This is a genomic window from Salinispora sp. H7-4 (assembly GCF_013416675.1).
Classification (GTDB): Bacteria; Actinomycetota; Actinomycetes; order Mycobacteriales; family Micromonosporaceae; genus Micromonospora; species Micromonospora vitiensis.
Map to the genome: position 1 here is coordinate 56,964 of NZ_JABZED010000050.1, position 56,730 is coordinate 113,693.

General features: G+C 70.7%; 55 protein-coding genes (2 of these 55 running past the window's edge). 18 read left to right on the forward strand and 37 right to left on the reverse strand.

Annotated features, from left to right (window positions below):
* Positions 1 to 2,180 carry the 3' portion of a glycoside hydrolase family 9 protein gene (locus tag H0524_RS19270; protein WP_309225161.1) on the forward strand. 175 nt of this gene lie to the left of the window's left edge, so 2,180 of the gene's 2,355 nt are visible here — the last part of the coding sequence; the start codon falls outside the window, past its left edge; its stop codon occupies positions 2,178 to 2,180.
* A gap of 46 nt (positions 2,181 to 2,226) precedes the next feature.
* On the opposite strand, the gene H0524_RS19275 is transcribed toward H0524_RS19270, so the two are convergent.
* The 4 genes from H0524_RS19275 to H0524_RS19290 form a co-directional block, all read right to left on the reverse strand.
* Positions 2,227 to 2,409, reverse strand: a complete 183-nt coding sequence (locus H0524_RS19275; RefSeq protein WP_180199902.1) for a DUF397 domain-containing protein — start codon at positions 2,407 to 2,409, stop codon at positions 2,227 to 2,229.
* Between the two features lie 97 nt (positions 2,410 to 2,506).
* Entirely contained in the window at positions 2,507 to 3,538 is a 1,032-nt protein-coding gene (locus H0524_RS19280; protein ID WP_180199903.1) for a hypothetical protein, read from the reverse strand.
* A 233-nt stretch (positions 3,539 to 3,771) separates the two neighbouring features.
* Positions 3,772 to 3,954 (reverse strand): DUF397 domain-containing protein, encoded by a 183-nt coding sequence (locus H0524_RS19285; protein WP_180199904.1) that lies wholly within the window; start codon positions 3,952 to 3,954, stop codon positions 3,772 to 3,774.
* Positions 3,945 to 4,757, reverse strand: a complete 813-nt coding sequence (locus H0524_RS19290) for a helix-turn-helix transcriptional regulator (RefSeq protein WP_180199905.1) — start codon at positions 4,755 to 4,757, stop codon at positions 3,945 to 3,947. Before H0524_RS19290 ends, H0524_RS19285 begins: the two co-directional genes overlap by 10 nt.
* Positions 4,758 to 5,170: 413 nt before the next feature.
* Between H0524_RS19290 and H0524_RS19295 the strand changes: the two genes are divergently transcribed.
* From H0524_RS19295 to H0524_RS19310, 4 genes are all read left to right on the forward strand, one after another.
* Positions 5,171 to 5,311 carry a hypothetical protein gene (locus H0524_RS19295; RefSeq protein WP_155244540.1) on the forward strand — a complete coding sequence of 47 codons (141 nt, stop codon included), beginning with the start codon at positions 5,171 to 5,173 and terminating at the stop codon, positions 5,309 to 5,311.
* Complete coding sequence (locus tag H0524_RS19300) at positions 5,305 to 5,607, forward strand: hypothetical protein (RefSeq protein WP_180199906.1); 303 nt, start codon at positions 5,305 to 5,307, stop codon at positions 5,605 to 5,607. Before H0524_RS19295 ends, H0524_RS19300 begins: the two co-directional genes overlap by 7 nt.
* A gap of 168 nt (positions 5,608 to 5,775) precedes the next feature.
* On the forward strand, positions 5,776 to 6,318 hold the full coding sequence (locus tag H0524_RS19305; RefSeq protein WP_255436069.1) for a dihydrofolate reductase family protein: 543 nt from the start codon (positions 5,776 to 5,778) through the stop codon (positions 6,316 to 6,318).
* Positions 6,319 to 6,614: 296 nt separating this feature from the next.
* Complete coding sequence (locus tag H0524_RS19310; protein WP_180199907.1) at positions 6,615 to 6,905, forward strand: putative quinol monooxygenase; 291 nt, start codon at positions 6,615 to 6,617, stop codon at positions 6,903 to 6,905.
* A 45-nt stretch (positions 6,906 to 6,950) separates the two neighbouring features.
* On the opposite strand, the gene H0524_RS19315 is transcribed toward H0524_RS19310, so the two are convergent.
* Entirely contained in the window at positions 6,951 to 7,361 is a 411-nt protein-coding gene (locus H0524_RS19315; RefSeq protein WP_018726638.1) for a RidA family protein, read from the reverse strand.
* A 73-nt stretch (positions 7,362 to 7,434) separates the two neighbouring features.
* Here H0524_RS19315 and H0524_RS19320 point away from each other — a divergent pair, with 73 nt between their 5' ends.
* Positions 7,435 to 8,052 (forward strand): TetR/AcrR family transcriptional regulator, encoded by a 618-nt coding sequence (locus H0524_RS19320; RefSeq protein WP_180199908.1) that lies wholly within the window; start codon positions 7,435 to 7,437, stop codon positions 8,050 to 8,052.
* 250 nt (positions 8,053 to 8,302) lie between these two features.
* Here H0524_RS19320 and H0524_RS19325 read toward each other — a convergent pair whose 3' ends face one another.
* The 6 genes from H0524_RS19325 to H0524_RS19350 form a co-directional block, all read right to left on the reverse strand.
* Positions 8,303 to 9,331, reverse strand: coding sequence for a CAP domain-containing protein (locus tag H0524_RS19325; protein ID WP_180199909.1), 1,029 nt, complete (start codon positions 9,329 to 9,331; stop codon positions 8,303 to 8,305).
* A gap of 494 nt (positions 9,332 to 9,825) precedes the next feature.
* Positions 9,826 to 11,226, reverse strand: a complete 1,401-nt coding sequence (locus H0524_RS19330) for an aspartate ammonia-lyase (protein ID WP_180199910.1) — start codon at positions 11,224 to 11,226, stop codon at positions 9,826 to 9,828.
* A 53-nt stretch (positions 11,227 to 11,279) separates the two neighbouring features.
* Positions 11,280 to 14,252: a BTAD domain-containing putative transcriptional regulator gene (locus H0524_RS19335; protein WP_180199911.1), complete on the reverse strand. Its 2,973-nt coding sequence runs from the start codon at positions 14,250 to 14,252 to the stop codon at positions 11,280 to 11,282.
* Between the two features lie 189 nt (positions 14,253 to 14,441).
* Positions 14,442 to 16,109 carry a fumarate hydratase gene (locus H0524_RS19340; RefSeq protein ID WP_180199912.1) on the reverse strand — a complete coding sequence of 556 codons (1,668 nt, stop codon included), beginning with the start codon at positions 16,107 to 16,109 and terminating at the stop codon, positions 14,442 to 14,444.
* A 67-nt stretch (positions 16,110 to 16,176) separates the two neighbouring features.
* Positions 16,177 to 17,550: a PQQ-binding-like beta-propeller repeat protein gene (locus H0524_RS19345; RefSeq protein WP_180199913.1), complete on the reverse strand. Its 1,374-nt coding sequence runs from the start codon at positions 17,548 to 17,550 to the stop codon at positions 16,177 to 16,179.
* A complete protein-coding gene (locus tag H0524_RS19350) occupies positions 17,474 to 18,748 on the reverse strand; it encodes an MFS transporter (protein ID WP_180199914.1) in 1,275 nt (424 codons plus the stop codon). Before H0524_RS19350 ends, H0524_RS19345 begins: the two co-directional genes overlap by 77 nt.
* 65 nt (positions 18,749 to 18,813) lie before the next feature.
* Between H0524_RS19350 and H0524_RS19355 the strand changes: the two genes are divergently transcribed.
* Entirely contained in the window at positions 18,814 to 19,803 is a 990-nt protein-coding gene (locus H0524_RS19355) for a helix-turn-helix domain-containing protein (RefSeq protein ID WP_180199915.1), read from the forward strand.
* Here the strand turns inward: H0524_RS19355 and H0524_RS19360 are convergent.
* Positions 19,758 to 20,324 (reverse strand): Lrp/AsnC family transcriptional regulator, encoded by a 567-nt coding sequence (locus H0524_RS19360; RefSeq protein WP_180199916.1) that lies wholly within the window; start codon positions 20,322 to 20,324, stop codon positions 19,758 to 19,760. The two genes, H0524_RS19355 and H0524_RS19360, sit on opposite strands and share 46 nt — an antisense overlap.
* Before the next feature lie 154 nt (positions 20,325 to 20,478).
* Here H0524_RS19360 and hppD point away from each other — a divergent pair, with 154 nt between their 5' ends.
* The 3 genes from hppD to hisC all read left to right on the forward strand — a co-directional run bounded on the left by hppD (position 20,479) and on the right by hisC (position 23,784).
* On the forward strand, positions 20,479 to 21,684 hold the full coding sequence (hppD, locus tag H0524_RS19365; protein ID WP_180199917.1) for a 4-hydroxyphenylpyruvate dioxygenase: 1,206 nt from the start codon (positions 20,479 to 20,481) through the stop codon (positions 21,682 to 21,684).
* A gap of 94 nt (positions 21,685 to 21,778) precedes the next feature.
* The gene (locus H0524_RS19370) at positions 21,779 to 22,684 is read left to right on the forward strand and encodes an RDD family protein (RefSeq protein ID WP_180199918.1); all 906 of its coding nucleotides are present in this window, start codon (positions 21,779 to 21,781) and stop codon (positions 22,682 to 22,684) included.
* A complete protein-coding gene (gene hisC, locus H0524_RS19375) occupies positions 22,681 to 23,784 on the forward strand; it encodes a histidinol-phosphate transaminase (protein ID WP_018726622.1) in 1,104 nt (367 codons plus the stop codon). Before H0524_RS19370 ends, hisC begins: the two co-directional genes overlap by 4 nt.
* A gap of 38 nt (positions 23,785 to 23,822) precedes the next feature.
* Here hisC and H0524_RS19380 read toward each other — a convergent pair whose 3' ends face one another.
* The 5 genes from H0524_RS19380 to H0524_RS19400 form a co-directional block, all read right to left on the reverse strand.
* Entirely contained in the window at positions 23,823 to 25,073 is a 1,251-nt protein-coding gene (locus H0524_RS19380) for a PQQ-binding-like beta-propeller repeat protein (protein WP_180199919.1), read from the reverse strand.
* Positions 25,074 to 25,093: 20 nt separating this feature from the next.
* Positions 25,094 to 25,591 carry an SRPBCC domain-containing protein gene (locus tag H0524_RS19385; RefSeq protein ID WP_180199920.1) on the reverse strand — a complete coding sequence of 166 codons (498 nt, stop codon included), beginning with the start codon at positions 25,589 to 25,591 and terminating at the stop codon, positions 25,094 to 25,096.
* Between the two features lie 99 nt (positions 25,592 to 25,690).
* Positions 25,691 to 25,900: a DUF397 domain-containing protein gene (locus H0524_RS19390; RefSeq protein WP_018726619.1), complete on the reverse strand. Its 210-nt coding sequence runs from the start codon at positions 25,898 to 25,900 to the stop codon at positions 25,691 to 25,693.
* 252 nt (positions 25,901 to 26,152) lie between these two features.
* Positions 26,153 to 27,349 carry a fumarylacetoacetase gene (fahA, locus tag H0524_RS19395; RefSeq protein WP_180199921.1) on the reverse strand — a complete coding sequence of 399 codons (1,197 nt, stop codon included), beginning with the start codon at positions 27,347 to 27,349 and terminating at the stop codon, positions 26,153 to 26,155.
* Positions 27,346 to 28,209: a hypothetical protein gene (locus tag H0524_RS19400; RefSeq protein WP_180199922.1), complete on the reverse strand. Its 864-nt coding sequence runs from the start codon at positions 28,207 to 28,209 to the stop codon at positions 27,346 to 27,348. The genes fahA and H0524_RS19400 overlap by 4 nt, the downstream gene beginning before the upstream one ends.
* An 86-nt stretch (positions 28,210 to 28,295) precedes the next feature.
* On the opposite strand from H0524_RS19400, the gene H0524_RS19405 reads away from it, so the two are divergent.
* Positions 28,296 to 29,462: a homogentisate 1,2-dioxygenase gene (locus H0524_RS19405; RefSeq protein WP_180199923.1), complete on the forward strand. Its 1,167-nt coding sequence runs from the start codon at positions 28,296 to 28,298 to the stop codon at positions 29,460 to 29,462.
* A 3-nt stretch (positions 29,463 to 29,465) separates the two neighbouring features.
* On the opposite strand, the gene H0524_RS19410 is transcribed toward H0524_RS19405, so the two are convergent.
* The 4 genes from H0524_RS19410 to H0524_RS19425 are packed head-to-tail and all read right to left on the reverse strand — an operon-like array spanning position 29,466 to position 32,238.
* Entirely contained in the window at positions 29,466 to 30,491 is a 1,026-nt protein-coding gene (locus tag H0524_RS19410) for a tetratricopeptide repeat protein (protein WP_180199924.1), read from the reverse strand.
* A gap of 10 nt (positions 30,492 to 30,501) precedes the next feature.
* Complete coding sequence (gene ispF / locus H0524_RS19415) at positions 30,502 to 30,987, reverse strand: 2-C-methyl-D-erythritol 2,4-cyclodiphosphate synthase (RefSeq protein ID WP_018217440.1); 486 nt, start codon at positions 30,985 to 30,987, stop codon at positions 30,502 to 30,504.
* Between the two features lie 13 nt (positions 30,988 to 31,000).
* Positions 31,001 to 31,696: a 2-C-methyl-D-erythritol 4-phosphate cytidylyltransferase gene (ispD, locus tag H0524_RS19420; protein ID WP_180199925.1), complete on the reverse strand. Its 696-nt coding sequence runs from the start codon at positions 31,694 to 31,696 to the stop codon at positions 31,001 to 31,003.
* A 56-nt stretch (positions 31,697 to 31,752) separates the two neighbouring features.
* Positions 31,753 to 32,238 (reverse strand): CarD family transcriptional regulator, encoded by a 486-nt coding sequence (locus tag H0524_RS19425; protein WP_180199926.1) that lies wholly within the window; start codon positions 32,236 to 32,238, stop codon positions 31,753 to 31,755.
* A 322-nt stretch (positions 32,239 to 32,560) separates the two neighbouring features.
* Here H0524_RS19425 and H0524_RS19430 point away from each other — a divergent pair, with 322 nt between their 5' ends.
* A complete protein-coding gene (locus tag H0524_RS19430; RefSeq protein ID WP_180199927.1) occupies positions 32,561 to 33,223 on the forward strand; it encodes a hypothetical protein in 663 nt (220 codons plus the stop codon).
* Here H0524_RS19430 and H0524_RS19435 read toward each other — a convergent pair.
* From H0524_RS19435 to H0524_RS19445, 3 genes are read right to left on the reverse strand one after another with little or no spacing between them, the layout of a single operon-like run.
* Positions 33,203 to 34,264, reverse strand: a complete 1,062-nt coding sequence (locus H0524_RS19435; RefSeq protein ID WP_180199928.1) for a type III polyketide synthase — start codon at positions 34,262 to 34,264, stop codon at positions 33,203 to 33,205. The genes H0524_RS19430 and H0524_RS19435 overlap by 21 nt on opposite strands.
* A gap of 34 nt (positions 34,265 to 34,298) precedes the next feature.
* On the reverse strand, positions 34,299 to 35,462 hold the full coding sequence (locus H0524_RS19440) for an acyl-CoA dehydrogenase family protein (RefSeq protein ID WP_180199929.1): 1,164 nt from the start codon (positions 35,460 to 35,462) through the stop codon (positions 34,299 to 34,301).
* Positions 35,459 to 36,229 (reverse strand): methyltransferase domain-containing protein, encoded by a 771-nt coding sequence (locus tag H0524_RS19445; RefSeq protein WP_180199930.1) that lies wholly within the window; start codon positions 36,227 to 36,229, stop codon positions 35,459 to 35,461. The genes H0524_RS19440 and H0524_RS19445 overlap by 4 nt, the downstream gene beginning before the upstream one ends.
* 45 nt (positions 36,230 to 36,274) lie before the next feature.
* Here H0524_RS19445 and H0524_RS19450 point away from each other — a divergent pair, with 45 nt between their 5' ends.
* The 4 genes from H0524_RS19450 to disA all read left to right on the forward strand — a co-directional run bounded on the left by H0524_RS19450 (position 36,275) and on the right by disA (position 40,770).
* A complete protein-coding gene (locus H0524_RS19450) occupies positions 36,275 to 37,201 on the forward strand; it encodes a UbiA family prenyltransferase (protein ID WP_180199931.1) in 927 nt (308 codons plus the stop codon).
* Between the two features lie 137 nt (positions 37,202 to 37,338).
* Positions 37,339 to 37,992 carry a hypothetical protein gene (locus H0524_RS19455; protein ID WP_180199932.1) on the forward strand — a complete coding sequence of 218 codons (654 nt, stop codon included), beginning with the start codon at positions 37,339 to 37,341 and terminating at the stop codon, positions 37,990 to 37,992.
* Positions 37,993 to 38,020: 28 nt separating this feature from the next.
* On the forward strand, positions 38,021 to 39,460 hold the full coding sequence (gene radA / locus H0524_RS19460) for a DNA repair protein RadA (protein WP_180199933.1): 1,440 nt from the start codon (positions 38,021 to 38,023) through the stop codon (positions 39,458 to 39,460).
* 134 nt (positions 39,461 to 39,594) lie between these two features.
* Positions 39,595 to 40,770 carry a DNA integrity scanning diadenylate cyclase DisA gene (disA, locus tag H0524_RS19465; RefSeq protein WP_018726606.1) on the forward strand — a complete coding sequence of 392 codons (1,176 nt, stop codon included), beginning with the start codon at positions 39,595 to 39,597 and terminating at the stop codon, positions 40,768 to 40,770.
* Between the two features lie 24 nt (positions 40,771 to 40,794).
* Here the strand turns inward: disA and H0524_RS19470 are convergent, their stop codons facing one another.
* The 3 genes from H0524_RS19470 to H0524_RS19480 form a co-directional block, all read right to left on the reverse strand.
* On the reverse strand, positions 40,795 to 41,505 hold the full coding sequence (locus H0524_RS19470) for a hypothetical protein (RefSeq protein WP_180199934.1): 711 nt from the start codon (positions 41,503 to 41,505) through the stop codon (positions 40,795 to 40,797).
* 130 nt (positions 41,506 to 41,635) lie between these two features.
* On the reverse strand, positions 41,636 to 42,199 hold the full coding sequence (locus H0524_RS19475) for a peptide deformylase (protein ID WP_180199935.1): 564 nt from the start codon (positions 42,197 to 42,199) through the stop codon (positions 41,636 to 41,638).
* Positions 42,196 to 42,708 carry a glycine cleavage system protein R gene (locus H0524_RS19480; RefSeq protein ID WP_026322618.1) on the reverse strand — a complete coding sequence of 171 codons (513 nt, stop codon included), beginning with the start codon at positions 42,706 to 42,708 and terminating at the stop codon, positions 42,196 to 42,198. Before H0524_RS19480 ends, H0524_RS19475 begins: the two co-directional genes overlap by 4 nt.
* Before the next feature lie 129 nt (positions 42,709 to 42,837).
* Between H0524_RS19480 and H0524_RS19485 the strand changes: the two genes are divergently transcribed.
* A complete protein-coding gene (locus tag H0524_RS19485) occupies positions 42,838 to 43,737 on the forward strand; it encodes an A/G-specific adenine glycosylase (RefSeq protein WP_180199936.1) in 900 nt (299 codons plus the stop codon).
* Positions 43,738 to 43,798: 61 nt separating this feature from the next.
* Here H0524_RS19485 and H0524_RS19490 read toward each other — a convergent pair whose 3' ends face one another.
* The 10 genes from H0524_RS19490 to H0524_RS19535 form a co-directional block, all read right to left on the reverse strand.
* On the reverse strand, positions 43,799 to 46,333 hold the full coding sequence (locus tag H0524_RS19490; RefSeq protein ID WP_180199937.1) for an ATP-dependent Clp protease ATP-binding subunit: 2,535 nt from the start codon (positions 46,331 to 46,333) through the stop codon (positions 43,799 to 43,801).
* A 416-nt stretch (positions 46,334 to 46,749) separates the two neighbouring features.
* Complete coding sequence (locus tag H0524_RS19495; RefSeq protein ID WP_033660423.1) at positions 46,750 to 47,100, reverse strand: Lsr2 family protein; 351 nt, start codon at positions 47,098 to 47,100, stop codon at positions 46,750 to 46,752.
* Between the two features lie 117 nt (positions 47,101 to 47,217).
* Positions 47,218 to 48,726, reverse strand: a complete 1,509-nt coding sequence (gene lysS, locus H0524_RS19500) for a lysine--tRNA ligase (protein WP_018726600.1) — start codon at positions 48,724 to 48,726, stop codon at positions 47,218 to 47,220.
* Positions 48,727 to 48,962: 236 nt separating this feature from the next.
* A complete protein-coding gene (locus H0524_RS19505) occupies positions 48,963 to 49,721 on the reverse strand; it encodes a type III pantothenate kinase (protein ID WP_018217457.1) in 759 nt (252 codons plus the stop codon).
* Positions 49,722 to 49,756: 35 nt separating this feature from the next.
* Entirely contained in the window at positions 49,757 to 50,653 is an 897-nt protein-coding gene (gene nadC, locus H0524_RS19510; RefSeq protein WP_180199938.1) for a carboxylating nicotinate-nucleotide diphosphorylase, read from the reverse strand.
* Positions 50,650 to 52,368 (reverse strand): L-aspartate oxidase, encoded by a 1,719-nt coding sequence (locus H0524_RS19515; RefSeq protein ID WP_180199939.1) that lies wholly within the window; start codon positions 52,366 to 52,368, stop codon positions 50,650 to 50,652. The genes nadC and H0524_RS19515 overlap by 4 nt, the downstream gene beginning before the upstream one ends.
* Positions 52,369 to 52,497: 129 nt before the next feature.
* Positions 52,498 to 53,415 (reverse strand): septum formation family protein, encoded by a 918-nt coding sequence (locus H0524_RS19520; RefSeq protein ID WP_375372015.1) that lies wholly within the window; start codon positions 53,413 to 53,415, stop codon positions 52,498 to 52,500.
* Between the two features lie 159 nt (positions 53,416 to 53,574).
* On the reverse strand, positions 53,575 to 54,003 hold the full coding sequence (gene panD / locus H0524_RS19525) for an aspartate 1-decarboxylase (protein ID WP_018815114.1): 429 nt from the start codon (positions 54,001 to 54,003) through the stop codon (positions 53,575 to 53,577).
* A gap of 22 nt (positions 54,004 to 54,025) precedes the next feature.
* Positions 54,026 to 54,874, reverse strand: a complete 849-nt coding sequence (panC, locus tag H0524_RS19530) for a pantoate--beta-alanine ligase (protein WP_180199940.1) — start codon at positions 54,872 to 54,874, stop codon at positions 54,026 to 54,028.
* Positions 54,871 to 55,812, reverse strand: coding sequence for a Rossmann-like and DUF2520 domain-containing protein (locus H0524_RS19535; RefSeq protein ID WP_180199941.1), 942 nt, complete (start codon positions 55,810 to 55,812; stop codon positions 54,871 to 54,873). Before H0524_RS19535 ends, panC begins: the two co-directional genes overlap by 4 nt.
* 179 nt (positions 55,813 to 55,991) lie before the next feature.
* Here H0524_RS19535 and H0524_RS19540 point away from each other — a divergent pair, with 179 nt between their 5' ends.
* Positions 55,992 to 56,730, forward strand: the 5' portion of a protein-coding gene (locus H0524_RS19540) for an SAM-dependent methyltransferase (protein WP_180199942.1). 278 nt of this gene lie beyond the right edge of the window; only the first 739 of its 1,017 coding nucleotides appear in the window; it begins with the start codon at positions 55,992 to 55,994; its stop codon lies beyond the right edge, outside the window.

Here is a 56,730-nt window from a genome sequence, read left to right on the forward strand (position 1 = left end):
ACGCCGTAGAGCAGATCATCAACGGCACCTTCGACGACGGCCACGCGCCCTGGTGGTCCACGGCCAACCTCACCCTCGACTCCAGCGACGGCCGGCTCTGCACCGATGTGCCCGGTGGCACGATCAACCCGTGGGACGCCATCATCGGCCAGGACAACATCTCCCTCCAGACCGGCGTGACGTACGAGTTCCAGTTCTTCGGCAGCGCCACCCCGGGCAAGGTCGGCAAGGCGCTGATCCAACTCCCGGTCCCGCCGTACACCCAGTACCTCGCCGCCAACCCGGCGCTGACCGTCTCCGGCGACAGCTACCGCTACACCTTCACCTCCCCGGTCGACCTGCCGAACGCCCAGGTCGCGTTCCAGATCGGCGGCAGTGCCGAGCCGTGGCGAATCTGCCTGGACGACATCAGCCTCCTCGGGGACGCCGAGCCGGACGAGTACGAGCCGGACACCGGCCCACGGGTACGCGTGAACCAGGTCGGCTACCTGCCCAAGGGGCCGAAGAACGCCACCGTCGTCACCGAGGCGACCGAAACGCTGCCCTGGCAGCTGCGAAACGACGCCGGGGCCGTCGTCGCCAGCGGCACCACCCAACCTCGGGGACTGGATGAGTCGTCCGGGCAACACGTACACAGCATCGACTTCGGCGACTACCAGAAGAAGGGCACCGGCTACACCCTCACCGCCGACGGGGAAACCAGCCGGCCGTTCGACCTCGGCACCGACTTCTACGAGCAGCTCCGGCTCGACGCGCTCAGGTTCTACTACACCCAACGCAGCGGCGTGGAGATCCGCGAGGACCTGCGCCCCGGCTACGGCCGACCGGCCGGGCACGTCGGTGCCGCCCCCAACCAGGGAGACATGTCGGTCCCCTGCCAGCCCGGCGTCTGCGACTACACACTGGACGTCTCCGGCGGCTGGTACGACGCGGGCGACCACGGCAAGTACGTCGTCAACGGCGGCATCTCCGTACACCAACTGATGAGCGAGTACGAGCGCTCCCTCCTGGCCCCGACCGGCGAATTCTGGAAGCTGCGCGACGGCACCCTCGACCTGCCGGAGAGCGGCAACCGGGTGCCGGACATTCTCGACGAGGCCCGTTGGGAACAGGAGTTCCTGCTCAAGATGCAGGTACCGGCGGGGCAGCCCTACGCCGGCATGGCCCACCACAAGATCCACGACGACTCCTGGACCGGTCTCCCGCTCCTGCCCCACCTCGACCCGAAGCTCCGCGAGCTGCACCCGGTCTCCACCGCGGCGACGCTCAACCTGGCGGCCACCGCCGCCCAGGCCGCCCGGGTCTACCTGCCCTACGACTGGCGGTTCGCCCTGCGGAACCTCAAAGCCGCGAAGGCGGCGTGGGCGGCAGCGCAGTCCCACCCCGAGATGTACGCCGACCCGAACGACGGCAACGGCGGTGGCGCGTACAGCGATGACAACGTCACCGACGAGTTCTACTGGGCCGCCGCCGAGCTGTTCATCACCACCGGCGCCCGCGAGTACCGGGACTTCCTGCTCGACTCCCCGCTGCACACCGCGGACGTCTGGCGGGACCGGGGCTTCGACTGGGGCAACACGGCCCAGCTCGGCCGACTCCAGTTGGCAACCCTGCCCAACGGCCTGCCCGACCGGGAACGAGTCCGGCAGTCGGTCATCACCGGCGCCGACAAGTATCTCGCCACGCTGGAGGCGCACCCGTACGGCATCCCGTACGCGCCCACGGACAACACGTACGACTGGGGATCCAACAACCTGATCCTGAACAACGCCATCGTGATGGCGGTGGCGTTCGATATCACCGGCACCGACCGCTACCGCGACGGCGTCCTGGAAACCATGGACTACATCTTCGGGCGCAACGCTCTCAACCAGTCCTACGTGACCGGGTACGGCGAGGTGGCCTCGGAGAACCAGCACAGCCGCTGGTACGCCCACCAACTCAACACCGACCTGCCCAACCCGCCCCGGGGCACCCTGTCCGGAGGTCCCAACTCAAGCATCCAGGACCCGGTCGCCCAGCAGAAACTGCAGGGGTGCCCGCCGCAGTTCTGCTACCTCGACGACATCGAATCGTGGTCGACCAACGAGCTGACCATCAACTGGAACGCGCCGCTGGCCTGGCTCGTCGCTTTCGTCGCCGACCAGGACAACGGCGACGCCCGCGGTCGACTGCGTTAGGTAATCGTGGACCGCCCCGGCCTGACAACCAGGCCGGGGCGCTCGCCTAACGGCGTAGCGCGGCGGTGAAGGAGCGCCAGGAGCCCGAGTCGATGGAGAGCGCCGGACCCATCGGATCCTTACTGTCCCGCACCCCCACCACACCCGGCAGGTTCGTCGCCACCTCAACACACTGGTCACTAGAACCACTCCGGCTGCTCTTCCGCCAGGTAGCACCCGTCAAGTTCATGACTTCACCACTCTCCTCACCAGTTCGATCGATCTCTGTAGATGCAATTCCTCACCCTAGCTGCATTGAATGGTGACGAACAGACGCCACCGGGAACCTATCCGGCACGTTGCGCTGCGACGAACTCGGCAATGGCAGGCGCTTTGCGGGCATGCGGCTGCATCTGGCGAGTCAAACCAGCGATGCGCAGCGAGAGCCGGCCCGAATTGATATCGCCGACAGCGTCGGTAGCCACCGACGCAACCCGCCCCGCTTCGTCAAACTCCCCGGCGTACAGCAACGCTTCCGCCAGGCTGAGTTGGTCGAGGGTACGGTTCCGGGCTAACGACACGCCGCGCAGGTCCAGGGCCCGATGAAGACGATTGATGGCGGTTAGGGCATGTCGGGGGTTGGTGCGAGCTAGGTCCGTGTACGCGGCGCCGGTGAGGCTGTAGAGCTCTGCCTCGGTGACGTGCTGGGCGGCCCAGCCGGGTGCACCAGTCGCATCTACCTGGGTGAAGGCGTCCTCGGCGTCTCCCACAGCACGACGGACCAGGTCCGTGTGACCTGCCTGGGCGTGCGCCCACGCCCGGATACAGGTCTGGTTGGCGCGGTCGCCTGCGGTGAACAGGTCGCTGGCGCGCTGCGCGGCCGCGTCGAGGAGTGCCAGCGTCTTGTCGGGGTTACGCAGTTCGATGTTGTGCCCCGCCATCCGCACGACGGTGTGACCGCCAAGGGCGGTATCGCCGGCGGTGGTGGCGGCGGACAAGGCAAGCCAGGCGTGTTCGTCGGCGCTGCGGTGGTCTCCAATGTCGCGCGCGATGTACGCGCCGAGGCCGGCGAGTTCGGCGATCGCGACGAGTAGCGCCGTACGAACCTTCGGTTCGTGGGCAGTGCCGTACAGGGTGGCGGCCCGCTCCAGCAACTGCGCAGCCGGTTGCTGCACAGCCAATCCACCATGTCGAGATACCCACCCCCGGTAGACGGCGGTCGTGTCGACGAGGTCAGCAACGTGATCCATGCCGACCTTGCGAGGTGTGGTTGCCGAGGTCAGCGGCCAACCCGCCACCGCCATCCCGGCCGTGCTGAGGGCTTGCAGTACCGCGCGCCGCCGCACGTTCTCACCGCCTTCCTCGTCGTCACCCGCCAAGGCGAAGAGCGCACCGTTGGCACCGAGAGCGTGGTCCTAGCTCCCGCCTCATCACTGACCGCAGCGCAGGGACCCACCCTCGCCGACCCGACGGTGAACAGGGGTGCACATCCCAGCCAGTCCGGGTCGCATGCCTGCCCGCTGCCCCGGCGACAAGCATGCTTCCCAGGTGGCGCGTTTGGACCAGGCAATGCCTGCGACGCACGACGTTCGTGACGATGGAGGCGCTCGCCCTAACGGCGTAACGCGGCGGTGAAGGACCGCCAGGAACCCGGGTCGATGGAGAGCGCCGGACCCGCCGGATCCTTACTGTCCCGCACCCCCACCACACCTGGTAGGTTCGTCGCCACCTCAACACACTGGTCGTTGGAACCACTGCGACTGCTCTTACGCCACCGCGCACCGGTCATTTCCATGACTCCACCAGTTCCTTGATCCGCTCGATGGACTCCTGCGGGGGCAGGGCCACGGCGAGAGTAGCTTCCCAGGTCCGCTGCAAGCGCATGAGATCAGCCAGCCGGTCGAACTCCTGACCGCCGATCTGGCCACCGAGGAACGCGAGTTCGCCTCCACCAGCCATGCTGGCGAGGATGAACGGGCCATTGAGACCTGGATACTCTTCCGCAGAACAGGGCACGACTTGGACTCGGACGTGTGGGTGCTCGACGGCTAAGCGGGCGAGGTGTGACAACTGGTCGCGCATGACCTTTCGACCACCTACCCTCCGCCGCAACACCGCCTCATCCATCACCCCCACGAGCCGGGACGGACGCTCGGCATAGAGAACTGCCTGACCGTCCAGTCGGTCGGCAAGCCTGCGCTCCACCTCCTCTGGCTCAAGTAGCGGATCCGACTCAAAGACCGCCCGCGCATACGCCTCGGTCTGCAACAACCCTGGAACGTGTAGTGGATCGAACCAGCGTAGGGCCCACGACTCCGCCTGGATTCTGCGCCAACCACGGGACCATGCCTGGTTCTTATCGAGGACGACCAAATCGGTCAACATGCGGGTGAAGAGGCCGCCGGTGTCGACAACCTTGTCGAACTGTTCGAGATACTTGCTGGTCGGCGGCGCCTGCCCCAACTCCACCGCACTGACCATCGACGGCGAATAGTTGATGGCCTTGGCCAACTCCTCCTGACTCCAGCCCCGCCGAATCCGCGCCCGCCGTAACTCCGCCACCAAAAACGCCGCAGCGGTCATCTCTCCAGTCGCCATCTCCAACCGCCCTCCACGAACCGGTTGATCGACTCCAATAACGCGCCACCCGCAACCCCGGCCCCACCCAAAGGCCCTCGCACAACACGGCCAAACCCTTCCGACCGTAGCCGCACCCTCAGCACACTGTGAAGCACGACGCTCGCTTCCATTCTCGAACGCGGCGTCGCGGTGGGTCGCCCGCTCCCCCGGCCGGGCGGCCCCACCGCCGGGGCCGTGACACTCACAGTGGATTCAAGAAGGGCCGCGTCATGTCTCGATCTATCCGAAGCTGGTTTTCCCGCGCATTCCGGTGGCCGCGCAACCAACGCCCCATACCGCTCGCACCCCGACACCGCCGGGTCTGGCGCGGGCCCCGCCCCCAGTGCTCCTGCGGCCTACGCTGGCGAACCTGCCCGGACCGCCACACCATCGTGCCAACCGAACCCACCACCGCCGCGCCCCCGCCGAACCGCCCCGCGTGGAACGCCCCCACCGTCGCCAACCCCCAGGTAGGCCGGGTGGGCTGGCTCACCCCCGCCCAAACCTGGCGCGCCAACGGCGGCAAGTGGTGACCCCGCCCGCCGCCCGACCGCACCTGCCGCTACGCCCACTCTGGATCTGCCGCACCTGCGCCGCAACCTGGCCCTGCGCCACCGCCCGACTCACCCTGCGCCACGAGTACGGCAAGGACCTCGTCGCACTCCGGATCTACCTCTGCGCCCAACTCCACGACGCCGCAGCCGACCTGCACAAACTCCACCCACAGCATGGCCCAGACCCAAAAACCCTCTTCGACCGGTTCCTCGCCTGGACACCCCGAAACAGCCCGCCAGCGATGAATTCAGATCAGGATGACGGGGTTGGTTAGGTGGGGGGCACCAGTGAGTCAGCGGGGCACCGGAATGTCGGTGGGTGATGATGATATCGGTGAAAGCGAGCTTTCCGTGATCATGACACCTCAGCAACCCCGGAGAGGTGGGCAGGAGCGCTGTTCCCGGCTCGCGAAGCGAGGATGCCAGCAACCGGTGGAGGTTTCATGGGAAAAGTAGTATTGGATATGACGATGTCGGTAGATGGTTGCATCGCCGCCGCGGACGGTGGGCCCGCCGGGCTGCATGACTGGTTCTTCGCACCCTCGCCGGAGAGCCAGGCGATCGTCGAGGAGCTGCAGCGCAGCATGGGCGCGATGGTCATGGGGCGACGCACCTACGACCAGGGTGCCAGCCAGGACGGGTTCGTGGACAACCCGTTCCCGGTCGAGCACTTCGTCGTGTCGCACAGCGCGCCAGAGCAGGTGGCCAAAGGGGACACCGTCTTCCACTTCATCCCGGACGTGGCCGAGGCCGTACGCCGGGCGCAGGCCGCCGCGGGCGAGCGCGAGGTCATCATCGGCGGCGGCGCCCAGCTCGCCCAGCAGTGCCTGGCCGCGGGGCTCGTTGACGAGATGCGGCTGGCGGTACGGCCCCTGGTGATCGACGGCGGGATCAAGCTGTTCGACGCTACCGCCCTGCGGTTGGAGAACATCGGTGTGATCGATACGCCCCAGGCGACCCACCTGCGGTTTAAGATCCTGCGCTGAGCTGGGTGTTCCCTGGGGCGCGGAGGCCACGCCCCAGGGAACACCAGACGGCCTGGATGACGGCCGACTCCGCCACCGCCCGCGCCCCTGGCCCTCGGTCCTCGATCCCCGGCCCTCGGTCCTCGATCCCCGGCCCTCGGTCCTCGATCCTCGGTCCTCGATCCTCGGTCCTCGATCCTCGGTCCTCGGTCCTCGGTTCAGCTCGCTGCCCCAGTTGATGGCTTGCCGGGACTCCCGGTGATCTCAGCCGCTAGCTTGAGGAGGTTAAGCGCAGCCGAGGAACCCTGGAGCGCCGAATGCCGCACCTGACCATTGTTGTCGACGTTCACGCCAAGCCGGACCAGGTGGAACCGCTCAAGGCCGAGCTCAGGAGGGTTGTCCCGCTCATCCGCCAGGAGAACGGGTGCATCGACTACTACCTCCATCAGGACAACAGCGACCCCACCCGTTTCCTCGTTTACGAGAACTGGGAGTCCTATGAACTCTGGCAGGTGCACATGAACCGCTCACACGTGCAAGAGCATGGGGAAGCCACCGCCGACAAGATCGCTGAATGCACGCGGTACGAGATGAGTCAGATTGCTTGAGTCCGGCGCCGTACGGCGCCGTCGGACCCTTGCTCCTTCGCGGCCCTAGCCGCCGAGGACTGCGGTGGCCTCCACCTCGACCAGCAGGTCGGGGCCGGCGAGCGCGCTGATGCCCAGGCCCGTCAACGGGGCGGCCAGGGTGACGCCCAACTTCGCCGCCGCCCGCGCGATGCCCTCCCCCAGGAGCGCCATCTTGTCGGGCGTCCAGTCGACGACGTACACGGTCAACTTCGCCACGTCATCGAAGGAGCCGCCGACCTCGGCCAGGGCGGTGGCGACGTTGAGGTAGCACTGCTCGACCTGGGCGGCGAGGTCGCCCACGCCAACCGTGTTCCCGTCGGCATCGACGGCGACCTGGCCGGCGAGGAAGACCAGCCGCGACCCGGCGGCGACCGCCACCTGCGAGTAGAGGTCGACCTTCGGCAGCCCTTCGGGGTTCACCAGTGTGATGGTCATGCTGACTCCCTTTCCTGGAGCTGTCGGTTAGACCATCTAAACATAGCACAGCTATGCTATGTATCCTGGCGTTGTGGCCAGGAGGAAAGACCCAGCGGTCCGTACCCAACTCATCGAGCGGGCCGCGCAGATGCTCCGCACCCGCGAGCCCATCACCCTCCGCTCGCTGGTGGCCGGCACGAGCGTGTCCACCATGGCCGTCTACACCCACTTCGGCGGGATGGACGGCATGTGGAAAGCCCTCCGGCAGGAGGGCTTCACCCGCCTGGGCACCCGGCTCGCCCAGGTCGCGCCCTCGAAGGACCCGGTCCGGGACCTGACCGCCCTGGTCACCGCCTACCTGGGCAACGCCCTGGACCACCCCGACCTGTACCGGGTCATGTTCGACGCCAACTTCGACCTGGAAGACGCCCAGGCAGCGGACGACACCCTGGAATACCTGGTCCAAGCCGCCGAACGAGGCCGGCTAGCCGGCCGCTACCGCGCCGACACCAACCCGCTCGAACTGGCCACCCAGAGCTGGGCCGTCGCCCACGGGCTGGTCTCCCTGGTCGCCACCGGCCCGCTGCCCCGGCCGGCCCTCGCCCACGGCCCCCTCCTGCTGACCGCACTCTTCACCGCCACCGGAGACGACCCCGACCGATGCCGCCGATCGGTGGCGAGTGGCTGGCAGCCGCGCCTGACCGAATGAGCCAGTCAGGGATACCGCCAGACAGGGCCGGGGCTATCGCCACGTGTCCCACCGCTGGCGAGTCCACCACCCCTCAGCATGATCAGAGTGGGCCTCCCCGGTATCGCAGAGCAGACGGCGCAGCCGGCCGCGATGAACGCGGCCGGCCAGCGAGCCAGATTCCGTCCCTACTAGCGCGCACGCCGTCGAGCAGCCGTCGACGAAGAGCGGGGGTACCTGGTGGTGGAAGACTCCGGAACAATGACGATGCTCAGCGAGGCGCGGCGAAGACCTGCGTCCAGTACGGTCCGTTACTACTCGCGACGCCGACGCCGATCTCGGTAAAGGAGCAGTTCAGGATGTTCGCCCGGTGGCCGGGGCTGTTCATCCACGCGGTCATCACGGCCTCAGGTGACTGCTGGTTCCAGGCGACGTTCTCCCCGTAGGTGCGCCACTGGTAGCCGACGTCGCCGAGCCGATCGCCGGGGCTACTGCCGTTGCTACCCGTGTGGGACATCTTCCGGTGATCGGCCTGGTCCTGGCTGTGCCGCTGGGCGGCGGTCATCAGCTTGTCATCGACACTCAACGCCGCACAGCCGGCCTTCGCACGCTCGGCGTTGGCGAGTCGGATCACTTCGCCGGCCTCCGCGCTGACCCCGGCAGGGGCGGGCGCAGTGGTCGGCGCAGTGGTAGACACCTGAGTGGGGCGGGGTGCGGCGGTTTTGCGCACCCGCGTGGGGCGGGGCTTAGCGGTATAGCGCGACGCCTCCGGAGCTGGCCCCCGGCGCTCTCCGGTGGACCGCGACGGTGCCGCGGTACTGGGCGTGGCGCTGGGACCGGAGCTGGAGCTGGTCGAGGAGCGCCGCTCGGCACGGCTCCCGCCCCCCTGGTGGTAGGAGGTCGGCTTCGTGGCCACGATGTCTCTGTAGCCCGAGGTGGGGATGAGTTCGTCTCCGTCGGAGAGTGCGGCGGCACCAACCCCGAGGCTCACGGCCAGCGTGGCAGCCGCCGTCGCACCGATGAGTACCGGCCGGCGAGTCCGGTGGCCGACGCGAGGGCCTTTGTTCGCGGGTGGACTGTCGGCCGAGGACGCACCACCGATCCGATGCCCACTCGCTGGTCCGCCGGTCGGCCCGGCGGGCTCGTCCCGCCCGCCCGCCGGCCGCTGGCGGTGCCGGCCACCCGACGATTCCTGCTGCCGCCGGTCCCAGTCATCGGCAGGCCGATCCCATACGTCGGCAGCCGGTTTGGGTTCCCGACGATCACCATCCGGTTCCATCGATTCGCTCCAGCCATACACGCCGGTAGCCTCCTCGGTCTCAAACTGCGGGTCGAGGCGACGCTACGTGCCGACAATTTCCTGCGGCAACGCATCTAAGAAACGGCTAAGAACAAGTTAAAGGAATCGGCCCCTCGAGCAGGTAAATTGAAGTAGGCAACTAATGGTCGGTGCGTCACACCAGGTGGCGACGGCGGCGGGCCGCCGGACAGGACCGGTTCCAGCGTGAGCGGCAGCCATGACGCGCAAACTCTTCCGCATCCGTCAAGAGGAGACCGGCGGCACTACGCACGCTGATCGGAAAAAGAGCCGACTTAACCGCTATCCGTTGAGAAACAGACATCAAGCGCAGTCGGGCAGCTACGGCTCCCGCTTCTCGGCCCGATCCAGTTACGCAGTAGTGATCCATCACTACCTATCGTCGACAAGGCACCGATATCGCCGCAGGCCCAATCGTGATCCCGCGCGCCAACAGACCAGCGGCGTGCGGGATCACGCTACGTGCCCTCGTACCGTCAGGGGTGCGTCATCCGGAGCAGGTCGAGCGCCTCATCAAGCTGCTCCCCGGTGAGCTTGCCGGACTCCAGGTGCCCCCGGGAGACCACCACCTCCCGGATCGAAACCTGCTTCGCGAGGGCCTCCTTCGCGATCGACGCGGCCTCGTCGTACCCGAGATGCCGGTTGAGCGGGGTGACGATGGACGGCGAGCCCTCCGCGTACGCCAAACAGACCTCGGCGTCCGCGACCAGGCCGACCACGCACCGGTCCGCCAACAACCGCCCCGACGCGGCCAGCAATTTGATCGACTCCAGCAGGTTGCGGGCCATCACCGGGAGCATGACGTTCAACTCGAAATCGCCCTGGGAACCGGCGAAGGCGACCGTCGCGTCGTTGCCGATCACCTGCGCACAGACCTGGCGGACCGCCTCGCAGACCACCGGGTTCACCTTGCCGGGCATGATCGACGAACCGGGCTGGAGATCCGGGATCCGCAACTCCCGCAGCCCGGCGCGGGGCCCGGAGCCCATCCAGCGGATGTCGTTGGCCATCTTGTAGAGACCGACCGCGATCGTCCGCAGCTGACCGGAGGTCTCCACCAGCGCGTCCCGCGCGCCCTGCGCCTCGAAGTGGTTCCGCGCCTCGGTCAGCGGCAGCCCCGTCGAGTCGCGCAGTCGCTCGACCACCCGCGCCGCGAAGCCCAGCGGAGTGTTGATGCCGGTGCCGACCGCGGTGCCACCCAACGGCAGCTCGGCCAGGCGGGGCAGGGCCGACTCCAGCCGCTCGATGCCGTAGCGGACCTGCGCGGCGTACCCGCCGAACTCCTGACCGAGCGTGACCGGCGTGGCGTCCATCAGGTGGGTACGCCCCGCCTTGACCACATCCCCGAACTCGGCGGCCTTGCCCTCCAACGCCTCCGCCAGATGCACCAGGGAGGGCAGCAGGTCTCGGGTCACGAACTCGGTGGCGGCCAGGTGGACCGAGGACGGAAAGACGTCGTTGCTCGACTGCGACGCGTTCACGTCGTCGTTGGGGTGCACGTCGGCGCCGAGCTCGCGGCCGGCCAGGGTGGCGATCACCTCGTTGGTGTTCATGTTCGACGACGTGCCAGAGCCGGTCTGGAAAACATCGACGGGGAACTGGTCGTCGTACCCGCCGTCGGCCACGTGCGCCGCGGCGGCGGCGATCGCGGCGGCCACATTCGCGTCGATCACCCCCAGCTCACCGTTGACCTCGGCCGCGGCTCCCTTGATCTGGGCCAGCGCCCGGATCTGGGCCGGCTCCAACCCCCGCCCGGAGATCGGAAAGTTCTGCACCGCGCGCTGGGTCTGCGCCCGCCACAGCGCCGCGGCCGGCACCTCCACGTCGCCCATCGAGTCGCGTTCGATCCGGTAGCCGGTCGCCTCAGGATTCGTCACCCCACCATCCTGCCGCGCACGACCGCCCCGCGCGGATATTCACCCCGAGCCGGTCAGTCCAGCTCGGTCAACAGCCGCCGCACCTCGTGCCGCTCCGGCACGTCGACCTGGTCGAACAGGGCAAGCGCCTGGGTCCAGTGCGCTCGCGCCGCACTCACGTCCGTCGACCGCAGGCAGCGGGCCATGCCGTCCAGGGCCCGCGCCTGCTCGTACCGATGGTTGATTTTCTGGGCATCCTGCAGCACCCGGCGGAAGAGATCCAACGCGCTGGGCCGGTCCCCCTGCTCAGCGATCGCCTGAGCCAGCAGGTTGCGGGAGGCACACGCACCAACCCGGTCGCCGGACTTGTTGATCGCGATCAGTGCCTCCCGGTGCAGCCGCGCGGCTTCCCCGGGCCGCCCAGACTCCCGCGCCAACACACCGAACTCGTTGAGGACCTCGCCCTCGCCGTAGCTGTTGCCGACCCGCCGCATGAGCCGTAGTGCCGCCCGGAGTAGCCGCCGGGCCGGCACGATGTCCCCCATCCGGTGCCGGATCATGCCGGTGTGCGCGAACGCCCGGCCCAGTGCCCACAGATCATCGATCTCCCGTGCCAGCACCATGTGCAGCCGGGTCGTGCGCAGAGCTTCCTCGTACCGGCCCCAGTAGACGAGCGCGCAGCCCCTGTTGTTCGTCAGCTCGGCAAGCCTAGCCCGCCCAGTACTGGCATCGGCGAACGTGATCGCCTCGTCGTAAAAATCCAAGCCGCGCCGGTAGTCGCCATTGCTGGAGTACGCGGCTCCAATGTTCATCAGTACGCTCATTATCTGTTGCCGCAGCCCGCGCCGGCGGCACACCTGGAGACTCCGCGACATCAGGGTGATCGCCTCGGGGAACCGCGCCAGCCGATAGTGCGCCGAGGCCAGGTAGTTCAGGGTCAGCGCCACCGCAGCCTGATCGTCGAGGCGTTCCGCCGCGCGGAGCCCCACGGTGTGCATTTCCATCAGCTCGCTGAAGTGGCCACCCTGGTAGTTCACCCACCAGCAGGCACGGGCAAGCCGCCAACAGTGCTGGAGCAATCCCTCCGCCTCGGCGACTCGGGGCAGCGCGGTCAACACCACGCGGTTGTTGTCGAACCAGGTTGACCCCTGCGGTAGGCATGCCTCGACCAGGTCGGCCCGCGGCGGATCCGGCAGCACGAAGGCGGCCTGGCTGGTTGCTTCGAGGACTCGGGCGATCGCCGCCGCCACGCACAGGTGATGATCGAGGAGCCGCTCCAGGGCGGCGGAGCGCTCGGCCGCTCGACCGGGTTCGGCCAACAGGCGGCGGGCGTACTTCTGGACCAGGTCGTGGAGGCGGAACCGGCCCGGCCTCGGCTCCTCGACCAGATTCGCGTCGATCAACTCGTCGAGCAGGTCCCGGGCGTCGGGTAGGGCCAGCTCTGCCAACGCGGCGGCGACCGCGTTGTCGAAGTTGCTGTCCGGATGCACGCCGAGCAGTCGGAAGAGCCGCCGCGAAGGCGGGGAGACCTGCGCGTACGACAGGGCGAAGGCGCCGCCCACCGAACGCGGCCCGGCCGCGAACTCGGCCAGCGGATCACGGGCTCCGGCCAGCCGCTCCACAAGGTCAACGATCCGCCAGTTCGGCCGGTGCGCCAACCGGGCACCCGCCAGGCGGATCGCCAACGGCAGGAAGCCGCAGCGACGAATCACCTCCGCCGCCGCCTCCGGTTCGGCGGCGACCCGCTCCGGACCGGCCACCCGGCCCAGCATCGTGACGGCCTCGTCCAGATCGAGCACGGGCAGCGACATAGGGTGGCCCGCATCCAGCCCGGCCAACCGCCATCGACTGGTCACCAGCGTGAGGCAGGACCGCCCGGTCGGCAGCAGGGGTGCGACCTGATCGACGCTCGCCGCATTGTCCAGCAACACCAACGCCCGCCGACCGGAGAGTTCGGTGCGCCACAGGGCGAGACGGTCCTCCAGGTCCACCGGAACCCGCTCCGCTGGTACGCCCAGCTGCCGTAGCAACGTCGCCACCGCGGCGGCCGGGGTCAACGGAGAGCGGTCACTGTGGCCGTGCAGGTCGATGTAGAGCTGCGCGTCCGGGTAACGGTCGGCGAGGCGGGTGGCGAGGTGCACCGCGAGGGTGGTCTTGCCGCTGCCCGCCATCCCGTCGATCAGTTGAACCTGGGTGTCCCCCTCGTGGAACTGCTGGAGCAGTTTCACGACGATCTCCTGCCGGCCGGTGAAGTCGCTGATCGCCCTCGGGAGGCCCCGGACCGGGGCGGTGGTGCGCCGCGGTCCAGTGGTGACCAGGTCCCCGGCCAGCACCCGCTGGTGCAGTTGCTGCAGCTCCACGCCGGGCTCGATGCCCAGCTCCTCGGCGTAGTGCCGGCGCCCGTCCCGGTAGACGACGAGGGCATCGGCCTGGCGACCGATGACAGAGAGAGCCAGCATCAGTTGGCCCCGCAGGCGATCCCGCAGTGGGTGTCGCGCGACCGCCTCGGTCAGTTCGTCGATCAGGTCAACGGCGTTGCCGAGCCGCAGCTCGACGTCGACGCACTCCTCCAGCACCGTCACCCGTTGCTCGTCGAGCGTCTGCGCCCGGCCGCGTATGCTCCGCCCGGCGATACCGCCCAGCGCCGGCCCCCGCCAGAGCGCGAGCGCGGCACGGAACCGCCGTCGGGCGTCCGCCAGTTCGTCAGCGGCGACCGCCGCCCGGGCGGCGGCAACCTCGTTGCCGAACACCTCCGCGTCGAGGTCACCGGGCGCGGTACGGACGCTGTATCCAACCGGGTCGGTGACGATGAGTTCCGGGGGCAACCCGAGGGTGACGAAATGGCGCCGCAGCCGGGACACACAGGTCTGCAGCTGGGCCCGGGCAGTAGCCGGTGGCTGCTCCTCCCAGACCGCGTCGACCAGCTCCGCCACTGGCACGATCCGACCCGCCTGCAGTAGCAGCGTCGCGAGGATGGTCCGATCCCGACCCGCGGTAACGGTGGCCTCGCCACCGACCCGCAGCGGGCCCAGGATCCCAAACCGCATACGTCCACTCCTGCCGTACGTGCAACTTCCCGCAGGGTAGCTGTCGACCTAAAACCATTTTGGCTACGGCGATAGCGCGGTGAGAGTGGATCAAGAGAGGGCTGTCCGACAATCCAGGACGCGTAATTGAGGAAACATGTGACGGGGGCGGTGCGCCCGTTCCGCGGTAGCCGAGCGGGCGCACCGATGTCAGCGGCGGCCGACGGTGAGGACCGGCTTGGTCACCTCGGCGAAGAAGTCGTTGCCCTTGTCGTCGACCACGATGAAGGCCGGGAAGTCCTCCACCTCGATCCGCCAGACCGCCTCCATGCCGAGCTCGGCGTACTCGAGGACCTCGACGTGCTTGATGCAGTCCTGGGCCAGCCGGGCCGCCGGGCCGCCGATCGAGCCGAGGTAGAAGCCGCCGTGCTCCTGGCAGGAACGGGTGACCTGGGTGGAACGATTGCCCTTGGCCAGCATCACCATCGAGCCGCCGGCGGCCTGGAACTTCTCCACGTACGCGTCCATCCGGCCCGCCGTGGTCGGGCCGAACGAGCCGGAGGCGTAGCCCTCGGGGGTCTTGGCCGGCCCGGCGTAGTAGACCGCGTGGTCCCGCAGGTAGGCCGGCATCGACTCGCCGGCGTCCAGCCGCTCGGCGATCTTGGCGTGGGCAATGTCCCGGGCGACGACCAGCGGACCGCTCAGCGACAGCCGGGTCTTGACCGGGTACCTGCTCAACTCGGCGCGGATCTCGGCCATCGGCCGGTTGAGGTCGACCCGGACCACCTCCGACGACTCCAACTGGGACTCCGTCACGTCGGGCAGGTAGCGGGCCGGGTCCGTCTCCAGTCGCTCCAGCCACACCCCCGACGGGGTGATCTTTGCCACCGCCTGCCGGTCCGCCGAGCAGGACACGGCGATCGCCACCGGGCACGACGCGCCGTGCCGGGGTAGCCGGACCACCCGCACGTCGTGGCAGAAGTACCGGCCACCGAACTGCGCGCCGATGCCGAAGTCCCGGGTCAGCTCCAGCACCTCGGCCTCCAGCTCCAGGTCGCGGAAGCCGTGCGCGGTCATCGAACCGGCGGTCGGCAGCCGGTCGAGGTACTTCGCCGAGGCCAGCTTGGCGGTCTTCAGCGCGTACTCCGCGCTGGTGCCGCCGATGACGACGGCCAGATGGTACGGCGGGCAGGCCGCCGTACCGATCAACCGCAGCTTCTCCTCCAGGAACTGCATCATCCGCGTCGGATTCAGCAACGCCTTGGTCTCCTGGTACAGGTACGACTTGTTGGCCGAGCCGCCGCCCTTGGCCATGAAGAGGAACTTGTACGCGTCCGGCTGCCCGTCCGGGTCCTCGGCGTAGAGCTCCACCTGCGCCGGCAGGTTGCTGCCGGTGTTGCGCTCCTCCCACATGGTCAGTGGGGCGAGCTGCGAGTAGCGCAGGTTCAGCCGGGTGTACGCCTGCCAGACCCCCCGGGAGATCGACTCGGCGTCCGCCCCGTCGGTGAGCACGTGCCGGCCCCGCTTGCCCAGCACGATCGCCGTACCGGTGTCCTGGCACATCGGGAGCACCCCACCGGCGGCGATGTTGGCGTTGCGGAGCAGGTCCAGCGCGACGAAGCGGTCGTTCGGCGAGGCCGCCGGATCATCGATGATCGACCGGAGCTGCGCCAGGTGCGCGGGGCGCAGAAAATGCGCGATGTCGTGCATCGCCTCGGCGGTCAGCGCGGTGAGCGCGGCCGGCTCCACAGTCAGGAATCGGCGACCACCGGGGCCGTTGACGACGTCAACGCCCTCGTCGGTGATCAGGCGGTACTCCGTCTGGTCCGAACCGGTCGGCAGCAGGGGTGCGTACGAGAAGGAGGCGGCACTGCTCATGAGCGGAAAGCCTAGGGCAGAAGAGCCGTCCGGTCCCACCCGCCGGGTAGGTCCTGGGACAGCGCTCTCACCCCGTCGGGTCGATTGGCGGGAAGGAGACGTACCCGATCTGCCGGCCCTCGCCGATGACCATGCCGTTCGCTCCGACCGCGAGCGCGTTCGCCGCCGTCCGGAGGTTCGCCAGCTCAGTGCCGGTAGCCGGATCGAGCGCGACGAGCCGGGACGGCTCCCGCTCGGCGAAGATCGCCGCGGACGGGGTGAGCGTCGCCCGCGGCTCCTTCTCGGCGGGGCGGGTCCACCGGGTCTCGCCACCGCCCAGTTCGCGGACCGAGACCGAGCGCTGGTCGGCCGCGCGGACCAGGGCGTATCGATCGTCAACGGCGACGATCTTCGTGCCCAGGTCGGTGACCAGCAGCAGCCGGCCGTCGTAGGCGTCGAGGACCGCCTGCCTGCCGTCCGGCGACACCCCGATCAGCACGCTGCGGGCGCCCAACGGGTCCCGGCGCTGGGCACAGCCGATGGCGTCGGCGGTGCCGAAGTTGACGCCCGCCCGCTGCCAGGTCTCCTTCCCCAACAACGGGTCCCATCCCGAGACGGTGTAAAGACAGTTGCCCTCCTCGGAGCGGGCGGTGAGCCGCAACATCCGGCCACCGACCACCGACAGCCGCTCGTCCCGGCCCGGCTCGATGTCCACGAGCACCCGTCCGGTCGCGGTGTCCAACACGTGCACGCGACCGTCGACCGGAAACCCGAGCAGCCCGGGTACCGGCTCCGGTCCGGAGACCCCGTTGTCGATTCGGACGGCCTCGATCCGACGGGTGTCGAGCAGCCCCGGGTTGTCCCCCAGCAGGCCACTTTGGACGCCAGGCAGGTAGGCCGTCCACAGCGGCGTGTCCCCGCGCGGATCCCAGGCGTGCAACGTGCAGTCGGTGGGGGCCGGGCAGCGCGCGTCGATCAGCAGGTTCTGCCAGGTCCAGACCGCGACCGCGTCGGTGTCCCGCCGCCGGGTGGCACCGGTTACCGGGTCGAGCACCTCGTAGCCCCGGGTGAGAAGCTTGCCCACCACGACGACGGCGTCCTGCCCCGCACCGGCGACCGCCGACCAGTCGGCCTTGCGCTTCCAGAGCGGGGTGCCGTCGCCGAGCCGTACCGCCTCCACCCGGGTGCGCTGCTCGACCACGACGGCTTCCCCGGCGATGGTGACGCTGCGCGGGGTGCCACCGACGCGTTGCTGCCAGACCACGCCCGGCCCGCCGATCGGGGCACTGCGGTTCACCCAGTCCCACACCCCGGGGAACGGGTTCCAGACACCGCTCACCGAGAGCACGACGACCGTCACGAGCCCGAGCAGCAACCAACCAGGCTTACCCAGGCCGCGCCCCTTCACCACCGGGACACGGTAGCCGCCCGCCCGGACCGCCGCATCCCGCCGCGCCCGCACCCGGCGGGGCCAGCGTCCGCCAGAGCACCACCGTCGCGGTGAGCGACGCCACCCCGGCGAGCGCTATCACGGTGCCGGGGGCGACCACCTCGCTCAACGCCCCGCCGGCCGCGGCGGCCAATCCCTGCCCCGCCATCATGCCGGTGCCCAGCAGCCCGAACGCCTGCCCCCGGCGGGCTTCCGGCACCGCGTCGAGAAACCGCCGGGCCAGCCCGAGGTGGTAGGCGAAACCGGCGGTCGCGACCGTGAGCAGCACCACCGCCGGCCACTGACTCGGCTCGGCCACGAAAGCCAGCAACGGCACGCCGAGCAGCAGCGCCAGCCACGGAGTCAACGCCTCCCGGCGGGCGGGCCCGACGAACCGTCCGACCAGCAGGTCACCGAGAAGCATCCCGAAGGCACCGGCCATCAGCAGCAGGCCGGCACTGGCCGCCGGTTCGAGCTGGGCCGCGTACGGCACGAGCACGCCATCGGCCCCGACCAGCAGCGAGCCGGGAATCCACTGTGCCAGGAGCAGGCCGCGTACCCGCCGGTCGGCGAGGAGTATCCGGTTCACCCGCCAGGTCTCCCCGACGGCGCTTCCGGTCCCCGTCGCCACCCGGGGCGCTCGGGACGTCAGCCCGACCCGGGCCAGCAGGGCGGCGAGGAGGCAGGTGGCCGCCGTGAGCCAGAGCGCCCCGTACGGGCCGACCAGCCCGAGCAGCAGGCCACCGAGGGCGAACCCGGCCACCTGGGTGCCCCCGGCCGCCACGGTGAGCACCGACCGCCCCAACACGTACGCGTCGCCGTGCAGTATCTCCGGCAGCAGCGCGCTGCGGGCGGCGCTGCTGACCGGGGCGAGGAGTCCGACGACCGCGACCAGGCCGAGCATGGCCGGCGGGGAGAGCACGCCGAGCGCGAGCACCACGACCATGGCGAGCCGGAACAGGTCGTAGCCGACGATGAGCCGCCGCGGCGGCCACCGGTCGGCGAGGGCGAGCAGGAACACCCCGCCCACCGCGTGCGGCAGGAACCCGGTCACGTACGCCAACGCGGCCAGCAGCCCGGAGCCGGTGCGCTCGTAGATCAGCACGGACAGGGCGAGCATCTTCACCGTCTCGCCGATCACGAACACGCTGTAGCCGCCGAAGAGCGCCCGGAACTCGGCGACGGCGAAGACGTCCCGGAAGGTGACGGGACGGGAGTCGGTAACGATCATTCGAGTAAGTGTGGGGAGTGACCCGGTGACGACCTATCCTTTCGTTCACCAGCGAAAGGAGCGGCATGCGGATCGAGGTGACCTCGGCGGATGTGGCGGTGAGCCGCTACGCCATCTCGCCGCTCGGGGAGGCGATGTCGGCGCTGCGGCTCTGCGCCGGGCAGAACGAGGTCACCGGGCTGACCCCGTGGGTGACCCGGGCCCGCCCCGCCTTCGAGCAGCTGCGGCGAAGCATGCCGGCGATCGACGCGCTGTTGGCGTTGCAACGCCAGGGCGCGTACAACGCGGACTTCTACCAACCGCCGCCAGACGGCATGGCACGGGAGTTCGCCGACGAACTCGCCCTGGTCCGGGCTACTCCACTGGCGCGGGCCCGCGCCGAGTTGGCCCGCAACCTCGCCGGCCACCGAACCCCACCGGCGAACGCCCGTCGGATCTACGAGTCGCCGGACGTGGTGGACCAACTCGCCGACGGGCTCGAGGCGGCCTGGGTCACGCTGGTCGAGCCGGAGTGGCCGCGCCTACGGGCCGTCCTGGAGCGGGACCTGCTGCACCGGGCGGGGCGGCTGCTCGCGTACGGCTGGGGCGCGGCGGTCGCGGACCTGGACCCCCGGCTGCACTGGGTGCCCGGCCCGGGCGTCGGCTATCTCGACCTCGCCGACCGGGACCCGCGGACGTACCCGCTGACCGGGCGCGGAATGCTCTTCGTGCCCACCGTCTTCGGCTCCCTGATGTACTACGTCGAGCAGCCCGGGCCGTACGCGATCGTCTACCAGGCCGCCGGGGTCGCCGAACTACTCGGCCCCGCGGACCCGACGCGGCCGGTGGACGCGCTGGACCGGCTGGTCGGCCGGGGCCGCGCCACGGTGCTGCGCGCCCTGACGGCCCCCGCGACGACCAGTCAGCTCGTCGCGCAACTCGGCCTGAGCCTGGGCGGCGTCGGCGACCATCTGGCGGTGCTGCGCGAGGCCGGCCTGGTGACCCGCGCCCGCGCCGGCCGGACGGTCCGCTACCGCCGCACCTCGCTGGGGGACGCGCTCGCCGAGAACGGCTGACCGGCCCCGGCGCCCTCCGCTGCCGTCGGTGACGTTGCCCGCAGCGCGGAGCGGAGCAGGGGAAGGACCCGGTGCGGGATCTGCTCGGCCAGGGCGATGATCGTCGAGGTGCGTCGGATGCTCTCGTGCGACACGATCTGGTCGATCACCCGTTGCAGGTCGGCGTTGGAGCGGGCCACGATTCGGCAGAGCAGGTCACCGGAGCCGGTGATGGTGTGCGCCTCGAGCACCTCCGGGATCGCCGCCAGGTGGGCGACGACCGGATCGCGCCCGTGTCGTTGGCTGATCTCCAGGGTGACGAAGCTGGTCACCCCGAACCCGACGGCGGCCGGGGACACCGCGGGGCCGAACCCGTCGATCACCCCGCGGGCGACCAACTTGTCCAGCCGCGCCTGCACGGTGCCCCGGGCCACCCCGAGGCGACGGGAGCACTCCAGCACGCCGATCCGCGGCTCCTCGGCGAAGAGCTCGATCAGGCCGACGTCGAGGCTGTCCAGCTGGACAGTATGACCAGGGTTCATAGGCAAGGACCCTACTGCATGTACAACCTGACCAGCCAGATCAAGAACAGTTGCTCAGTGACCGGGAGCACAGCGATATTCACGGGAAGAACACGGCACTGACGGAACACGGCTGCGGCCCACCAGGCCGGCCGGTACGCGAGGGAGGGCCACCATGACCCAGGCGATCGACCGACCCCAGTCGAACGACGAGGTCAACGCCGACCTGCTGGTCGGCGCCGTTGACCACGACATCAGCCGCGACCCATTCCCGGTCAAGGGCCTGGACCACGTGCAGTTCCTGGTCGGTAACGCCAAACAGGCCGCGCACTACTACTCCACCGCGTTCGGCATGACCTGCGTGGCCTACCGGGGGCCGGAGCAGGGCTACCGGGACCACGCCCAGTACGTGCTGACCAGCGGTTCGGCCCGGTTCGTCCTCACCGGGGCGGTCCGCCCGGACGCACCCGGCGCCGAGCAGGTCGCCCGGCACAGCGACGGGGTCTGCGACATCGCGCTGGAGGTCCCCGACGTGGACGCGGCGTACGCGCACGCCATGGCCCAGGGCGCGACCAGCCTGGCCGAGCCGCACGAGGTCAGCGACGAACACGGCACGGTCCGGATCGCCGCCATCGCCACCTACGGCGACACCCGCCACACCCTGCTGGACCGCTCCCGCTACCACGGTCCGTTCCTGCCCGGCTACGTTGCCCGCGGACCGATCGTGGACCGCCAGCCGATGATCGACGCCGGCGTCCAGCCGAAGCGCTTCTTCCAGGCGATCGACCACGTCGTCGGCAACGTCGAGCTGGGCCGGATGGACGAGTGGGTCGAGTTCTACCAGCGGGTGATGGGCTTCACCAACATGGCGGAGTTCGTCGGCGACGACATCGCCACCGACTACTCGGCGCTGATGAGCAAGGTGGTCGCCAACGGCACCCGGAAGGTGAAGTTCCCGCTCAACGAGCCGGCGGTCGCCCGGAAGAAGTCGCAGATCGACGAGTATCTGGACTTCTACCAGGGCCCCGGGGCCCAGCACATCGCGGTGGCCACCAACGACATCCTGGCCAGCGTGGACGCGATGCGTGCGGCGGGCGTGGACTTCCTGGAGACCCCGGACTCGTACTACGACGACCCGGAGCTGCGGGCCCGGATCGGCGAGGTCCGGGTGCCGATCGAGGAGCTGAAGGCCCGCCGGATCCTGGTCGACCGGGACGAGGACGGCTACCTGCTCCAGATCTTCACCAACCCGGTGCAGGACCGCCCGACCGTCTTCTTCGAGCTGATCGAGCGACACGGCTCGCTCGGCTTCGGCAAGGGCAACTTCAAGGCGCTCTTCGAGGCCATCGAGCGGGAACAGGAGAAGCGCGGCAACCTGTGACGGTCCGGGTTGGCGGCCCGGTGGCCGCCAACCCCCGGGCCGCCAACCACCGTCGTTAAGGTGTCCAGGTGAGCGAGCAGAACGAGGTTGCGCGGTGAGCGTCGCACCCGGTTGGTATCTGGACCCCGCCGACCCGGGCACCCGGCGGTACTGGGACGGCGAGGGTTGGCTCGGTGCGCCCATCCCGGCCGAGGCCACCCCGCCGGCGGGCCCGCCGCCGCCCGAGCCTGAGCCCGAGGCGAAACCGGCTACCCAGGCCGACGAGCCCGGCCCACCCGCCGGCCAGCCGGGCGCCGTGGCGGGTCAGCCCGCCCCGTCCGGTTCCGGCGCCCCGCCACCCGGGTACGGGCCGCCGGGGTACGGGCCGCCACCGGGTGCGCCGTACCCGACCTGGCCCGGTCAGCAGCTCGAGCCTCGTCCGCACGGGCTGCCGCTGGCCGGGTTCGGGGCCCGGCTGGTAGCCCGCCTCATCGACATCACCGTCGTCCTCGCGCTGAACGTGGTGGTGAACTCCTGGTTCGTGTGGCAGTACATCCAGCAGGTCTCCCCGCGCTTCGCCGAGTTCTGGCGCCGGATCATTGAGCAGGACACCATCAACACCACCGAGCTACCGGCGGCGGGTGACCAGGCCGACAGCCTCCAGATCGCGGTTCTGTTGATCGCCACGGCGCTCTGGATGGCCTACGAGGTACCGTCGATGGCCAACCGCGGGCAGACCTTCGGCAAGCGGGTGATGGGCCTGCAGGTGCTACCGGTGAGCGCCGTCGCCCCGCTGGGCTTCGGGCGGGCGCTGCGCCGCTGGAACACGCTCGGCCTGCCCACCCTGCTCTGGTTCTGCTGCGTCGGCTTCCTGCTACAGCTCATCGACTCCCTCTCCCCGCTGTTCGACCGTCCGCTCCGGCAGGCCCTGCATGACAAGCGGGCGCAGACCGTGGTGGTTCAGCTACCCCGCACCCCCGCCCCGAACGACCGCCCCGCACCCCCGGGAGACACCGCATGACCGACACCGGACAACGCCGGCCAGCGCCCCGGCTCACCCGCGCCGACCTGGACGTCCTGCCCAGCTACGTGCCGGGGCGCAGCCCGGCCGACCTGGCCCGCGAGCTGGGCCTGCCCGAGGCGATCAAACTGGCCAGCAACGAGGTGCCGTACGGCCCGCTACCCGGCGTGGTGGCGGCGGTCACCGAGGCCACCACAAACGCTCACCGGTACCCGGACATGGGCGTGGTGGCGCTGCGCGCGGCCCTCGCCGAGCAGTACGGGGTGGACGCCGACCGGATCGCCACCGGCTGCGGCTCGGTGGCGCTCGCCGATCACCTGGTCCGGGCCACCTGCATGCCCGGTGACGAGTTGCTCTACTCCTGGCGCTCGTTCGAGGCGTACCCGATCATCGCGGCGACCAACGGGGCGACCAGCGTACGGGTCAGCAACGACGCCGGGCACGGGCACGACCTGACCGCGATGGCCGCCGCGATCACCGACCGCACCCGAATGGTCCTGGTCTGCAACCCGAACAACCCCACCGGCACCGCGGTACGCCGAGCCGAGCTGGAGCGTTTCCTCGACCAGGTCCCGGACGACGTGCTGGTGGTCATCGACGAGGCGTACCGGGAGTTCGTCACCGACCCGGAGGTGCCGGACGGCCTCAGCTATCTGGACCGACCGAACGTGGCGGTGCTGCGGACCCTGTCGAAGGCCTGGGGGCTGGCCGGGCTGCGGATCGGATTCCTGGTCGCCCAGCCGGAGGTGGCCGCGGCCGTCCGGAAGGTGGTCACGCCCTTCTCCGCCAGCGCGGCCGCCCAGGCCGGCGCGCTGGCGGCCCTCGCCCAGGCCGACGAGGTGCGGCGGCGCTGCGCCCTGGTCGTGGCCGAGCGGGGTCGGGTCACCGAGGCGGTACGCAAGCTGGTCCCGGACGTGCCGACCAGCCAGGCCAACTTCGTCTGGCTACCCCTGGGCGACCAGGCGGTGGAGTTCGGCCGGGCCTGCGAGTCGCGCGGCGTGATCGTGCGGCCCTTCCCCGGCGACGGGGTCCGGGTCACCATCGGCACCCCGGCCGAGAACGACGCCTTCCTGGCCGCGGCGGAGGCCGCGCTCAGCTGAGCCACGGCGGTTCCGCTCGCCGCGAGCTGACGGTCTGCTCAGGTCGCGGCGAGCAGAACCGGTCGCGAGGTGAGGAAGTAACGCTGATCGTCCGCCTCCGCGTCGACCGGGAGGCGGAGGCACTCCACCGCCAGGTAGCCGTCGACCGCGTACGCCGTGCCCGGGGCCCACGATGTGCTGTCGGTGCCGAGCGAAAGCTGGAACCGGGATCGCTGATCCCCACTGACCGAATCAAACGTGATCAGGCTGTTACTGTCAGTGACCAGATGTACCCGGTCCGGCTCCACCGCGAGCACCCGGGCCGCGCCCACATCCTCGTGCCGCCACCGCTCGCTCCCGGTCCGCGCCTCCCGGGCCACCAGGGCGCCGTCCCGTACGCCGACGGCGACGTCACCGGCGAGCCGGGTGTCCGGCGCGTCCAGCACCGGGGCCGCAACCGGCTCTCCCGGGCCGAACAGCCAGCCCCGAGCCGCGTCGTCACCCGGTCCGACAGCCGTACGGAGGCCGGCGCAACCGGATCGACCCGAGTGGCAGCCGAGCGGGGTGACGACCAGCGTCTCCCCACCGCCCGGCGGGCTCCAGCGGGTGACCGCGCCGGTGGCCGCGTCCCGGAAGTCGATGGTCGCCGCCGGGCTGCAGGAGTCGACGCTCACCAGACCGCCCGCCGTGCTGGTGCCGATCGCCTGCTGGCACCCCGGCCGGATGTCGGACTGCCAGAGTTGCCGCCCATCGGCCAGATTCCAGCCGGCCATCGCATCCCCGCCGACAGCGAGCACCACCGAGGTGTCGGCAGCCGAAGCCAGGAAGAGCCCCGCCGGGTTCCACACGACTTCCGCACCGGTTCGCCGGGACCCGGTGTCGTGCTCCGGCACCGGCCCCTCCGCCCGCCAGGCGATCTGGCCGGTACGCCCGTCCAGCGCCACCACCTGGCCGTCCGACCACTGGGTCACCACGGTGTGGCCGCTCGCCACCACGCCCTCCAGCTCGGCGGGCCAGCGGCGGAAGGACCAGTACGGGGTACTTCGATGCTTGAAATCGACCGGCTCGTCGGCGTAGACCTGGCGCTCGGCCGCGTACACCCGGATCCGGCCGTCCACCACCAGTGGCGCCACCGGCAGCCGCGCGACGAGGCCGGGGGACGGAGTCGCCGCCGTGGGGTATGCGCCGGCCGCTGCGGTGCTGACCTCGGCCGGGGCCAGCACCCGGTAAACCGTGGCCGCCACCGCCATCAGCACCACCACGACCACCGCCGCCACGACGAACAGCCGACGGCCTGTCGGGAAAACCATGCGCACCTCCGCCCGGAACCCTACCCAGGACGCGGCGTCCGGCTGCGGCGTGGTTGCCGGGCCGGCGCAGCCCGGCCGGCGGCGGCGAGCTCGGCGAGATCGCGGCGCAGCGCAGCGGCGACCGCCCGCGCGGCCAGCCCGCCGAGGAAGAACGCGACGATCCGGCCGCGGGCTCCGGCGGGGATCGCCTCCTGCGTGACCGTGACCACCGTGTTGCGTTCGCCTCGGCACCGGGCCGGGCGCAGCGCCCAGGTGGTCCGATAGTCCGCCCCCAGGCCGGGCGAGGCGAGCACCAGCCGGTGCGGCGGCACGGCCTCCACCACGACAAACTCCTCGATCAGCGCCGCCCCGTCCGGCTGGGAGCGGACCTCCCGCCACGCGGTGCCCGGGCCGAACTCGCCGCGCGTCAGGACCACCTGACCCGGGGCGGCATGGGCGCGCACGGTCAGGTCGGTGAGCAGGCGCCACACGTCGTTCGGCTGCGCCTGGATGGACCGCGTGACCGTCACCCGCGACATACCACCTCCCGTGGCGTCGACGGTACGCGCCGTGACCGCCGCGCGGGGTCCCGCCGCCGGCTGTTGCTGGACAGCTGCCCCGCGCGGCCCCCTCGCCACTCAGCTACCGAGCTCTCCGGCCCGGACCGCTCGGATGAACCTCGCCCAGCCTGGACCCTCCACCGCGAGGGCCGGACCAGATCTGTCCTTCGAGTCACGTACGGCCACCACGCCGAGCGCCTCGACCAGGTTGTCGGCCACCTCCACACAGAGCCCCTGGTCATTGGAGCGGCTGCTGGATCGCCAGACCGCACCTGGGAAATCGTTCATCCTGCACCCTCCTGTCGCCGTGCCGCCAGCCGGCCGCGAGCCCGACCCGGGGAGCAGGCCCGTACCGCGTGGCGACGGATCCGGTCGATCAACGTGACAGGAAGGGAGCCCGATCGGACGACCTGTGCGATCCGCCCGTACCGGTGGAGGTTTCTCGCCCGGTACGGGCGGACGTGGACGCACCGGTGGTATCGCTCCGGCACCGCGGCGCCACCAGGGCGGCGCGGACCGGGACGGAAGGGGTATTCGCTGTCAGCGGGAGGCGACGACGGTGCCGGTGACCTCGCCGAGGCCGACGGTCGTGCCATCCGGGCCGGGCGCGGTGCCGGTGATGATGATGGTGTCGCCGTCGGCCAGGAAGGTACGTTCGCTGCCGCCGACCTGGACCGGCTCCGCCCCACCCCAGGTCAGCTCCAGGAACGAACCGACCTGACCGCGCTCGGCGCCGGAGACGGTGCCGGAGGCGTAAAGGTCGCCGGTGCGCAGCGCGGCTCCGTTGACGGTCAGGTGGGCCAGCTGCTGGGCCGGCGTCCAGTACATGGTGGCGAACGGCGGCTCGCTCACCCGCTCGCCGTTCCACTCCACCGACAGGCGCAGATCCAGCCCGAGGTGGGGCTCGTCGCGCAGGTAGTCAGCGACCGGCGGATCCTGCTCCGGCGCCGGCACGAACGCCGCACCGAGCGCCTCCAGCGGCGTCACCCAGGCCGCGACCGAGGTGGCGAAGGACTTACCGAGGAACGGTCCGAGGGGTTGGTACTCCCAGGCCTGGATGTCCCGGGCGGACCAGTCGTTGACCAGGACCACGCCGAACACGTGGTCGGCGAAGTCACCGACCGGAACACGGCTGCCCAGTCGGCTGGGCACTCCCACCACAAAGCCGACCTCCGCCTCGATGTCGAGGCGAACCGAGGGGCCGGTGACCGGACCCTGCGGGGTAGCCCGCTGGCCACGCGGCCGGACAACCGGGGTGCCGGAGACCACGACGGTGCCGGCCCGACCGTGGTAGCCGATCGGCAGGTGTTTCCAGTTGGGCAGCAGCGGCGGCTGGCCCGGCCGGAAGATCTGACCGACGTTGCTGGCGTGCTGCTCGGAGGAGTAGAAGTCGACGTAGTCCGCCACCTCGAAGGGGAGCAGGAGCTCTACGCTCGACAGTGGCCGGAGCAGCGGCTCGACCGCCGCCCGGTGGGAGCTGTCGGTGAGCAGCTCGACAATCCGCTCCCGCACTGCCGTCCACTGCGGACGCCCGAGCGCCATGAAGTCGTTCAGCCGCGGGCGGCTCAGCGTACCGGCGGCCAGCACCAGACCGGCCTGCTCGGCACCGCCGAGGTCCAGCACACCGGTGCCGACGCGTACGCACACCCGCGGCTCGCGGTCGGCGGTGCGGAACACCCCGTACGGCAGATTGTGCAGCCCGTACGGCGAGCCCTCCAGGCCGGTCACCCAGGTCATGCGTCGGTACCCCCGTTCACCAGCCCCAGCTGGATCAGATCGGTCAGTGGTTCCAGGATGCTGCACGAGCCGTAGCCGACCCAGAGCGGACGCGCCGCGTCCAGCCGCTGCTCGATCGGCGCGAGCAGCGGCCGCGGGTCGGTGGCGCGGAGCAACTCGGTGACCCGCTCCACCTCGGCGCCCCCGGCCGCGACGAGCGCGGCGGCGAGCACGTTCGCGAAGCCGTGGTGGGTGAATCCGGTCTCCCGGTCCAGGTGTCGCACCGCGTGGTGCAGCCCGGCGGTCAGCTTGAACGGCAGCCCTCGCTGCTGACACCCGTGGATCACCGCGGCCAGCTCGGCGGAGGTGGGGAAGAGCTCGGCGGCGAGCCCGCCGGTCCGGAACTTCGCGGCCACCGGCAGCCCGGCGGCGCGGGCCTCGACGAGCCGGTCCAGCGCTCCCATCAAGCCGAGGGTCAGCGGAATCTCGGCGTAGACGGTACGGCCGGCGAGCTGCTCCGCCACCGGGAAGAGCGTGGCCAGGCCCGGCTGCGGGTCCACGCCGCGGGCGGCGACGGCGACCTCGACCTGCTGGATCGTGACGCCGGGGGGCACTGCGGCGAGGGCGGCCGGGAGGTCAGCTGGTCCGGTGTCTCCGATCAGCCCGACCACGAGCTCCTCGCCCGGGTCGACCAGGGCATGTAGCTCCCGGTTGAGCACTGTGGAGGCGGGGACCAGGAGCGGGCCGACGAGTTCGGCGTACCAGGACGAGCGGTGCTGCCGGTGCGCCGGAACGGCCTCGGGCAGCGACGCGCTGCCGGGCGGAAAGACGGCGGCGTCGTCGACGAGGCCGGCGAGGAGTCGGGGCAGCTTCGTTGACACGAGACAACAATCTACGGGACGCTAAAGGAGCGGACAATAGCGTCCGATTTTCGGACACCCTGGATGATCTGCTCGGGGAGGGCGAGATGCCGTTCTACCGCCGCGTCGGCGAGGTGCCGCGCAAGCGCCACACCCAGTTCCGGCAGCCCGACGGCCGCCTCTACGCCGAGGAACTGGTGGGCCAGGAAGGCTTCTCCGACGACTCCTCGCTGCTCTACCACCGGCACGCACCGACCGCGATCGTCGCCGCCGAGGAGTTCACCCCACCGGCGATCACCTGCACGCCGAACCTCCCACTCAAGCCCCGCCACCTGCGCACCCACCAACTCGACGGTGCCGGCGCCGACCCGGTGCTCGGCCGGCGCTACCTGCTCGGCAACGACGACGTCCGGATCGCGTACGTGCTGGCCGACCAGCCCTCCCCGCTGTTCCGCGACGCCACCGGCGACCACTGCCTCTACCTCGAATCCGGCACCCTGCGGGTCGAGTCCCCCTTCGGCCCCCTCGACGCCGTCGCCGGCGACTACGTGATCATTCCGACCTCGACCATCCACCGGCTCGTACCCACCGGCACCGAGCCCGTCCGGCTGCTGGCGGTCGAGGCGACCGGCCACATCGGCCCACCCAAGCGCTACCTGTCCGTGCGCGGCCAGTTCCTGGAACACTCGCCGTACTGCGAACGGGACGTCCGCGGACCGGACACACCGCTCCTCGTTGCCGGCGAGGACGTCGAGGTTCTGGTCCGGCACCGACGCGGCTGGACCCGGCACGTCTACGCCAATCACCCATTCGACGTGGTCGGCTGGGACGGGCACCTCTACCCGTGGGCCTTCTCCATCCACGACTTCGAGCCGATCACCGGCCGGGTCCACCAGCCCCCGCCGGTGCACCAGACGTTCCAGGGGCCGAACTTCGTGATCTGCTCGTTCGTCCCCCGCAAGGTGGACTACCACCCGGACGCGATCCCGGTGCCGTACAACCACCACAACGTCGACTCCGACGAGGTGCTCTTCTACACCGGGGGCAACTACGAGGCGCGGCGCGGCTCCGGGATCGGCCAGGGGTCGATCTCACTACACCCGTCGGGCTTCACCCACGGGCCACAGCCCGGCGCCGCCGAGCGGTCGATCGGCGTTGACTACTTCGACGAGCTCGCCGTCATGGTCGACACCTTCCGCCCGCTGGAGCTCTGCGACGCCGCCGCGGCCTGCGAAGACGACGCGTACGCCTGGACGTGGGCGCGGCGCGGGTAGCCCTCAGCGCACCGAGCGGGCGAGCGCGGTGACGACGGCGAAGGCCGCCACCGCGATCGCCAGGACCAGCGGCCAGACCGTGCCGACGAGGGTGTAGAGCAGTAGCAGCACCGGGGCCGCAGCAGTCGCGTAACCGGCCAGCGCCAGCGGCCGGTCGGAGCGCAGCAGCTCCGGCAGGATCGTGCGGGCCACGCCGGGCAGCTTCGCCGCGTACCGCCACACCATCAGCCCGCCACCGAGGGCGGCCGCCGCCGCGACGGCCCGGGACAGCTCCGGGCTGCCCACCGCGAAGCAGGCGATCACCACCGCGGCGACCATGGACCAACCGGCACCGAACACGACCAGCTGGCGAAGGCCGGCCGAGATCGTCCGCACCGACTTGATCTGGCCAGGGCTGATCGCCGCCGCGGCGGCGAGGTGCTCCAGCGCCTCGCTCCACCGGCGCTGCTCCAGCCGCAGCACCCCGATGTCGTGCCGCGCCTCGGCGAGCTGCGGATCGAGCCGCAGCGCCTCGGTGTACGCCCGCTCGGCCAGGTCGTACAGCTGCAGGTTGGCCGCGACCAACCCGAGCACCAGGTGCCCCGCCGGCTCCTGTGGGGCCAGCTCCACCCCCCGCCACGCCGCGTTCAGCGCCGGCTGACCATTACGGGAACCGGCCAGGATCGCCGCGCCGCTGCGCTGGGCGTACGCGTCCGCCGGACCCAGCGCCAGAATCCGGTCCGCGGTCCGGGCCGCCTCCCCGTGCTCGGCCAGGTCGGCCAGGGCCATCCCCCGAGCGACCAGGGCGGGAACCGAGTCCGGCGCGACCGCCAGCGCGCCGTCGGCGGCGGTGAGCGCGTCGGCGGGCCGCCCCGCCGCGAGCTGCACCCGGGAGAGCGTGGTCAACACCGCCGCGTGGGCGGGATCAAGGGCGAGGGCGAACCCCAACTCGGTGCTGGCCTCGTCGTAGCGGCCGAGCTCGGCGAGGAGCTGGGCGCGCTGCAGGTACCCGTCGGCGGCGGAGCGGTCAGAGGTGGATTCGCTGGACATCGCTGCGAGCCTAGGCGGCCGGGGCTGCGTAAACCAGGGCCACCGCGATGCCGGTCAGGCCCTCGTCCCGGCCGGGGAAGCCGAGCCCGTCGGTGGTGGCGGCGGAGACACTCACCGGGGCACCCACCGCCGCCGAGAGCACCTGCTGCGCCTCGGCCCGACGCGGCCCAATCTTGGGGCGGTTCCCGATCACCTGCACCGACACGTTGCCGATCGTGTAGCCGGCCGCCCGCACCCGGCGAGCGCTCTCGCCGAGCAGGGCCACCCCGGAGGCACCGGACCACTCCGGCTGCCCCACCCCGAAGTTGGCGCCGAGATCGCCCAGGTCGGCGGCGGAGAGCAACGCGTTGCACGCGGCGTGGGCGGCGACATCCGCATCCGAATGCCCGGCCAGGCCGTCCTGCCCGGGCCAGTGCAGGCCGGCGACCCAACAAGGCCGGCCGGACTCGAAAGCGTGCATGTCAACGCCGATGGCAACCCGCGGAACGATCACCATCCGAGGGTACGGGTCAGCGGTCGGTCGCCAGCAGGTGCTCGGCCAACGCCAGGTCGAACGGGCGGGTGACCTTCAGGGCGTACTCGGAGCCGGGTACGCAGACCACCGGCACACCGAGCTTCTCGACCAGGCCGGCATCGTCGGTGAGCGGGTCGGTGGCGGCGGCGTGTGCGGTGGTCAGCACCGCCCGCCGGAACCCCTGCGGCGTCTGCACCGCCCGTAGGGCGGAGCGATCGACCGTGCCGAGAACCTCTTCGCTGACGCCGACCTCCTTGATGGTGTCGACCACCGGGAGCACCGGGATCACCGCATCGTGACCGGAGCGGACCGCCGCGGCGACCGACTCGACCAGCCCGGGCGGGGTGAGCGCTCGGGCCGCGTCGTGCACCAGCACGATCTCCGGGCCGGCGGGGACCGCGGCGAGCGCGGCAGCGACCGAGGCCTGCCGTTGCGCTCCGCCCGGCACCACGGTGACCGGCGCCACCGGGGCCAACAGTTCGCGGACCGCGACGAGCTCCGGCGCCGGAGCGGCCACCACGACGGTGTGCACCGAGGCGGCGGCGGCGAGCCGACGGACCGCGTGCACCAGGAGCGGCTCCCCGTCCAGCAGCCGGAGGGCCTTCGGCCGGCCGGGACCCAGCCGTACGCCGGCACCGGCCGCAGGCACGAGGACCGCGACGTCACCGCGCGGATCAAGCTGCGCGGTCACGTCGCGGTCCTCGGTGATTTACTCATGGCAGATCGGGTACGACGATCAGATGCGGATCAGGCTTCGGTCAGCACCTTGTCGAGCAGCATCTCCGCCTCGTCCTTGGTGCTCTTTTCGGCCAGTGCGACCTCACCGACGAGAATGTCGCGGGCCTTGGCGAGCATGCGCTTCTCGCCTGCGGACAGCCCCCGCTCCCGCTCCCGACGCCACAGGTCGCGGACGACCTCGGCCACCTTCAGCGGATTACCGGAGGCCAACTTCTCAAGATTCGCCTTGTAACGCCGTGACCAGTTGGTCGGCTCCTCGGTGTGCGGAGCCCGGAGAACGTCAAAGACCTTGCCGAGGCCCTCTTCGCCGACCACCTCGCGCACACCCACGATCTCGGCATTCTCCGCGGGAACCCGGACCGTGAGGTCACCCTGCGCGACCCTGAGAACGAGGTACTGCTTCTCCTCGCCCTTAATGACCCGAGTCTCGATTGCCTCGATGAGTGCGGCCCCGTGGTGGGGGTAAACAACGGTCTCGCCGACACTGAAAACCATAGGTTCGAAACCCCTTTCGCTGTGTCTAGGGTAACACGCTCAGACACCGGTGTCTCACCGCTGCCCTGACCGTTGGCGCAGCTCAGGGGCACTGTGAGAGGGATTTCTTCAGCTTGACAGGCGGCCAGACCGAAGTATTGAACACGCTCCGTAACGGCAATATGCCGTTACGACTGAGTGACGGAACCCGGAATCCAAGGCGATGCGCTCGACTCATGGTAGCCCGCGCCCCGGGCACTCGCCCATGCCTGGCGGGAGCGGTCCCGGTACGGCAGGCTGAACAAGAGCCCGCCTCAGGCTCGCCAGGAATCCAGGGGGTTCGATGGGCAGGCCCGCCGCGGACGACGACTCCGGACTGCCGGATCTGCCACCCGAATGGGGCCGGGTGGTCGTACCGGACAACGCCGCAGAGCTCTCGGCCGAGGCCGAACAGCTCCGCCGGGAGCTGAACCGGCCGACCCGGTCCGCTTCGACCGTGCCGGCGCTGCTGACCCTCCTGATCGCCATGGTCACCGTGTTGGCCGGGCTGAACGCGACCATCTGGGCCCCACCACCCCCCACCCCACCAACGTCGACCCCGGCCACACCCGCGGACCTGATCGGGCAGGCCCTGCCCGCATTCGACCTGGTGGACAACGGTAGACCGGTGCCGCTACGGGGCCTGCTGCCCGCCGTGATCCTCCTCACCGACACGTGCGCCTGCCCGGCCGAGGTGGCCAACACCATCGCCGTCGCGCCACCCCGGGTCACCGTGATCATCGTCAACCCCGCCCCCGCCGTACGCGCGTCGCCCCCCGCTCCGGAGACGACCCTGCACGCGCTCGACGACCCGGCGGACGGGCTACGCGCCTTCCTCCGCCTGCCACCCCGGGCCGGCGTGGCCAGCGCACTGCTCGTGGACCGCTCCGGCACGGTACGGAAGGTGCTCCCCGAGCTCCGCTCCACCGCCGACTACGAACCCGAGCTAGCCCGCCTCGCCAGCTGACCGTTCGAGGAGGCCCGCATAGAGGGTCAGGCCCGGGCCGAAGGCCAACATCACCACCCGTCGCGCCGGCACGACCGCTCGGTGCAGTCGGTCCAGCACCAACAGCACCGTCGGCGACGAACAGTTGCCCCGCTCGGCCAACGTCTCCCGGGACGCCGCCAGGGCGGCCGACGGCAGGGCGAGTTCCCGCTCCACCACGTTGAGGATGCGGGGGCCGCCCGGGTGCACCGCCCAGCCGTCCACCTCCGACCGCCGCAGGTCATGTCGGGCGAGCAGGCCGTCCACCAGCGCCCGTACCTGCGTCGAGAGCACCTGCGGCACCTTCGGCGACAGCCCCATCCGGAACCCGGTATCGGTGACGTCCCAGGTCATGTGATCGGCGGTGGAGGTGTCGGTCACCGAGTCGACCGCCCGCACCGCGTACCCGGGGCCACCGGGCACGACCACGGCGGCCACCGCGGCGTCCGAGAAGAGCGCGTGCGAGACGATCTGCTGGGTGTCCACCCGGGCCGTGGCAGGCTGAATGTGCAGGCTGGTCAACTCAGCGCAGAGCAGCAGGGCGGGTTGACCCCGGGCCGTCACGAAGTCGCTCGCCACGCCCAGCCCCGGCAACGCGGCATAGCAGCCCATGTGGCCGACGAAGACCCGCTGCGTGCCCGGCGCCATGCCGAGATCGCGGGCGAGGAGAATGTCCAACCCCGGGGTTGCGTATCCGGTGCAGGAACAGACCACGAAGAGCCCGACGTCACCGGCGGCCAGACCGGCGGCGGTGAGCGCGCGCCCCACCGCCTCCTTGCCCAGCGGCAGCGCCTCCACCTGATAGCGCCGCATCCGCCGCTCGGTCGACCAGTCGGAGACATCCTCCAGCACCGGATTGACCGCGGCCTGCCGACGCTGCACCCCCGAGTTGGCGAAGATCCGTTCGGCCAGCGCCCGGGTGGTTCCGGAGTAGTGCCGGGCGAAGAAGCCCTCCCACAGCTCACCCTGGTCGGCCGACGGCGGATGCGCCGTACCGATTCCCGCGATCACCGGCACGGCCATGATGCCCACCCTTCGTTCTGCTCTCCCGGCACGTTCACCAACGAGGGGCCGACCCGTCGCGGTCCGGGTCACCACCGAGCACGGCCACGCCGAGCCAGTCCGCGCAGACGTCGGAGGTGGCCGGATGCAGCGAACCGCACCGCGCATCCCGGTAGAGCCGCTCCAACGGATGCCCCCGCCGAGTGGCCGCGGTGCCCGCCGCCTCCAGCACCGAGGCCGCCACGTCGGCCGCGGTGGTGCCCGCCAGCAACTTCGCTCGCCAGACCCAACGGTTCGTCTCGGCGTCACCCGGCGCCTCGTCCACCCGCCGGGCCGCCTCCGCCACCACCAGGTCCGCCGCGGCCACCGCCGCGTCGGCGCGACCGAGCCGGGCCCGGACCGCGGGCAGACCGCCGAGCTCACGGGCGTTCAGGTGCTCGGCCGCGGCATCGATCGCGGCCCGCGCGACCCCGACGTACACCGCGGCGTAGCTCGCGACCAGCCAGTGCGGCATCAGCTGCGCCACGACCAGAGCCAGCCCCTCGACCCCGCCGAGCAGCCGGTCTACCGGCACCGTCACCTCCAGGTGCAGGTCATGCGAGGAGGTGGACCGCATGCCCAGCGAGTCCCAGGTCTCCTCGACGGCCAGCCCGTCCCCGGCCGGCACGAGAAACTGGGAGACCACCGACGGATTAGCCGCGCTACGGGCGGCCACCAGATAACCGTCGGCGTGGCCGGCACCAGAGCAGAAGGTCTTGCTCCCCTTGATCCGCCAGCCGCCGGCCACCGGCTCGTACACCGTACTGAGCTGCGAGAGCCGGGCCCCCGCCCCGCGTTCGCTCATCGCCACCGCGTACCAGGAGCCATCCGCCGCCGCCCGCAGCAGCCGGTCCCGCGCCGCCAACGCCCCGTCTGGCAGGCCCAGCGTCTCGGCCAGCTCCTCGGTCACCGCGCACAGCGCCCCGGTGACCGAGGCGTGCATGTTGAACACCAGCGCGGTCGCGCCGTTTCCCCGGGCCAACTCGGTCGCGACCGCCGCGTACTCCCCGAAGGTGGCGCCGAGGCCGCCAAGCTCCCGCGGCACCATCAGGCCGAACAGGCCCGCCTCCCGGAGATCCCGGAAATCGTCGACCGGGAAGGTGCCGTCCCGGTCGTGGTCGGCCGCCCGGGCGGCGAATCGCGGCGCCAACCGGCGGGCCACCTGCACAGCCTGCGTCATGCGACCGTTCCCTCCTCAGATCCATCCGTCCGCGTCTGATCGCCCTCGCGCCGGCCCCAGCCCTGGTAGAGCACCGCCGTTGACCAGGTCGGCACGATGCGCGGGGGCACCCCGCCCACGCCCCTTGCCCGCCGGGCCAGCCAGCCGAGCACCCGGATCAGCTGCGGTCGAATCCCGCGCAGCCGCAGGTTAACCCCGTACCGGGCACATTCGGCGGCCAGCGCGCGGGCGTCCACGAACAACCGTGGGTCGTGGATCCCCCGCGGGACCGCGGGCAGCCGCTCACCGATGTGGACGGCGAGCAGGCGGCTCAGTGCGGTGTCGTTGAGCGTGTCGAGGACGAGCAGCCCGCCCGGGCGAAGTAGCCGGCAGGCCTCGGCCACCACCGTTCGCCAGTCGGGAACGTGCTCCAGCAGCTCGCCCGCGGCCACCACGTCGGCGCAGCCGGAGGCGAGCGGCACGGCGGTCGCATCGGCGTTGAGCACCGCCACCCCGTGCCCGGCGGCCTGGCGCAGCGCCGAACCGGTGAGGTCGACCCCCACGTGTCGATAGCCCTTGCCGGCGAGGTGCGGGGCGAGCAGCCCGGCACCACAGCCGAGGTCAACCAGGACGGCGCCGGGACGCGACGCCGCCGGCACCAGCGCCGCCCGGGACGCGGCCAGCCAGTGCAACATGGCGAAGGCGCCGTCCGGCCGCCACCACTCCCCGGCCAGGTCGTCGTACTGGCGCGGATCATTGCGCGGCAGGGTGCGGCCAGCCTCTGGCATGGACCGAGCGTGGCACGACTGCCCGGTAACGACCAGACTTCCCTCATGACCTCCTCAGTGCTACGGCGTGTCGCGCGGGTGCTGACCCGACCGGACCGAGCCGGGCGCACCGCCGGTGGCTCGGGAGCGACCCGCACCCGGTCGGTGGTGGCGCTGCTCCGGGCGAGCCATCCCGAGCCAGCAGCCGCGGTCACCGCGGTGGCCGGCCTGCTCGCCTGGGGTGTCGGGCACCGGCTGGCGGGGGTGGTCGTCGTGGTGCTCACCGTGGGCGCCAGCCAACTCGCCGTCGGGTGGACCAACGACGCACTCGACGCGAGGCGGGACACCGTGGTCGGGCGGCCCGACAAGCCGGTCGCCGCCGGGCTGGTCAGCCGACGCACGACCGTTCTGGCCGCCGCCGCGGCCACGCTCGCCACCCCGGTGTTCGCGCTGACAACGAACCGGGCCGCCGCGGCGGTAGCCACCGCCGGGCTGATCTCCGCGCTGCTCTACAACTGGCCGCTGAAGTCCTCGCCGCTGTCGGTCCTGCCCTACGCGGCCTCCTTCGGGTCGTTGCCGGCCTTCGTCGTGCTGGCTCTGCCTGGTGCGGGAACCCCACCGGTCTGGCTGGTCATCGCCGCGGCCCTGCTCGGCGCCGGCGCGCACTTCGCGAACGTGCTACCCGACCTCGACGACGACGCCCGCACCGGCGTCCGCGGGCTGCCCCACCGGCTCGGCGCGGGCGGCAGCCGGACCGCCGCCATCGGGCTCCTGCTCGCCGCGACCGCCACCCTGGTCTTCGGGCCGCCCGGACCACCGTCGCCGGTCGGGCTCGCCACGGTGGCCGCCGCCGTCCTGACACCACCGCTACTCTGGTACGGCGAGCGCGTCACCAACCGCGCCACGACCCGGTCGGTGGCCGCATTCCGGGCGGTTTTAGTAATCGCCCTCATCGATGTAATTCTGCTTTTGACCAGCGGGCCACTGGTTTGAGCACCCTCACAGCGGTGGCATACCCGGGTCGGCGTGCGGAACTGGATCAGTCCCAACTACCCTGGAGCGCGGTCTGCACGGGCATGGCCACCGTGTCCGGCGTACGACCGGGCCCGATCATGACGAGGAGGACCGACGTGACGCGCTCGATCAGAGGTTCCCGCCGGTCGGCCCTGCTACTGGCCGGATTGGCGACGAGCGGACTACTGCTCTCTGGATGCAGCGCCGGCCAGGTTGCCGAGACCGCCGAAACCGTACCGTCGATTCAGGGTGTCAACGTCGCGAGCAAGAGCGGCGACTTCGCTGTTCGTAGCCTGCTGATCGCCTACCCGGGGGTGGACGGCTACCAGGCCGGCGACAACGCGAACCTGAACGTGGTCCTCTACAACGACTCGCCGAACCAGGTCACGGTGACCGTCACCACCGAGGGTGCCCAGGAGGTCGTCCGCAGCGACCCCGACGCCCCGCTCGGGGAAAGCCCGGCAACGACGGACACCGAGACTGCGCCCCCTGCTGGCATGCCGGCCCAGATCGTGGTGCCGCCGCTGAGTTTTGCCCAGCTCAACTCGGAGGCGCCAGCGGTGCTGCGGCTGATCGGGCTGAACCAGCCGCTGCGGGTCGGCGAGAGCGTCTTCGTGACCTTCGACTTCGGTGGCACCCCGATCCGGGCTGCGGCGCCGGTCGCCGTACCGCTCACCCCGGCCGCTCCCCCGGAGCCGATCATCGAGCGCCACACCGGCTTCGAGGAGCTGGAGGACGGGCACGGCGGTCCGGGTGGCGCCGGGCACTGATCGTCGACGCGACGGTTACCGTCCTGGGGTGACCACCTCTCGATCCGGCCGCGCCGGCCCGACCGGCGCCCGCGCCGCCCGCGCACCCCGCCCCGCCTACGAGTGCGACGCCTGCGGCCACCAACCACCGAAGTGGGTGGGCCGCTGCCCGGAGTGCGGCGAGTGGGGTTCGGTCGTCGAGTGCACGCTGACCGGCCCCACCGTCTCCGGCCGGGTGGTCAGTTCCCGACTGCCGGCCGAGCCGGCGCGGCCGATCGCCACCATCAGCGCCGCGCCCGCGCGCGCCCGCCCGACCGGGGTCAGCGAACTCGACCGGGTGCTCGGCGGCGGCCTGGTTCCGGGCGCGGTGGTGTTGCTCGCCGGCGAGCCGGGGGTCGGCAAGTCGACCCTGCTCCTGGACGTGGCACAGCAGTGGGCCGCCGGCGGCGCCAACCCATCGCTCGTGGTCAGTGGCGAGGAGTCGGTCAGCCAGGTCCGGTTGCGCGCCGAACGGATGGGTACCCTGCACGAGCAGCTCTATCTGGCGGCCGAGAGCGACCTCGCCGCGGTGCTCGGGCACCTGGACGCGGTCAAGCCGGGGCTGCTGGTGCTGGACTCGGTGCAGACGATCTCGACCACCGGCACCGAAGGGGTGCCCGGCGGGGTGACCCAGGTCCGCGCGGTCACCGCGGCCCTGGTGGCGGTCGCCAAGGAGCGGGGCATCGCGACTCTGCTGGTGGGGCACGTCACCAAGGACGGCCAGGTGGCCGGTCCACGGGTGCTGGAGCACCTGGTTGACGTGGTACTGCACTTCGAAGGGGACAAGCACTCGTCCCTGCGGTTGGTACGGGGGGTGAAGAACCGGTTCGGTGCGGCCGACGAGGTCGGCTGCTTCGAGATGCACGAGGGCGGGATCAGCAGCCTGGCCGACCCGTCCGGGCTCTTTCTCACCCGCTACTCGGAGCCCGTTCCCGGCACCTGTGTCACGGTGGCGATGGAGGGGCGACGTGCTCTGGTCACCGAGGTGCAGGCGCTGATCGGGGCGACGGTGGCCGGGTCGCCCCGACGAACGGTCTCCGGGCTCGACTCGGCCCGACTCGCGATGGTCCTGGCGGTGCTCCAACGGCGCACCGAGCGGCTGACCCTGCACGATCGGGAGGTCTTCGCGGCCACTGTTGGCGGCATCCGGGTCGTCGAGCCCGCCGCCGACCTGGCGGTCGCCCTGGCGGTCGCCTCCGGCGGGCTCAACCTCGCGATCACCCCGCACCTGGTGGCGATCGGGGAAGTCGGGCTCACCGGTGAGGTACGCCGGGTGGGGGCGGTGCCGCGCCGGCTGGCCGAGGCGGCCCGGCTCGGCTTCCGGCGCGCACTCGTACCACCGGGCTGCGGTCCGGAGAGCACCGGCGTCCGCGCCGAACAGCTACAAGTGGTCGAGGTCAGCGATGTCCGGGCCGCGCTCCAAGCCGTCGCGCGGGCATCTGCCGAATAACCTTCAGCCCATTTAATACGGAAAGCTTCCCAATAAACGGCTATTAAGCGGTTGGATCGGTTAATTCAGGCAGCACGACACATCACAGTAACCGCGACAGCACCCACCGCAGAGTAGTCCGTAGACTGTCCCCCGTGCCGACCGACCGCGACACCACCAAACCTGCCGGCGCGACACCGCACGCCCGCACCGGTGCCGTGGGTTCGACCGCCCGTCCGATCAGTGTGCACATGACCGGAGGCACGGCCAGTGACCCGCTGCGCGCCAACCTGGCCCTGATGGCACCGGGCACCGCCCTCCGGGACGGGCTGGAGCGAATCCTCCGCGGACGCACCGGCGCCCTGATCGTCCTGGGCTGTGACCGGGTCGTCGAGAGCCTCTGCACCGGCGGCTTCCCGCTCGACGTGGAGTTCTCCGCCACCCGCGTCCGCGAGCTGTGCAAAATGGATGGCGCCGTGGTGCTCTCCAGCGACGGCAGCCGGATCGTGCGGGCGGCAGTGCATCTGATGCCCGATCCCGCGATCCCGACCGAGGAGTCCGGCACCCGGCACCGCACCGCCGAGCGGGTCGCCCGTCAGACCGGCTACCCGGTCATCTCGGTGAGCCAGTCCATGCGGATCATCAGCCTCTACGTCAACGGCCAGCGGCACGTGCTGGACGACTCGGCCGCCATTCTCTCCCGGGCCAACCAGGCACTCGCCACGCTCGAGCGGTACAAGCTACGCCTGGACGAGGTCTCCGGCACTCTCTCCGCCCTGGAGATAGAGGACCTGGTGACCGTCCGGGACGCGGTCGCCGTCGTCCAACGGCTCGAGATGGTCCGTCGGATCGCCGACGAGATCGCCGGATACGTGGTGGAGCTGGGCACCGACGGCCGGCTCCTCGCGCTGCAACTCGACGAGCTGATGGCCGGTGTGGACGCCGACCGCACCCTGGTCATCCGGGACTACCTCCCCACCGGCCGCAAGTCCCGTACCCTCGACGAGGCCCTGGTCGAGCTGGACCTGCTGACCGCGGCCGAACTGATCGACCTGGTCGCGGTCAGCCGCGCGATCGGCTACCCGGCCGCCGCCGACGCACTCGACGCCGCGCTCAGCCCTCGCGGGTTCCGGCTACTGGCCAAGGTGCCGCGGCTGCCGGTGGCGATCGTTGACCGCCTGGTGGGGCACTTCGGCAGCCTTCAGCGGCTGCTCGGCGCGACCGTGGAGGACCTGCAGGCCGTCGAGGGCGTCGGCGACGCCCGGGCCAGGGGCGTCCGGGAAGGACTCTCCCGGCTCGCCGAGGCCTCGATCCTGGAACGCTACGTCTGACCGCCTGCCAGCGGTACGGATCCGTCAGCCGGTGACCTCGAGCTCCACGGGCTCGCTGTGCTTCGTGCCGACCCGGGCGAACACCTGGTAGGTGCCGGGCGGCGCTTCGGGGCCGACGGCGACCCCACCCTGACAGCGGGTGTCGTCGTTGCCGTTCCAGGTGATCCCATAGGACCGCTCAGAGTTTGGCGTGAACGACTTGACCGCCGAGCCCTCGCCGGTACCACAGCTGTCGGAGGACCAGATCATCGCCGCCCCCGACTTGAGGAACAGCTCCTGTAGGTCCGCCCCGACATCCCGGCTACAGGTCCGATCCGAGATATTTTTTATCTTCAATTGCAGTTCAACGGCATCGCCCTGGCCCACCGACGCCGGCTGGGCGACAGCGGTCACGCTGATGTCGGCATCGGTGCAGTCACCGTCACCGGTACTCGGGGGCACCGGGGGCGGGTCATCCACCTCAGTCCGCTCGGACGGCTCGGGGTTGGGCGGCTCCTCCCCACCGACGTCGCCCGAGTCATCCGGGGGTTCCGCCTGCCCATCCGGGGTTTTGGAGTCGGCTGGGGAGTCGCCGGAGGGCTGCTCTTGCCCGCTGGCATTCTTGCTGGCGGATTCGTCCGAATTACCCCATGAAGAGTAGAAAACCACCACCAGAAAGAGAAACACCGCTCCGAGCACAACGGCGCGACGCCGCCAGTAAACGGCGGGGGGCAAGGGGCCGACCGTCAGACGCATGATGCTCTACCGTAGCGGTGCCACGTACGGCAACCGACAGCGACGCGCCGAGCCAGTCCAGCAATGAAAGCTTTTCTCCACTTACCACAGCCCAAACCACCAAGGGTACGGGCGGGAGAACGGAAGGTGGTCACAGGTACACCTTGCGCTGGTACACGGCATGGGCACCGGCGACCCGGTCCAAAAACAGCAGACCCGCACAGTGGTCGATCTCGTGTTGCAGGGCCCGCGCCTCAAACGCGTCGGTCACCAACCGAACCGTCGCTCCGGTCCCCGGCAGGGCCCCCTCCACCACCAGGCGACCGGCGCGCTTGACGTCACCGGTCAGATCCGGCACGGACATGCACCCCTCCCGGCCTGCCTTCCACCGACTGGCCTCCACCACCACCGCGTTGCACAGCACGAACGCACCGTGCCCGATGCTGGCCTTCGGATGGCCGGTGACATCCACCGCGAAGACCCGGGCACCGACCCCGACCTGCGGGGCGGCCAGACCGACGCAGCCCGGAGCGACCCGCATCGTGGCGACCAGATCGGCGGCGAGGCGTACCGTCTGCTCCGCCGTCGGATCCACCTCGCCGCCGGCCCGGGTGAGCACCGCGGCCGGGGCGGACACCACCGGCCGCACCTGACCCGGCGGGCCCAGCACGTCCAGCGTCCAGTCGCCGAGGCCGGCGCGCTCCTCGCGGTTCACAACAGGTCCGGGTCGGCCGGCCGGAGGGTTACCTCCACCCCGAGTTCCGCGGCGGTCGCCGCCAACCGGGCCGTCACCTGCTCGGCCACGTCCGGCGGCAGCTCGACCTCAGCGAGGACGACGTAAAGCGCGCCAGCGAGGCGGGTACTCAGGTCCGTGACGTTGCCGCCCGCCTCCGCGAGCACCCGGGTCATCGCAGCGACGATGCCCATCCGATCAGCACCATGCACCGCCAGCACGTACGGCGCGCCGCTCGACGTCTGCTCCCCGTCGGGCACCACCGCGCGTACCGTCGCCAGGAGCTGACCGTCGGCGGCGAGCGGCGCCAGCGCGGCCTCGGCCTCGGCGGCAGCCGGGCCCACGCAGATCAACGTCATCGCGAAATGCCCCCGGAGCCGGGTCATGGTGCTGTCGGTGAGGTTCGCGCCGAGGCGGGCGAGCACCTCGGCGACATCGGCCACGATGCCGGGCCGGTCCCGGCCGATGACGGTGATGGCGAGCTCACTCATCCCCGGATTCTCCCCGATCAGGCCCACAACGCCACCCCATTACCGCCCGCTCGACCACTCGTCGGGACTGGTCAGCGGGTTGGCCGCCGTGGGGGCGCGCGCACCGCGGCGTGGCATGATCGACCGACGATGACTGAACCGACCTTCACCACCCGGGTCAGCCGGTGGTACATGCAGCACGCCCGGGACCTGCCGTGGCGGCGCCCCGAGGTTGGCGCCTGGGCCATCCTCGTCAGTGAGGTGATGCTCCAGCAGACCCCGGTCGCCCGAGTGCTGCCCGCCTGGACGGACTGGATGGCCCGCTGGCCTGCCCCGGCCGACCTGGCGGCGGAGCCGCCCGCAGAGGCGATCCGGATGTGGGGGCGGCTCGGCTACCCACGGCGGGCGGTTCGACTGCGTGAGGCCGCGGTGGCGATCGTGGAGCGGCACGACGGACAGGTGCCGAACCGGCTGGAGCAGCTGCTGGCCCTACCGGGAGTTGGCACGTACACGGCGCGGGCCGTGGCCGCGTTCGCGTACGGGCAACGGCACCCGGTCGTGGACACCAACGTCCGGCGGGTGATCTCTCGGGCGGTCGCGGGTGAACCGGACGCCGGCCCCGCCACCCGCCCGGCCGACCTGGTCGCCGCCGAGGAGCTACTGCCGGTGGAACCGGCCGCCGCCGCGCTGGCCAGTGCGGCCTTCATGGAGCTGGGGGCGGTGATCTGCACGGCGCGGTCGCCGCGGTGCGGGAGTTGCCCGGTCGCCTCGATCTGCGCCTGGCGGGCCTCCGGGGAGCCGGCGCCGACCGGCCCCACCCGACGTCCGCAACGGTACGCGGGCACCGACCGTCAGGTCCGTGGGCTACTGCTCGGCGTGCTCCGGGAGGAAACCGCTCCCGTGCCCCGGCAACGCCTGGACCAGGTGTGGGCCGACGAAGCCCAGCGGTTTCGGGCGTTGGCCGGCCTGGTCAACGACGGTCTCGTGGAGCAGGTCAACGAAACGTTTTTCCGGCTGACCGGGGACGGACCGCCGGTCCTCGTCCACTGAGCACGAGGACGGCCCGATGGCGATCGCCATCGGGCCGTTCTCGTCGGTGAGACCTGCCGGCCTAGGCCGCGTCGTCCGCCCCCGTGGCGGCACCGCCGAGGTCGGCCGGGACCGCGTCCGGCAGTTCGGCCGGTTTGTCGGTGCCGCGGAAGGTGAGGGTGGAGGAATCGATATCGGCCGGATCACCTTCGCAGTCAACGATGACGATCTGACCGGGGTTGAGCTCGTTGAACAGGATCCGCTCGGAGAGGTTGTCCTCGATGTCGCGCTGGATCGTACGGCGCAGCGGCCGGGCACCGAGGACCGGGTCGAAGCCCTTCGTCGCCAGGTACTGCTTGGCGTTGTCGGTGAGCTCCAGCCCCATGTCCTTGTTGCGCAGTTGGGTCTCGATCCGACCGATCATGATATCGACGATCGAGAGGATCTCCCGGTGGCGTAGCTGGTGGAAGACGATGGTGTCGTCGATCCGGTTGAGGAACTCCGGCCGGAAGTGCTGCTTGAGCTCGTCGTTGACCTTCTGCTTCATCCGGTCGTAGTTCGAGTCGGAGTCATCAGATGCCTGGAAGCCCAGCGAGACCGCCTTGGCGACATCGCGGGTACCGAGGTTGGTCGTCAGGATGATGACCGTGTTCTTGAAGTCCACGATCCGGCCCTGACCGTCGGTGAGCCGCCCGTCCTCGAGGATCTGCAGCAACGTGTTGAACACGTCCGGGTGGGCCTTCTCGATCTCGTCGAAGAGGACCACGCTGAACGGCCGCCGCCGGACCTTCTCGGTCAGCTGCCCGCCCTCGTCGTAGCCGACGTAGCCGGGAGGCGCACCGACGAGCCGGGACACCGTGTACCGGTCGTGGAACTCGGACATGTCCAGCTGGATCAACGCGTCCTCGCTGCCGAAGAGGAACTCCGCGAGGGCCTTGGACAACTCGGTCTTACCGACCCCGGACGGGCCGGCGAAGATGAACGAGCCGGACGGCCGCTTCGGGTCCTTCAGACCGGCCCGCGTACGGCGGATCGCCTTCGACACCGCTCTGACCGCGTCCTCCTGGCCGATGACCCGCTTGTGCAGCTCGTCTTCCATCCGCAGCAGCCGGGAGGTCTCCTCCTCGGTCAGCTTGTAGACCGGGATACCCGTCCAGTTACCGAGCACCTCGGCGATCTGCTCATCGTCGACCTCGGTGACGACATCCAGGTCGCCGGCCTTCCACTCCTTCTCCCGCTGCGCCTTCTGACCCAGCAGCTGCTTCTCGGTGTCCCGCAGCTGTGCGGCCCGTTCGAAGTCCTGCGCGTCGATCGCGGACTCCTTGTCCCGACGCACCTGCGCGATCCGCTCATCGAAGTCCCGCAGGTCTGGCGGCGCGGTCATCCGCCGGATCCGCATCCGCGCGCCCGCCTCATCAATCAGATCGATCGCCTTGTCCGGCAGGAATCGATCCGAGATGTACCGGTCGGCGAGGGTCGCCGCCGCCACCAGGGCCGCATCCGTGATCGACACCCGGTGGTGCGCCTCGTAGCGGTCCCGCAGCCCCTTCAGGATCTCAATCGTGTGCGGCAACGACGGCTCACCAACCTGGATGGGCTGGAAGCGGCGCTCCAGCGCGGCATCCTTCTCCAGGTGCTTGCGGTACTCATCCAGCGTCGTCGCGCCGATCGTCTGCAACTCACCCCGCGCCAGCATCGGCTTCAGAATGCTCGCCGCGTCGATCGCGCCCTCGGCGGCACCCGCACCCACCAGCGTGTGGATCTCGTCAATGAACAGGATGATGTCACCACGGGTGCGGATCTCCTTGAGGACCTTCTTCAACCGCTCCTCGAAGTCACCCCGATACCGTGAACCGGCCACCAGAGCACCCAGGTCAAGGGTGTACAGCTGCTTGTCCTTCAGCGTCTCGGGCACCTCGCCCTTGACGATCCGCTGCGACAGGCCCTCCACCACGGCGGTCTTACCCACACCCGGCTCACCGATCAGCACCGGATTGTTCTTCGTCCGCCGGGACAGCACCTGCATGACCCGCTCGATCTCTTTTTCCCGACCGATAACCGGGTCGAGCTTGCCCTCCCGGGCCGCCTGCGTCAGATTGCGACCGAACTGGTCCAACACCAGACTCGTCGAGGGAGCGGCCTCACCCGGCGCCGTCCCCGCCGCTGCCGGCTCCTTGCCCTGATAACCCGACAACAGCTGGATCACCTGCTGACGGACCCGATTCAGGTCCGCCCCCAACTTCACCAGCACCTGCGCCGCCACGCCCTCACCCTCACGGATCAGGCCCAGCAGAATGTGCTCGGTGCCGATGTAGTTGTGCCCGAGCTGCAGCGCCTCCCGCAGCGAGAGCTCCAGCACCTTCTTGGCCCGCGGGGTGAACGGTATGTGGCCACTCGGCGCCTGCTGGCCCTGCCCGATGATCTCCTCAACCTGCTGACGCACGCCCTCCAGAGAGATCCCCAGACTCTCCAGCGCCTTGGCGGCCACGCCCTCACCCTCGTGGATCAGGCCCAGCAGAATGTGCTCAGTACCAATGTAATTGTGGTTGAGCATCCGGGCCTCTTCTTGGGCCAGGACAACAACCCGACGCGCTCGGTCGGTGAACCGCTCGAACATGCCCTCGTGCTCCTCACATACCGTGCGCCTCGATGATCTAGATCGTGGCGGGGCCGCTGCGTGAACGCCCGGGACGGGCGTCCGTGCCTTTTAACTCTATCGCCGCGCGCCGACTCCGCTGGGGTCCTGCCTCCCCCGGTGGCGCCAGATACGCGCTGTTTTGCCCAACCGTCCGCGCTCAGCAGGTGTTCCGGTAGCAGCGCTGCTACGCGCAGAGCGAAATTCGGCCCCCGCCGGATCGACCCCACGACACCCCGGAAACCGCCACCGGCCCAGAAACAGCCCACCCGGCTCCCCGCCACCCGACACCGGCGGCCCCACCAGCGGTAGCGTCACCCACCTGGCCGCCACCGGGCCGAGACACAGCAACGCCGGCCCGGAGCCTGCGCTCCGGGCCGGCGTCCGCCGGATACCGGTCAGTGGCCGGCGCGAGCGTGGTACTCGTCCACGATCTCCTGCGGGATGCGACCCCGGTCGGAAATCTCCTTGCCGGCCTTCTTGGCCCAGGCCCGAATCGCCTTGTTCTGCTCACGATCGGCGGTGGCACCGCCCCGGCCCCGGGCAGCCCGGCCACCCACGACCACGCCACCCCGGCCCACCTTCGTGCCGTTGGCGACGTACGCGGCGAATACCTCCCGCAATTTCTCGGCGTTGACGCTCGACAGGTCGATCTCGTACTGAACGCCGTCGAGGGCGAACTTGACGGTCTCGTCAGCGTCCCCGCCATCCAGGTCATCGACCAGCTTATGAATGATCTGCTTGGCCACGTCCCACATTCCTTTCCAGCAGGGTGCAGCGGCTCTGCGAATCCCGCAAGAGCACAATAACCCGGATGACGCTCCGCGCGTCAATAGGATCCGGTTACGAGTCGGGTGACCCGACCGTCACTCCGGTCGGACCAGCGGGAAGAGGATGGTTTCCCGAATTCCCAGGCCGGTCAGCGCCATGAGGAGCCGGTCGATTCCCATTCCCATACCACCAGACGGTGGCATTCCGTACTCCAGGGCCCGGAGAAAGTCCTCGTCGAGCTGCATCGCCTCGTCGTCGCCCCGCGCCGCGAGCCGCGCCTGGGCCACCAGACGTTCCCGCTGAACCACCGGATCCACCAACTCCGAGTAGCCCGTACCCAGTTCGAAGCCGAGCACGTAGAGGTCCCACTTTTCGGTCAGGCCCGGCTCGGTACGGTGTGCCCGCACCAGCGGGCTGGTCTCCTCGGGATAGTCCCGCACGAAGGTGGGCGCCAGCAGACCCGGTACGACCAGCTCCTCGAACAGTTCCTCGGCCAGCTTGCCCGGACCCCACTTCGGGTCGACCGCCAAGTCCACCTTGTCGGCGTACTCGACCAGGCGGGCCCGCTCCGTGCGTACCGTGACCTCCTCTCCGAGCGCTTCGGAAAGGGAACCGAACAACGTCACGGAACGCCACTCACCGCCGAGGTCGAACTCGCGACCGTCCGCATGGGTCACCACCGTCGACCCGCCGACCGCGAGCGCCGCCCGCTGGATCAGATGACGGGTCAACTCACCGATCGTGTCGTAGTCGCCATACGCCTGGTAAGCCTCGAGCATCGCGAACTCCGGCGAGTGCGACGAGTCGACGCCCTCATTGCGGAAGTTACGGTTGATCTCAAATACGTGATCTACGCCACCAACGAGCGCGCGCTTGAGAAACAGTTCCGGAGCGATTCGCAGATAGAGGTCAGTGTTGAGGGCATTGCTGTGGGTCACGAATGGGCGAGCTGCCGCACCACCGTGCAGCAGCTGGAGCATCGGTGTCTCCACCTCGAGGAAACCCCGCTCGTGCAGCGACTCCCGCAGGCTTCGGACCGCGGTTGCCCGGGTACGAACCATCTGCCGGGCCTGCGGGCGAACGATGAGGTCGACGTAGCGCTGCCGGACCCGGGCCTCCTCACTGAGCGGCTTGTGCGCCACCGGCAGCGGGCGAAGGGCCTTCGCGGTGACCGCCCACCCCTGTGCCAGCACCGACAACTCACCGCGCCGGCTGGTGATCACCTCACCGGTCACCCCGACGAGGTCACCGAGGTCCACCAGCTGCTTCCAGTCCGCAAGCCGCTGCGCGCCGACCCGGTCCAGGGAGAGCATGGCCTGCAGCTCGGTCCCGTCGCCGTCGCGGAGCGTGGCGAAACAGAGCTTGCCGGTGTTCCGCACAAAGATCACCCGGCCGGTGACCGACACCTGGTCCCCGGTGGCCGTGTCGGTGGGCAGGTCGGCGTAGCCCTGGCGGATCTCGGCGAGCGTGCTGGTCCGCGGATAACCGAGCGGATACGGTTCGATCCCCTCGGCGAGCATCCGGTCCCGCTTCTCCCGGCGGACCTTCATCTGCTCCGGAAGGTCATCGGCGGGGTCAACTGGTACGGCGTTCTGCTCGATCACGGCGCGCTTCCTCAGGCAGGGAATTCGGGTGGGGTCAGCCCCCGAGCGTACTCAAGGGCTCTCGCGGGGGACATCGGATAGCCGGCCGCCATGACCGAACCCACGCCCACTCCCGCGTTAGGGGGGCGATGACGACCGATTACGACCGAAATACCCGCAATTACTTGGGTTGACGCTGACCACCATGACTGTCTCCGCCCCGCGACCGGCCGGGCCGTCCGCGAGCGGTCCGGGGCTCAAACGTTGCGGTCGTAGACCATCCGAAGCCCAATCAGGGTGATCATCGGCTCGTGGTGGGTGATCGTCCGGCACTCCTGCATCACCAACGGGGCCAGCCCCCCGGTGGCGATCACCGCCTTGACCGTACCCAGCTCCTCCACCATCCGCTCAACGATCCGATCCACCTGCCCGGCGAAGCCGAAGTAGAGGCCGGCCTGCAGACATTCGACCGTGTTCTTGCCGATCACCGAACGCGGCCGGGCGGCCTCGACCTTGCGCAGCTGGGCGGCGCGGGCCGCGAGCGCATCAAACGAAATCTCGATGCCGGGGGCGAACGCCCCGCCCAGGAACTCGCCCCGCCCGCTGATCACGTCGAAATTGGTGGTGGTGCCGAAATCAACGACGATCGACGGGCCACCGTAGAGGTTGTACGTCGCGAGCGTGTTGACCACCCGGTCGGCACCGACCTCCTTGGGGTTGTCGATGGCGAGCTGCACCCCGGTCCGCACCCCGGGCTCGACGATCATGTGCGGCACGTGGGCGTAGTAGCGGTCCAGCATCGTACGCACCGACCGGAGCGCAGCGGGCACCGTCGAGCAGGCGGCCACCCCGCTGATCTCCACGTCGGCGCCGGAGAGCAGCCCCCGGAACATCAACCCCAACTCGTCCGCGGTAGACCGCGGATCCGTGTTGATCCGCCAGGAGTGCACCAGTTTGTCGCCATCGAAGGTCGCCAGCACGGTGTTGGTGTTTCCGATGTCGATGCAGAGCAGCACACCGACAGCCTAGACAACCGCCAACGCCCGCCGCCTCACCCCGTCCGTAGGTCCAGCGCGACGTCCAGAATCGACGACGAGTGGGTGAGCGCGCCAACCGACAGGAAGTCCACCCCGGTCGCCGCCACCTCGGCCGCCACCGCCAGCGTCAGCCCCCCGGTCGCCTCCAACTCGGCCCGCTCCCCGACCGCGCGCACCACCTCGCGCAGCAGCTCCACCCCCATGTTGTCGACCAGCAGGAAGTCGGCGCCCGCCTCCACCGCCTCCACCGCCTCGGCGAGGGTGTCCACCTCCACCTGCACCTCCACGTCCGGGAAGGCCGCCCGGACCCGCCGGTACGCCGCGGCCACCCCACCGGCCGCCAGCTTGTGGTTGTCCTTGACCATGGCCACGTCGTGCAGGCCCATCCGCTTGTTGGTGCCGCCGCCGGCGCGGACCGCGTACTTCTCCAGCGCCCGCAGGCCCGGGGTCGTCTTCCGGGTGTCCAACACCATCGCCTTCGTGCCGGCCAACGCGTCGGCCCAGGCCCGGGTGTGGCTGGCGACACCGGACATCCGGGAAAGCAGGTTCAGCGCGGTGCGCTCGGCGGTGAGCAGCAGCCGGGTCGGGCCGGTCACCGTGGCCAGCACGTCGCCACGGGCCACCCGCTGCCCGTCGTGGGCGACGAGCGACACCGCCACCGTACGGCCAGCTCCGGTCACCTCGCCCACCAGCTCGAACACCGCTGCGGCCACCGGCAACCCGGCGACCACCCCGTCGGCACGCGCGACCAGGTCCGCCGTGTCAACCTGGCTGTCGGGGATCGTGGCGACACTGGTCACGTCGAGAAACTCCGACCCCAGGTCCTCCAGGAGCGCGTCGATGATCACCCGTCGTACGCGCTCCGGGTCCAGCCCGGCCGCCCGCACCAAGCCCTCGGTCTCTCCCGTCACCTGTCCTCCCCACGCTCGGCAACCCCGAACCCCTGCCACCTTCGCAGCAGCCGGCCCTGTGGATCAATGGTGCCAACCAGGTGGCCACGCCACCGCTCGTCGGCCATCGGAAAGTCCTCCCGCCAGTGGCAACCCCGGGTCTCCCGCCGCGCGGTGGCGGCCGCCACCAGCACGGTCGCCACCGTCAGCAGATTCGTCGCCTCCCAGTCCGCGGTACGGGGAACTCCCGCGGCGTCGCCGAGCGTGACCAGGGCAGCCGCCGTGTCGGCCAGGGTCGCCGCCGACCGCAGCACGCCCGCGCCCCGCGTCATCGCCCGTTGCAGGTCGGGAACGCCGGCGACGGGAAGCACCCGACCCGTACCCCCCACCCAGGCACCGGTCGAGGCCGGGCGCAGCTGCTCCGGCAGGCCGGTCGCCAGCTCCTCGGCGATCCGGCGGGAGAAGACCAGCCCCTCCAGCAGCGAGTTGCTGGCCAGCCGGTTCGCGCCGTGCACACCGGTGCAGGCGACCTCACCGCAGGCGTACAGGCCGGGGATGGAGGTACGGCCATGCAGGTCGGTACGGACGCCGCCGGAGGCGTAGTGTGCCGCCGGTGCCACCGGAATCAGATCGGTCGCCGGATCGACGCCGATGGCCAGGCAGGACGCCACAATGGTGGGAAAACGGCGGGCAAGGAAGTCACCGCCGAGATGCCGGGCGTCGAGGAAGACCTGGTCCGCACCGGTGGCCAGCAGCACCCGGTGGATGGCCTTCGCGACCACGTCCCGGGGAGCCAGCTCCGCCAACTCGTGCTGCCCGACCATGAACCGCTTGCCGTCGGAGTCCACCAGGTGGGCACCCTCGCCCCGCAGCGCCTCGGAGACCAGCGGCTGCTGGGCGTGCCGGGCCCCGGACGCCCGGGCGGACGGCGGGACGATCAGCGCGGTCGGGTGAAACTGGACGAACTCCACATCGGTGACGGCGGCCCCGGCCCGCAGCGCGAGGGCCACCCCGTCGCCGGTGGAGACCGCGGGATTCGTGGTAACCCCGAAGACCTGCCCCATCCCCCCGGTCGCGAGCACCACCGCGCGCCCCAGGATCGCGCCAACGCCGTCCTCGCTGCCCTCACCCAACACATGCAGAGTCACCCCACAGGCGGGGCCGAGCCCGTCCGGACCGGCACCGGGGGCCCGCAGCAGGTCCAGCACCAGGGCGTGCTCGACGAGCCGGATCCACGGATCCCGGCGAACGGCGGCGTGTAGCGCCCGCTGCACCTCCGCACCGGTGGCGTCGCCACCCGCGTGCACGATCCGGTCCGCTCGGTGCCCGCCCTCCCGGGTGAGCATGAGCGAGCCATCCGGGTTGCGGTCGAACTCCGCGCCGATCCGCATCAACTCCCGCAGCCGGGTGGGCCCCTCCTCGACGAGGACCCGGACCGCCGCCGGATCACTGAGGCCAACCCCGGCGATCTCGGTGTCCGAGGCATGGGCCGTGGGGGTGTCGTGCGGATCGAGCACCGCGGCGATGCCGCCCTGCGCCCAGCGCGTCGAGCCCTCCTCGATGTCAACCTTGGAGACCACCGTGACGTGCAGACCCGCCTCCCGCAGGTGGAGCGCGGCGGTCAGCCCGGCGACACCAGAACCGACGACGATCACATCAGTCGTCTCCACCCACCCGGGCGCGGGCGCCGCCAGTAGCCGGGGCAGGGCCGGCCAGTCACCGGTCGGTAGCTCCATCCCCACAGTCAACCCGAACAACGCACGTGGGAGGCGCCGGGGGCGAGACGAGTGGTTTGGGCAACGCCGTACCCGACCGGGCCGACCCGCACGCCGACGAAGCCGAAGGAGAGCGCCGCAGGCTCCTCGTCACCGGTTCCGGACCGGCAACCGGGCCGGGCCGGCGCCCTGCAGCGACCCGGTCACCTGACGGTCGCTGAGCCACAGGTAGCAGCGGACCCCCCGATCGCCGACCTCCCACCGGCCCGCGCTGGGTGGACGGACCACCACATCGACCCGTAGCCGTAGCGTCGGGTCGTCGGGCACCTCCGTGAAGCGCGCGATCTCGCTGCGGCAGCCGGCGTAGAGCGGCGCCCAGTCCGCGTCCGCGGTGGGGTACGGGCGCTTCGGTGCCCGCCACACCCCGACGAACTCCGCGTCGTGTCGGCTGCGGCAGTCCACGGGGTGCAGCGCACCCACCCCACCGCCCCGATCCGGACCACTCTGCTGGCAACCGAGCCGCAACGGTGACCCGGCGGCGAGCCCGCCGCGCAGACTGCCGGTGCGGAGCACCACCTCGGCGTCCACCTCAGCGGAGGTCACCTCGGTGAGGTCGCAGCGGTACCAACGGGAACCAGCGGCCCAGCCCGAGGGGGACGGGAGCGCCACCCAGAGCCGCAGCCGCCCGACCCGCCAGTCGGCCCCCACGTACGTGCTGGTGCGGGTGTCACAGTCGACGAACGCGATCCGCAGGTCAACCGAGCCGGCGGCCGGTGGGCCGGACCGCCCGGTCGAGAAGGTGCCCACGTGCACGGTCTCGACCCGGTGCGGGGCCGAGCACTCCACTGGTTGGTACGCCGTCAGGGTCACCTGGGTGGTGGCGTCGGCCACCTGGCACACCCCCACTTCGGGAGTGAACGGACCGGCGGCGGGTAGCGCACCCCAGTCGTCGGTCAGGTCGCCGTCGGTCGGCCCGGCACAACCCGCCAGCAGCACCACCACCGTCGCCGCGCACCACGCCCGCATGCCGCCGACCGCCCGCGCGCCCTTCCCGACCCGATGCCTCACGCCGCCTCCCAGAGTCGACGCCCCGCCTACCAACGAGTCCACCCAGGGTAGCCAAAGATGCCCGGTGAGTAACAGATCCTCGTGGCGTGGCTCCGGTGGGCGGGCGCAGTGCGGGCCGGGCGGGCGACCCGGTCGGGCCGGGCGGGCGGGCGACCCCGGTCAGGCCAGCGAGTCCGCCAACGGGTTGGGGACCGGCGCCCCCGCCGTCCCGGGCGCCGCCGTGGCCGCGTCCGCGGTCAGGTCCACAATCCGGTTGCCCGAATCGACGTGCACGATCCGCGGCTGGTAGGTACGCGCCTGCGCGTCCTCCAGCTGTCCGTAGGCGATGAGGATGACCAGGTCACCCGGGTGGACCAGGTGGGCGGCGGCGCCGTTGATACCGATCACGCCGCTGCCCCGCTGCCCCGGGATCACATAGGTCTCCAACCGGGCGCCGTTGGTGACGTCCACGATCGCCACCTGCTCACCGGGGAGCAGGTCGGCCGCGTCAAGCAGATCCTGGTCCACCGTGACCGATCCGACGTAGTGCAGGTCGGCCTGGGTGACCGTGGCCCGGTGAATCTTCGACTTCAGCATGGTGCGCAGCATCGGGCGCCTTTCGTGAGATGGGTCAGAAACGCGGGTCGAGCTGGACGGACACGTTGTCGATCAGGCGGGTGGCGCCGACCCAGGCGGCGGCGAGCAGCCGTGCCGGACCCACGCCCGGACCCGGATCCAGCTCCGGGTCGGTGAGCACCAGGTAATCCAGTTCGACGCCGGGCGGGCCGGAGTCGAACGCGGCGTGCGCGGCGGCCAGCACCCCGCCCGAGTCCGCGCCCCCGGCGGCGGCTGCCACCCCCGCCCGCAGCGCCCCCGACAGGCTCAACGCAGCCGCCCGCCCATCGGGCGACAGGTAGCGGTTCCGGCTGGACAGCGCCAACCCGTCCGGCTCCCGAACGGTCGGCACGCCGACGATCTCCACCGGCACCTCCAGGTCGCGCACCATCCGGCGGATCAGGGTCAGCTGCTGGTAGTCCTTCTCGCCGAAAAACGCGCGGTCCGGCCGGGTGAGCTGAAGCAGCTTCAGCACCACGGTCAGCACCCCGTGGAAGAAGCCCGGCCGGCTCTGCCCCTCCAACTCCTCGCCGAGCCGGCCCGGGTTGACCCAGACCCGGGGCTGGCCCTGCGGGTACAGCTCCGACACGTCCGGCGCGAAGACCACCGCGGCGCCGGCCCGGCGGCAAATCTCCAGATCCGCGTCGAGGGTGCGGGGATACCGGTCGAAGTCCTCGTCCGGCCCGAACTGGAGCGGATTCACAAAGATCGTGACCACGACGCTGTCGGCCTGCTCCCGGGCCGCCCGTAACAGGGTCTCGTGCCCGGAGTGCAGGGCACCCATGGTCATGACGACGCCCACGCTGCCGGTCAGCGCCGCCCGCGCCGCCGCCAGGTCGGCACGGGTGTGTACCAGCTTGGTCACGCAGCACCCTCCCGATCCCGCCCACCCAACGCCTCCAGCACCGGCTGCGCCGCCGTGGGCTGTAGCCGGCCGCTCGCGATCACGCGGTCCGCCGTCCGTCGGGCTAACGCCAGGTAGGGGCCCACCGATTCCGGCGCGGTCGCCGCGAGCTGGGTCAGGTGCCGCTCAACGGTGCCGGCGTCGCCCCGGGCGATCGGGCCGGTCAGCGCATCGTCCCCGAGCCGCAGCGCGTTGTCCAAGGCGGCCCGCAACAGCGGGGCGAGCACCCGCTCCGGCTCGGTCACCCCACCGTCCCGCAGCCGGTCGGCCGCCTCGTTGACGAGGGTGATCAGGTGATTGGCGCCGTGCACGAGGGCGGCGTGGTAGAGCGTTCGGTCCGACTCCGCGACCCACTCCGGTACGCCGTCGAGGTCGGCGACGAGCCGGGTGGCGAACGGACGCAGCTGCGCCGGGGCGGTCAACCCGTACGAGATGCCGGGCAGTCGGGTGAGATCGTCCGGCGTACCGGTGAAGGTCATCGCGGGATGCAGGGCCAGCGGGGTGGCCCCGGCCCCGACGACCGGCGCCAGCACCGCCAGGCCGTGCGCGCCGGAGGTGTGCGCGACCACCTGACCCGGACGCAACGCCCCGGCCTCGGCGAGCCCGGCGACGACCGTCGCCAGCGCGTCATCCGGCACCGCCACCAACAGGAGGTCGGTGGCGCTCCGGGCCACCGAGGTGGCCGACCGCTGCGGCACATCGGGCAGGAGCAGCGCCGTCCGGGCGCGCGAGGCGGCGGAGCCGCCGGTCGCGGCCACCACGCGGTGGCCGGCAGCGGCGAGAGCGGCGGCCAGGACGGCACCGACCCGGCCGACACCGATCACGCCGACGGTCAGGGAACGGGGGGTGGGAGCATCAACCGACTGATCGACGGGACGCGGAGACAGCGAAGCACGCATAACGATGATCCAGTCCTCGGAGGGGTACCGGTCGCTGGCAAGTATGCGCCGCGGCGCCGCAACCGGGACAGGGAGGTGTGAAAACGTTCACCACCAGAGGGAGGGGCGAACCGCTCGCCACCGAAGACGACGAGCGGGGCCGCTCCACAACCGGGGCGGCCGGACCGAAGGAGAAGCTGATGTCGATCCGCTGGCGGGACGCGATGGAGCAGGCGCTGTACGGGCCGGGCGGCTTCTTCGTCTCCGGTGCCGGCCCGGCCGACCACTTCCGCACCAGCGTGCACGCCTCCCCGGCGTTCGCGGCGGCCCTGCACCGGCTGATCGCCACCGTTGACGCCGCCCTGGACCACCCGGACCCGCTCACGGTGGTCGATGTCGGAGCGGGGCGGGGCGAGCTACTGCACACGCTGCACGCCAGCATCGCCGGGGCCACCGACACGTCCCTCGCGCACCGGCTGCGCCTCACCGCCGTCGAACGCGCCCCGCGCCCCACGGACCTGCCCGCGGAGATCACCTGGACGCGCGAAATCCCCGCCGGTGTCACCGGCCTCCTCCTGGCCACCGAGTGGCTCGACAACGTCCCGCTGGACCTGGCCGTGGCCACCCCGGCAGGCTGGCGTTACCTCCTGGTGCACCCCGCCACCGGCGAGGAGACGGTCGGCGGCCCGGTCAGCCCGGAAGACGCCGACTGGTTGGCCCGATGGTGGTCGCCGCCCGCCGACGATGAGCCGGGCATCCGCGCCGAGATCGGCCGGACCCGCGACGACGCCTGGGCGAACGCCGTCGGGCGGCTCGACCGGGGGCTGGCGGTCGCCGTGGACTACGGGCACCTCCGGCAAACCCGACCGGGCGCCGGCACCCTGACCGGCTACCGGAACGGGCGGCAGGTCCCACCGGTACCCGACGGATCGTGCGATG

Excerpts from the sequence above, each read along its gene's own strand:
- H0524_RS19275 (WP_180199902.1), bottom strand. The coding sequence starts at position 2,409 with ATGAACTTGACGGGTGCTACCTGGCGGAAGAGCAGCCGGAGTGGTTCT.
- H0524_RS19285 (WP_180199904.1), bottom strand. The coding sequence starts at position 3,954 with ATGGAAATGACCGGTGCGCGGTGGCGTAAGAGCAGTCGCAGTGGTTCC.
- H0524_RS19290 (WP_180199905.1), bottom strand. The coding sequence starts at position 4,757 with ATGGCGACTGGAGAGATGACCGCTGCGGCGTTTTTGGTGGCGGAGTTA.
- H0524_RS19305 (WP_255436069.1), top strand. The coding sequence starts at position 5,776 with ATGGGAAAAGTAGTATTGGATATGACGATGTCGGTAGATGGTTGCATC.
- H0524_RS19310 (WP_180199907.1), top strand. The coding sequence starts at position 6,615 with ATGCCGCACCTGACCATTGTTGTCGACGTTCACGCCAAGCCGGACCAG.
- H0524_RS19315 (WP_018726638.1), bottom strand. The coding sequence starts at position 7,361 with ATGACCATCACACTGGTGAACCCCGAAGGGCTGCCGAAGGTCGACCTC.
- H0524_RS19335 (WP_180199911.1), bottom strand. The coding sequence starts at position 14,252 with ATGCGGTTTGGGATCCTGGGCCCGCTGCGGGTCGGTGGCGAGGCCACC.
- H0524_RS19340 (WP_180199912.1), bottom strand. The coding sequence starts at position 16,109 with ATGAGCAGTGCCGCCTCCTTCTCGTACGCACCCCTGCTGCCGACCGGT.
- H0524_RS19350 (WP_180199914.1), bottom strand. The coding sequence starts at position 18,748 with ATGATCGTTACCGACTCCCGTCCCGTCACCTTCCGGGACGTCTTCGCC.
- H0524_RS19355 (WP_180199915.1), top strand. The coding sequence starts at position 18,814 with ATGCGGATCGAGGTGACCTCGGCGGATGTGGCGGTGAGCCGCTACGCC.
- H0524_RS19360 (WP_180199916.1), bottom strand. The coding sequence starts at position 20,324 with ATGAACCCTGGTCATACTGTCCAGCTGGACAGCCTCGACGTCGGCCTG.
- hppD (WP_180199917.1), top strand. The coding sequence starts at position 20,479 with ATGACCCAGGCGATCGACCGACCCCAGTCGAACGACGAGGTCAACGCC.
- hisC (WP_018726622.1), top strand. The coding sequence starts at position 22,681 with ATGACCGACACCGGACAACGCCGGCCAGCGCCCCGGCTCACCCGCGCC.
- H0524_RS19380 (WP_180199919.1), bottom strand. The coding sequence starts at position 25,073 with ATGGTTTTCCCGACAGGCCGTCGGCTGTTCGTCGTGGCGGCGGTGGTC.
- H0524_RS19385 (WP_180199920.1), bottom strand. The coding sequence starts at position 25,591 with ATGTCGCGGGTGACGGTCACGCGGTCCATCCAGGCGCAGCCGAACGAC.
- H0524_RS19390 (WP_018726619.1), bottom strand. The coding sequence starts at position 25,900 with ATGAACGATTTCCCAGGTGCGGTCTGGCGATCCAGCAGCCGCTCCAAT.
- fahA (WP_180199921.1), bottom strand. The coding sequence starts at position 27,349 with ATGACCTGGGTGACCGGCCTGGAGGGCTCGCCGTACGGGCTGCACAAT.
- H0524_RS19405 (WP_180199923.1), top strand. The coding sequence starts at position 28,296 with ATGCCGTTCTACCGCCGCGTCGGCGAGGTGCCGCGCAAGCGCCACACC.
- H0524_RS19410 (WP_180199924.1), bottom strand. The coding sequence starts at position 30,491 with ATGTCCAGCGAATCCACCTCTGACCGCTCCGCCGCCGACGGGTACCTG.
- ispF (WP_018217440.1), bottom strand. The coding sequence starts at position 30,987 with ATGGTGATCGTTCCGCGGGTTGCCATCGGCGTTGACATGCACGCTTTC.
- H0524_RS19425 (WP_180199926.1), bottom strand. The coding sequence starts at position 32,238 with ATGGTTTTCAGTGTCGGCGAGACCGTTGTTTACCCCCACCACGGGGCC.
- H0524_RS19430 (WP_180199927.1), top strand. The coding sequence starts at position 32,561 with ATGGGCAGGCCCGCCGCGGACGACGACTCCGGACTGCCGGATCTGCCA.
- H0524_RS19435 (WP_180199928.1), bottom strand. The coding sequence starts at position 34,264 with ATGGCCGTGCCGGTGATCGCGGGAATCGGTACGGCGCATCCGCCGTCG.
- H0524_RS19440 (WP_180199929.1), bottom strand. The coding sequence starts at position 35,462 with ATGACGCAGGCTGTGCAGGTGGCCCGCCGGTTGGCGCCGCGATTCGCC.
- H0524_RS19445 (WP_180199930.1), bottom strand. The coding sequence starts at position 36,229 with ATGCCAGAGGCTGGCCGCACCCTGCCGCGCAATGATCCGCGCCAGTAC.
- H0524_RS19450 (WP_180199931.1), top strand. The coding sequence starts at position 36,275 with ATGACCTCCTCAGTGCTACGGCGTGTCGCGCGGGTGCTGACCCGACCG.
- H0524_RS19470 (WP_180199934.1), bottom strand. The coding sequence starts at position 41,505 with ATGCGTCTGACGGTCGGCCCCTTGCCCCCCGCCGTTTACTGGCGGCGT.
- H0524_RS19480 (WP_026322618.1), bottom strand. The coding sequence starts at position 42,708 with ATGAGTGAGCTCGCCATCACCGTCATCGGCCGGGACCGGCCCGGCATC.
- H0524_RS19485 (WP_180199936.1), top strand. The coding sequence starts at position 42,838 with ATGACTGAACCGACCTTCACCACCCGGGTCAGCCGGTGGTACATGCAG.
- H0524_RS19490 (WP_180199937.1), bottom strand. The coding sequence starts at position 46,333 with ATGTTCGAGCGGTTCACCGACCGAGCGCGTCGGGTTGTTGTCCTGGCC.
- H0524_RS19515 (WP_180199939.1), bottom strand. The coding sequence starts at position 52,368 with ATGGAGCTACCGACCGGTGACTGGCCGGCCCTGCCCCGGCTACTGGCG.
- panD (WP_018815114.1), bottom strand. The coding sequence starts at position 54,003 with ATGCTGCGCACCATGCTGAAGTCGAAGATTCACCGGGCCACGGTCACC.
- H0524_RS19535 (WP_180199941.1), bottom strand. The coding sequence starts at position 55,812 with ATGCGTGCTTCGCTGTCTCCGCGTCCCGTCGATCAGTCGGTTGATGCT.